This window comes from Geodermatophilus sp. SYSU D00779 (assembly GCF_054050595.1).
Genome location: NZ_JBJGZQ010000001.1, coordinates 1 through 56,797 on the forward strand (window position 1 = coordinate 1; position 56,797 = coordinate 56,797).

The 56,797-nt window shown below is 75.3% G+C and carries 53 protein-coding genes (1 of these 53 cut by a window edge); 27 read left to right on the top strand and 26 right to left on the bottom strand.

All coding sequences use genetic code 11. From position 1 onward, the window contains the following. Positions 1–195 precede the first annotated feature (195 nt). Both pntB and ACI79G_RS00010 read right to left on the bottom strand, forming a co-directional pair. A complete protein-coding gene (gene pntB, locus ACI79G_RS00005) occupies positions 196–1,602 on the bottom strand; it encodes a Re/Si-specific NAD(P)(+) transhydrogenase subunit beta (protein WP_456878559.1) in 1,407 nt (468 codons plus the stop codon). A gap of 5 nt (positions 1,603–1,607) precedes the next feature. Then, positions 1,608–3,185, bottom strand: a complete 1,578-nt coding sequence (locus ACI79G_RS00010) for a Re/Si-specific NAD(P)(+) transhydrogenase subunit alpha (protein WP_456878561.1) — start codon at positions 3,183–3,185, stop codon at positions 1,608–1,610. A 308-nt stretch (positions 3,186–3,493) separates the two neighbouring features. On the opposite strand from ACI79G_RS00010, the gene ACI79G_RS00015 reads away from it, so the two are divergent. Both ACI79G_RS00015 and ACI79G_RS00020 read left to right on the top strand, forming a co-directional pair. Continuing rightward, entirely contained in the window at positions 3,494–5,557 is a 2,064-nt protein-coding gene (locus ACI79G_RS00015; protein WP_456878563.1) for a putative bifunctional diguanylate cyclase/phosphodiesterase, read from the top strand. 32 nt (positions 5,558–5,589) lie between these two features. Beyond that, complete coding sequence (locus ACI79G_RS00020) at positions 5,590–6,411, top strand: HDOD domain-containing protein (RefSeq protein WP_456878564.1); 822 nt, start codon at positions 5,590–5,592, stop codon at positions 6,409–6,411. Between the two features lie 6 nt (positions 6,412–6,417). Here the strand turns inward: ACI79G_RS00020 and ACI79G_RS00025 are convergent, their stop codons facing one another. The 3 genes from ACI79G_RS00025 to ACI79G_RS00035 all read right to left on the bottom strand — a co-directional run bounded on the left by ACI79G_RS00025 (position 6,418) and on the right by ACI79G_RS00035 (position 10,127). Beyond that, a complete protein-coding gene (locus ACI79G_RS00025) occupies positions 6,418–7,671 on the bottom strand; it encodes a serine hydrolase domain-containing protein (RefSeq protein WP_456878566.1) in 1,254 nt (417 codons plus the stop codon). A gap of 120 nt (positions 7,672–7,791) precedes the next feature. After that, entirely contained in the window at positions 7,792–8,943 is a 1,152-nt protein-coding gene (locus ACI79G_RS00030; protein WP_456878567.1) for an acyl-CoA dehydrogenase family protein, read from the bottom strand. 8 nt (positions 8,944–8,951) lie between these two features. Further along, entirely contained in the window at positions 8,952–10,127 is a 1,176-nt protein-coding gene (locus ACI79G_RS00035) for an acyl-CoA dehydrogenase family protein (protein WP_456878568.1), read from the bottom strand. A gap of 218 nt (positions 10,128–10,345) precedes the next feature. Here ACI79G_RS00035 and ACI79G_RS00040 point away from each other — a divergent pair, with 218 nt between their 5' ends. The 3 genes from ACI79G_RS00040 (at position 10,346) to ACI79G_RS00050 (ending at position 12,110) form a co-directional block, all read left to right on the top strand. Further along, a complete protein-coding gene (locus tag ACI79G_RS00040; protein WP_456878570.1) occupies positions 10,346–10,717 on the top strand; it encodes a TFIIB-type zinc ribbon-containing protein in 372 nt (123 codons plus the stop codon). 159 nt (positions 10,718–10,876) lie between these two features. Next, the gene (locus ACI79G_RS00045; protein WP_456878571.1) at positions 10,877–11,701 is read left to right on the top strand and encodes a hypothetical protein; all 825 of its coding nucleotides are present in this window, start codon (positions 10,877–10,879) and stop codon (positions 11,699–11,701) included. Between the two features lie 97 nt (positions 11,702–11,798). Next, positions 11,799–12,110 carry a hypothetical protein gene (locus ACI79G_RS00050; RefSeq protein WP_456878573.1) on the top strand — a complete coding sequence of 104 codons (312 nt, stop codon included), beginning with the start codon at positions 11,799–11,801 and terminating at the stop codon, positions 12,108–12,110. A 119-nt stretch (positions 12,111–12,229) separates the two neighbouring features. Here the strand turns inward: ACI79G_RS00050 and ACI79G_RS00055 are convergent, their stop codons facing one another. Then, positions 12,230–13,399, bottom strand: coding sequence for a 4-hydroxybenzoate 3-monooxygenase (locus tag ACI79G_RS00055; protein WP_456878574.1), 1,170 nt, complete (start codon positions 13,397–13,399; stop codon positions 12,230–12,232). Positions 13,400–13,449: 50 nt separating this feature from the next. Then, a complete protein-coding gene (locus ACI79G_RS00060) occupies positions 13,450–14,226 on the bottom strand; it encodes an IclR family transcriptional regulator (protein ID WP_456878576.1) in 777 nt (258 codons plus the stop codon). Positions 14,227–14,298: 72 nt separating this feature from the next. Here ACI79G_RS00060 and pcaH point away from each other — a divergent pair, with 72 nt between their 5' ends. From pcaH to pcaC, 5 genes are read left to right on the top strand one after another with little or no spacing between them, the layout of a single operon-like run. After that, positions 14,299–15,045, top strand: a complete 747-nt coding sequence (gene pcaH / locus ACI79G_RS00065; protein WP_456878578.1) for a protocatechuate 3,4-dioxygenase subunit beta — start codon at positions 14,299–14,301, stop codon at positions 15,043–15,045. Further along, entirely contained in the window at positions 15,045–15,722 is a 678-nt protein-coding gene (gene pcaG, locus ACI79G_RS00070) for a protocatechuate 3,4-dioxygenase subunit alpha (protein WP_456878580.1), read from the top strand. Before pcaH ends, pcaG begins: the two co-directional genes overlap by 1 nt. Beyond that, a complete protein-coding gene (pcaB, locus tag ACI79G_RS00075; protein WP_456878582.1) occupies positions 15,719–17,044 on the top strand; it encodes a 3-carboxy-cis,cis-muconate cycloisomerase in 1,326 nt (441 codons plus the stop codon). The genes pcaG and pcaB overlap by 4 nt, the downstream gene beginning before the upstream one ends. Then, positions 17,041–17,820 (top strand): 3-oxoadipate enol-lactonase, encoded by a 780-nt coding sequence (pcaD, locus tag ACI79G_RS00080; RefSeq protein ID WP_456878584.1) that lies wholly within the window; start codon positions 17,041–17,043, stop codon positions 17,818–17,820. Before pcaB ends, pcaD begins: the two co-directional genes overlap by 4 nt. After that, positions 17,817–18,248: a 4-carboxymuconolactone decarboxylase gene (pcaC, locus tag ACI79G_RS00085; protein WP_456878585.1), complete on the top strand. Its 432-nt coding sequence runs from the start codon at positions 17,817–17,819 to the stop codon at positions 18,246–18,248. The genes pcaD and pcaC overlap by 4 nt, the downstream gene beginning before the upstream one ends. 8 nt (positions 18,249–18,256) lie before the next feature. Here the strand turns inward: pcaC and pgi are convergent, their stop codons facing one another. Continuing rightward, complete coding sequence (gene pgi, locus ACI79G_RS00090; RefSeq protein ID WP_456878587.1) at positions 18,257–19,888, bottom strand: glucose-6-phosphate isomerase; 1,632 nt, start codon at positions 19,886–19,888, stop codon at positions 18,257–18,259. Between the two features lie 109 nt (positions 19,889–19,997). Here pgi and ACI79G_RS00095 point away from each other — a divergent pair, with 109 nt between their 5' ends. Beyond that, complete coding sequence (locus ACI79G_RS00095) at positions 19,998–21,458, top strand: benzaldehyde dehydrogenase (RefSeq protein WP_456878589.1); 1,461 nt, start codon at positions 19,998–20,000, stop codon at positions 21,456–21,458. Here ACI79G_RS00095 and ACI79G_RS00100 read toward each other — a convergent pair. After that, positions 21,446–22,411, bottom strand: a complete 966-nt coding sequence (locus tag ACI79G_RS00100; RefSeq protein WP_456878590.1) for an NAD(P)H-dependent flavin oxidoreductase — start codon at positions 22,409–22,411, stop codon at positions 21,446–21,448. The genes ACI79G_RS00095 and ACI79G_RS00100 overlap by 13 nt on opposite strands. A gap of 47 nt (positions 22,412–22,458) precedes the next feature. After that, positions 22,459–23,493 carry an NAD(P)H-dependent flavin oxidoreductase gene (locus tag ACI79G_RS00105; RefSeq protein ID WP_456878592.1) on the bottom strand — a complete coding sequence of 345 codons (1,035 nt, stop codon included), beginning with the start codon at positions 23,491–23,493 and terminating at the stop codon, positions 22,459–22,461. Between the two features lie 119 nt (positions 23,494–23,612). Between ACI79G_RS00105 and ACI79G_RS00110 the strand changes: the two genes are divergently transcribed. Beyond that, a complete protein-coding gene (locus ACI79G_RS00110) occupies positions 23,613–24,470 on the top strand; it encodes a LysR family transcriptional regulator (protein WP_456878594.1) in 858 nt (285 codons plus the stop codon). A gap of 317 nt (positions 24,471–24,787) precedes the next feature. Here the strand turns inward: ACI79G_RS00110 and ACI79G_RS00115 are convergent, their stop codons facing one another. The 7 genes from ACI79G_RS00115 to ACI79G_RS00145 all read right to left on the bottom strand — a co-directional run bounded on the left by ACI79G_RS00115 (position 24,788) and on the right by ACI79G_RS00145 (position 31,032). Further along, positions 24,788–26,035, bottom strand: coding sequence for an MFS transporter (locus tag ACI79G_RS00115; RefSeq protein WP_456878596.1), 1,248 nt, complete (start codon positions 26,033–26,035; stop codon positions 24,788–24,790). A gap of 221 nt (positions 26,036–26,256) precedes the next feature. Then, a complete protein-coding gene (locus ACI79G_RS00120) occupies positions 26,257–26,832 on the bottom strand; it encodes a hypothetical protein (RefSeq protein ID WP_456878598.1) in 576 nt (191 codons plus the stop codon). 9 nt (positions 26,833–26,841) lie between these two features. Beyond that, positions 26,842–27,441 (bottom strand): hypothetical protein, encoded by a 600-nt coding sequence (locus ACI79G_RS00125; protein WP_456878600.1) that lies wholly within the window; start codon positions 27,439–27,441, stop codon positions 26,842–26,844. 123 nt (positions 27,442–27,564) lie between these two features. Beyond that, on the bottom strand, positions 27,565–28,398 hold the full coding sequence (locus ACI79G_RS00130) for a 5-oxoprolinase subunit C family protein (protein WP_456878602.1): 834 nt from the start codon (positions 28,396–28,398) through the stop codon (positions 27,565–27,567). A gap of 65 nt (positions 28,399–28,463) precedes the next feature. After that, a complete protein-coding gene (locus ACI79G_RS00135) occupies positions 28,464–29,075 on the bottom strand; it encodes a 5-oxoprolinase subunit B family protein (protein ID WP_456878604.1) in 612 nt (203 codons plus the stop codon). Then, on the bottom strand, positions 29,075–29,827 hold the full coding sequence (locus tag ACI79G_RS00140; protein WP_456878606.1) for a LamB/YcsF family protein: 753 nt from the start codon (positions 29,825–29,827) through the stop codon (positions 29,075–29,077). Before ACI79G_RS00140 ends, ACI79G_RS00135 begins: the two co-directional genes overlap by 1 nt. Before the next feature lie 14 nt (positions 29,828–29,841). Further along, a complete protein-coding gene (locus tag ACI79G_RS00145; protein ID WP_456878608.1) occupies positions 29,842–31,032 on the bottom strand; it encodes an NRAMP family divalent metal transporter in 1,191 nt (396 codons plus the stop codon). 350 nt (positions 31,033–31,382) lie between these two features. Between ACI79G_RS00145 and ACI79G_RS00150 the strand changes: the two genes are divergently transcribed. Beyond that, positions 31,383–32,171, top strand: a complete 789-nt coding sequence (locus ACI79G_RS00150; RefSeq protein ID WP_456878610.1) for a putative hydro-lyase — start codon at positions 31,383–31,385, stop codon at positions 32,169–32,171. Between the two features lie 90 nt (positions 32,172–32,261). On the opposite strand, the gene argG is transcribed toward ACI79G_RS00150, so the two are convergent. The 3 genes from argG to ACI79G_RS00165 form a co-directional block, all read right to left on the bottom strand. Further along, positions 32,262–33,710 (bottom strand): argininosuccinate synthase, encoded by a 1,449-nt coding sequence (argG, locus tag ACI79G_RS00155; protein WP_456878612.1) that lies wholly within the window; start codon positions 33,708–33,710, stop codon positions 32,262–32,264. A gap of 163 nt (positions 33,711–33,873) precedes the next feature. Continuing rightward, positions 33,874–34,404 (bottom strand): dihydrofolate reductase family protein, encoded by a 531-nt coding sequence (locus ACI79G_RS00160; RefSeq protein WP_456878614.1) that lies wholly within the window; start codon positions 34,402–34,404, stop codon positions 33,874–33,876. Further along, positions 34,401–35,339, bottom strand: a complete 939-nt coding sequence (locus ACI79G_RS00165) for a helix-turn-helix domain-containing protein (RefSeq protein ID WP_456878616.1) — start codon at positions 35,337–35,339, stop codon at positions 34,401–34,403. The genes ACI79G_RS00160 and ACI79G_RS00165 overlap by 4 nt, the downstream gene beginning before the upstream one ends. A 134-nt stretch (positions 35,340–35,473) precedes the next feature. Here ACI79G_RS00165 and ACI79G_RS00170 point away from each other — a divergent pair, with 134 nt between their 5' ends. The 6 genes from ACI79G_RS00170 (at position 35,474) to ACI79G_RS00195 (ending at position 43,065) form a co-directional block, all read left to right on the top strand. Beyond that, positions 35,474–37,951: a molybdopterin oxidoreductase family protein gene (locus ACI79G_RS00170; protein WP_456878618.1), complete on the top strand. Its 2,478-nt coding sequence runs from the start codon at positions 35,474–35,476 to the stop codon at positions 37,949–37,951. Further along, positions 37,948–38,430 (top strand): hypothetical protein, encoded by a 483-nt coding sequence (locus ACI79G_RS00175; RefSeq protein WP_456878620.1) that lies wholly within the window; start codon positions 37,948–37,950, stop codon positions 38,428–38,430. Before ACI79G_RS00170 ends, ACI79G_RS00175 begins: the two co-directional genes overlap by 4 nt. A gap of 70 nt (positions 38,431–38,500) precedes the next feature. Then, on the top strand, positions 38,501–39,370 hold the full coding sequence (locus ACI79G_RS00180) for an NAD(P)-dependent oxidoreductase (protein WP_456878621.1): 870 nt from the start codon (positions 38,501–38,503) through the stop codon (positions 39,368–39,370). 73 nt (positions 39,371–39,443) lie between these two features. Next, positions 39,444–39,956, top strand: a complete 513-nt coding sequence (locus ACI79G_RS00185; protein WP_456878622.1) for a 2Fe-2S iron-sulfur cluster-binding protein — start codon at positions 39,444–39,446, stop codon at positions 39,954–39,956. After that, positions 39,953–40,966 carry an FAD binding domain-containing protein gene (locus ACI79G_RS00190; RefSeq protein WP_456878624.1) on the top strand — a complete coding sequence of 338 codons (1,014 nt, stop codon included), beginning with the start codon at positions 39,953–39,955 and terminating at the stop codon, positions 40,964–40,966. Before ACI79G_RS00185 ends, ACI79G_RS00190 begins: the two co-directional genes overlap by 4 nt. Continuing rightward, complete coding sequence (locus ACI79G_RS00195) at positions 40,963–43,065, top strand: xanthine dehydrogenase family protein molybdopterin-binding subunit (protein ID WP_456878626.1); 2,103 nt, start codon at positions 40,963–40,965, stop codon at positions 43,063–43,065. Before ACI79G_RS00190 ends, ACI79G_RS00195 begins: the two co-directional genes overlap by 4 nt. A 263-nt stretch (positions 43,066–43,328) precedes the next feature. Here the strand turns inward: ACI79G_RS00195 and ACI79G_RS00200 are convergent, their stop codons facing one another. After that, entirely contained in the window at positions 43,329–43,742 is a 414-nt protein-coding gene (locus ACI79G_RS00200) for a PPOX class F420-dependent oxidoreductase (protein WP_456878628.1), read from the bottom strand. 174 nt (positions 43,743–43,916) lie between these two features. On the opposite strand from ACI79G_RS00200, the gene ACI79G_RS00205 reads away from it, so the two are divergent. The 7 genes from ACI79G_RS00205 (at position 43,917) to ACI79G_RS00235 (ending at position 50,960) form a co-directional block, all read left to right on the top strand. After that, positions 43,917–45,035: a glycosyltransferase family 4 protein gene (locus tag ACI79G_RS00205; RefSeq protein WP_456878630.1), complete on the top strand. Its 1,119-nt coding sequence runs from the start codon at positions 43,917–43,919 to the stop codon at positions 45,033–45,035. Beyond that, positions 45,032–46,000 carry a Gfo/Idh/MocA family protein gene (locus ACI79G_RS00210; RefSeq protein ID WP_456878632.1) on the top strand — a complete coding sequence of 323 codons (969 nt, stop codon included), beginning with the start codon at positions 45,032–45,034 and terminating at the stop codon, positions 45,998–46,000. The genes ACI79G_RS00205 and ACI79G_RS00210 overlap by 4 nt, the downstream gene beginning before the upstream one ends. 39 nt (positions 46,001–46,039) lie before the next feature. Further along, complete coding sequence (locus ACI79G_RS00215) at positions 46,040–46,990, top strand: Gfo/Idh/MocA family protein (protein ID WP_456878634.1); 951 nt, start codon at positions 46,040–46,042, stop codon at positions 46,988–46,990. A gap of 79 nt (positions 46,991–47,069) precedes the next feature. Continuing rightward, entirely contained in the window at positions 47,070–48,182 is a 1,113-nt protein-coding gene (locus ACI79G_RS00220; RefSeq protein WP_456878636.1) for a zinc-binding dehydrogenase, read from the top strand. Between the two features lie 4 nt (positions 48,183–48,186). Next, complete coding sequence (locus ACI79G_RS00225; protein ID WP_456878638.1) at positions 48,187–49,398, top strand: glycosyltransferase; 1,212 nt, start codon at positions 48,187–48,189, stop codon at positions 49,396–49,398. 107 nt (positions 49,399–49,505) lie between these two features. Then, complete coding sequence (locus ACI79G_RS00230) at positions 49,506–50,021, top strand: hypothetical protein (RefSeq protein ID WP_456878639.1); 516 nt, start codon at positions 49,506–49,508, stop codon at positions 50,019–50,021. A gap of 129 nt (positions 50,022–50,150) precedes the next feature. Further along, entirely contained in the window at positions 50,151–50,960 is an 810-nt protein-coding gene (locus ACI79G_RS00235) for an alpha/beta fold hydrolase (protein WP_456878640.1), read from the top strand. A gap of 129 nt (positions 50,961–51,089) precedes the next feature. On the opposite strand, the gene ACI79G_RS00240 is transcribed toward ACI79G_RS00235, so the two are convergent. Continuing rightward, the gene (locus tag ACI79G_RS00240; RefSeq protein WP_456878642.1) at positions 51,090–51,509 is read right to left on the bottom strand and encodes a hypothetical protein; all 420 of its coding nucleotides are present in this window, start codon (positions 51,507–51,509) and stop codon (positions 51,090–51,092) included. 356 nt (positions 51,510–51,865) lie between these two features. Beyond that, the gene (locus ACI79G_RS00245; protein WP_456878644.1) at positions 51,866–52,564 is read right to left on the bottom strand and encodes an N-acetylmuramoyl-L-alanine amidase; all 699 of its coding nucleotides are present in this window, start codon (positions 52,562–52,564) and stop codon (positions 51,866–51,868) included. Positions 52,565–52,978: 414 nt separating this feature from the next. Here ACI79G_RS00245 and ACI79G_RS00250 point away from each other — a divergent pair, with 414 nt between their 5' ends. Further along, positions 52,979–53,500 carry a DinB family protein gene (locus ACI79G_RS00250; protein ID WP_456878645.1) on the top strand — a complete coding sequence of 174 codons (522 nt, stop codon included), beginning with the start codon at positions 52,979–52,981 and terminating at the stop codon, positions 53,498–53,500. A 14-nt stretch (positions 53,501–53,514) separates the two neighbouring features. Here the strand turns inward: ACI79G_RS00250 and ACI79G_RS00255 are convergent, their stop codons facing one another. The 3 genes from ACI79G_RS00255 to ACI79G_RS00265 all read right to left on the bottom strand — a co-directional run. Then, complete coding sequence (locus tag ACI79G_RS00255; protein ID WP_456878646.1) at positions 53,515–54,303, bottom strand: competence protein CoiA family protein; 789 nt, start codon at positions 54,301–54,303, stop codon at positions 53,515–53,517. Positions 54,304–54,341: 38 nt separating this feature from the next. Next, positions 54,342–55,148 carry an SDR family oxidoreductase gene (locus tag ACI79G_RS00260; RefSeq protein WP_456878647.1) on the bottom strand — a complete coding sequence of 269 codons (807 nt, stop codon included), beginning with the start codon at positions 55,146–55,148 and terminating at the stop codon, positions 54,342–54,344. A 68-nt stretch (positions 55,149–55,216) separates the two neighbouring features. After that, positions 55,217–56,797: the 3' portion of a glycosyltransferase gene (locus tag ACI79G_RS00265; protein ID WP_456878649.1), read on the bottom strand. The gene runs 216 nt beyond the window's last position; only the last 1,581 of its 1,797 coding nucleotides appear in the window; its start codon lies beyond the right edge, outside the window; it ends in the stop codon at positions 55,217–55,219.

The window sequence follows — 56,797 nt, forward strand, 5'->3', positions numbered from 1 at the left end:
GTGAGTGGTTGTGATGCCTGTCGACCTGCTCGATGTGGCCGTTGTTGGGGGGGGGCCCGTGGCGGGGTATGGGGTCCAGGGGCCCCGGGGGGGGCCCCGGGGCCCCCCCCCCCACCGCCGGTCCACCCGCGGCCATCTCCGCGGGAACGGCCGCGGGTGGACCGGCGCTCCCGTGTCGACGTGGCCGGGGAGGCGTCAGAGCGCCTTGAGGATGTCCTCGACCCGCTCGCGGGCGTCGCCGAAGAGCATCCGGGTGTTCTCCCGGAAGAACAGCGGGTTCTGCACGCCGGCGTAGCCGGTGCTCATCGAGCGCTTGAAGACGACGACGTGCTCGGCCTCCCACACCTGCAGCACCGGCATGCCGGCGATCGGGCTGCCCGGGTCCTCGAGCGCCGCCGGGTTGACGGTGTCGTTGGCCCCGATGACCAGTACGACGTCGGTCTTGGCGAGGTCGTCGTTGATCTCGTCCATCTCCAGGACGATGTCGTAGGGCACCTTCGCCTCGGCCAGCAGCACGTTCATGTGGCCGGGCAGCCGGCCGGCGACCGGGTGGATGCCGAACCGCACCTGCACGCCCTTGTCGCTCAGCTGGCGGGTCAGCTCCGCCACCGGGTACTGGGCGTGGGCCACCGCCATGCCGTAGCCGGGCGTGATGACCACCGACTCGGCGTCGCGCAGCAGCTCGGCGACCTCCTCGGCGGTGATCTCGGTGTGCTCGCCGTCCTCGGTGCCGGAGGCGGTGCTGCCCTCGTTGCCGAAGCCGCCGGCGATCACCGACAGGAAGGAGCGGTTCATCGCCCTGCACATGATGTAGCTGAGGTAGGCACCCGAGGAGCCGACCAGCGCGCCGGTGATGATCAGCAGGTCGTTGTCGAGCAGGAAGCCCGACGCCGCGGCCGCCCAGCCCGAGTAGCTGTTGAGCATCGAGACGACGACCGGCATGTCACCGCCGCCGATCGAGGCGACCAGGTGCCAGCCCAGCGCCAGCGCGAGCACGGTGACCGCGGCCAGCACCCCGAGCGACGGCGAGACGACGAAGACGACCGTCAGCGCGGCGAAGGCGACCAGCGCGCCGAGGTTGAGCCAGTTGCGGCCCGGCAGCATGAGGGGGTTGCTCTTGATCCGCGCCGAGAGCTTGAGGAAGGCGACGATCGAGCCGGTGAGGGTCACCGCGCCGATGAAGACGCCGATCACCACCTCGGCGGAGTGGATGCCGAGCAGGTCGGCCGGCACCTCGGTCTGCTCGCCCGCGTCCGCCTCGACGGACAGGTAGCCGTTCCAACCGACCAGGACGGCGGCCAGGCCGACGAAGCTGTGCAGCAGCGCGATCAGCTCGGGCATGCCGGTCATCTCGACCCGGCGGGCCCGCCACAGCCCGATCGCGGCGCCGCCGGCCATGGCGACGACGATCAGCCCGACGGCGGCGGCCTCGAGGCTGCGGGCGGCCAGGCCGACGGTCGCGGCCAGGGCGATCGCCATGCCGGCGATGCCGAAGGCGTTGCCCGACTTGGCGGTCTCGTGCCGGGACAACCCGGCGAGGCTGAGCACGAACAGCAGCGCGGCGACGACGTAGGCGCCGGCAGCGGCCGAGGTGAGCGTCATGGCGGTCAACTCCTCGTGAACATGCCGAGCATGCGGCGGGTCACGGCGAAGCCGCCGAAGACGTTGATGCTGGCGACCAGCACGGCGACCGTGGCCAGCACGGTCACCAGGACGCTGGTGTGGCCGATCTGCAGCAGGGCGCCGACCACGATGATCCCGGAGATGGCGTTGGTGACGCTCATCAGCGGCGTGTGCAGCGCGTGGTGCACGTTGCCGATCACGTAGAAGCCCACGACGACCGCCAGCGCGAACACCGTCAGGTTGCCGATCAGCTGGTTCGGGGAGAACGCGGCAGCCAGGAACAGCACCAGCGCCGCGACACCCACGACGGCCGCGGTCCGGGCGGGGGAGCGCGGCGCCCTCGGCGCGGGCGCGGGCGGGGCCGGGCGCGGGGCCGGAGCGGCGGCCGGCGCCGCGGACACCTGCACCGGCGGCGGGGGCCAGAGCAGCTCGCCGTCCCGCACCACGGTCATCGAGCGCTGGACGACGTCGTCGAGGTCGAGCACCAGCCGGCCGTCCTTGCCGGGGGTGAGCAGCTTGACCAGGTTGACCAGGTTCGTGCCGAACAGCTGCGAGGCCTGGCCGGGCAGCCGGCCCGGCAGGTCGGTGTAGCCGATGACCGTGACGCCGTTCGGGGTGACGACGACCTCGTCGGGCACCGAGCCGGCCACGTTGCCGCCCTGCGCGGTGGCCATGTCGACGATCACCGAGCCCGGCGCCATGGCGGCCACCATCTCCTCGGTGATCAGCCGCGGCGCCGGCCGGCCGGGGACCAGCGCGGTGGTGATCACGATGTCCACCTCGCGGACCTGCTCGGCGTACATCGCCGCGGCCCGCCGGTCGTAGTCCTCGCTGGTCACGCTCGCGTAGCCGGTGCCACCGCCGGCCTGCTCCCCGTCGGCGGGCACGCCGACGTACTCACCGCCCATCGAGGCGATCTGCTCGGCGACCTCGGGCCGCACGTCGGTGGCCCGCACGACCGCGCCCAGGCTGCTGGCCGCGCCGATCGCGGCCAGCCCGGCGACGCCCGCGCCGACGACGAGCACCGTCGCGGGGGGCACCTTGCCGGCGGCGGTGACCTGGCCGGTGAAGGAGCGGCCGAAGGCGTGCGCGGCCTCGATCACCGCCCGGTAGCCGGCGATGTTGGCCATCGAGCTGAGCACGTCCAGCGACTGCGCGCGGCTGATCCGCGGGACGGCGTCCATCGCCAGCGCGGTGATGGGCCGGCCGGCCAGCGTCGCCAGCAGGTCCGGGTCGAGCGCGGGCGCGAGGGTGCTCACCAGCACCGCGCCGTCGCGCAGCCGCCCGACCTCCTCGGCCGTCGGCTTGGCCACGTGCAGGACGACGTCGGCGCCCCACGCGTCGGCCGCCGTCCCCACCCGGGCCCCGGCCTGGCGGTAGCCGTCGTCGGGGAAGCTGGCCGCCGTCCCCGCTCCGGTCTCGACGACGACGTCGTGGCCCAGCGCGGTCAGCTGCCGCACGGTGGTCGGCGTCGCCGCCACGCGCGTCTCGCCGGGGCGGGTCTCCCGAGGGACTCCGATGAGCACGTCCGGTTCCTCCTGCGCGGGTCGGTCGCCGCCCATCCTCGGCGACGGAGCCGGGAACGGTGCGGTACAGCGGTGGCACCCGCCGGTGGGCGGGCAGTCCGGGACGGCGTGCACTGGTGGCGCAGCCGGGGAGATCATGCCGAACCGCGGGGCTCCGCCCGTGAGTGGGCTGCGTCACCCTCCGCAGCGAGTGCCGTCTCCACCCCTGCGGGGCCGGAGGCTCCACCCCCGGTGGGGTGAGGGGCGCCGTGCCCGGCTGGTGGGCACACCGTTCGATGCCGTACTCCTGTCCAGGCGGACGAGGGGCACGGATGCCGGTCGCCGCCTGTTCGGGAGGGGGGCGCGTGTCAGCGACGACCGCGACCGCTGAGCCACTGGTGCCGGCGGAGATCGTCTCGTCGGTCTTCTACGGGGCCGCGGTGAGCGACGGTCTCGTGCTCCTGGTGGCCGAGGTCGTGGACGGGACGCCGCGGATCGTCTGGGGCAACGAGGGCGCGACGCAGCTGCTCGGCTACGGAGCGGACGACCTGCGGTGGCTGCCGGTCGCCTCGCTGGTGCCGTCGTTGCGCGGCGCGGAGGCCGGACTGCTGCTCCGCCCGGGGCGCAGCGCACGCATGAACCTGTCCGTCCGCACCGCCAGCGGCGCCCTCGTCGGGGCACTCGTGCTGTGCACCCCCACGCCCAGCGGACGGACCTGGACGCTGCAGGTGGTCCCGGCCGACAGCGGGTCCGAGCGGGTCCTGCGGGCCACCGCCGACGCCCACGAGCGGCGCCTGGCCACGCTGGCCGAGCGCTCCCCGGTGCCCACGCTGCTCTCCGAGCAGGGCATGCGCCTGGCGCACGTCAACGACGCCTTCTGCAGCCTGGTGGGGCTGCAGGCCGAGCAGCTGCTCGGCACCGGCTGGATGGCCACGGTGCACCCCGAGGACCTCGACGACGTCATCGAGCAGGTCGTCGCCGTCCTCGGCGGGCGCGACGGGGAGACCAGGGCCCGGCTGGTCCGCGCGGACGGCACCGAGCGGACGACGGTCATCCGCTTCTCGCAGCTGTTCACCCCCGGCGTCGGGGCCGGCTTCGTCGGGACGATCGAGGACATCACCGACCGGCTGGCCTTCGAGGCCCGGCTGGAGCACCAGACGCACCACGACCCGCTCACCGGGCTGCCCAACCGCACCCTGCTCGCCGAGCGGGTGGCCGAGCGGTTCCGTCCCGGCGCCGGCGGCCTGGCCGTCATCTCCCTCGACCTGGACGACCTGACCGTCGTCAACGAGTCCCTCGGCCACGCCGCCGGTGACGAGCTGCTCGTGGAGGTCGCCACCCGGCTGCGCGCCACGGTGCCGCCCGGGGACCTGGTGGCACGCCCCGGCGGCGACGGGTTCGTCGTCGTCTGCGCGGACCTCGACGAGGACGCCGCGGTGGCGCTGGCCGAGCGGATCGGTGCGGCGCTGGCCCAGCCGGTGCGGCTCAGCGGGGTCGACGTCCGCCCGCACGCCAGCATCGGCGTCACCGTGCAGACCGCCGAGCACGGCACGGCGGAGGAGCTCGTCCGCGACGGCGACATCGCGGTGTGCCAGGCCAAGGCCGGCGGCAAGGGCCGCATCGCCGTGCTCGACCCGAGCGCCCGGGCCGAGGCGCGGGACAAGCTGCGGCTGGTCGCCGAGCTGCGCGAGGCGATCGAGCGGCGGGAGATCACGCTGCTCTACCAGCCGATCTTCCGCGCCACCGACGGGGCCCCGGTGGCCGTCGAGTCGCTGGCCCGCTGGCACCACCCGCGCCGTGGCCCGATCAGCCCGGCGGTGTTCGTCGCGCTGGCCGAGGAGGGCGGGCTGATCGGCGCGCTGGGCCTGCTGGTGCTCGACGAGACCTGCCGCCAGCTGGCCGAGTGGGACCGCGTGCTGGGCGACGCCGCCCCGCGGCGGGCCAACGTCAACGTCTCGGCGCTGCAGCTCGACGACCGGCTGCACGGCCACGTGGTCGCCGCCCTGGATCGGCACGGGCTGGCCCCGGCGCGGCTGCAGATCGAGATCACCGAGTCCGCCCTGATGGAGGACCCTGCCTCGGCCCGCGAGGTGCTCGTCCAGCTGCGCGACCTCGGCGTCTCGCTGGCCATCGACGACTTCGGCACCGGCTACTCGTCGCTGTCCTACCTGCGCCACCTCCCGGTGGACGTCCTCAAGGTGGACCGCTCGTTCGTCGCCGAGCTCGCCGACGGGCACACCGAGATCGCCTCGGCGGTCATCGCGCTGGCCCGCAGCCTCGGCCTGACGACCGTGGCGGAGGGGGTGGAGACCGAGGAGCAGGCCGCGCGGCTCGCCGACCTCGGGGCCGGCTTCCTCCAGGGCTTCGCCCTCGCCCGGCCGATGACCGGCTCCCGCGCCGCCGCCTGGTACGCCGTCCACACCCGATGACCGTCAGCCGCCTCGTCCCCCCGGGAGCAGCCGTGCCCACGACCCCTGCCACCACGCCGTCCTCCGACCTCGAGGCGGTGCTGAGCAGCATCGAGACGATGGCCGCGCAGGAACCGACCGCCGCGCAGATCGTGTCCATGGTCGATTCCGAGGACACCGACGCGCGCACCCTCGCCCGGATCCTGGCCTCCGACGTGGCGCTGGCGGGGCGGGTGATGAAGCTGGCCAACTCCGCCTACTTCGGCATGCGCGGGCGGGTCACCTCGCTGCAGGTCGCGGTCACCGTCGTCGGCTTCCCCACCGTGCGCACCATGGCCACCGTCGCGCTGTCCGGCCTGGACGACGAGTCGCGGCTGCCCGAGGGGTTCTGGGCGATGAGCACCTGCGTCGCACTGGCCGCCGCCACGCTGGCCCCGCGGTTCGGTGACCGCCCGCAGGACGCGCTGTGCCTGGGGCTGCTCGCGCCCCTGGGCGTCGCGCTGCTGCACCACAGCGACCGCGAGGGCTACGCCGAGCTGGCGGCCGCCGAGCCGACCGCCGCCGGTCGCCGGGCGGCCGAGGTGCGCCGCTACGGCATCCACGCCTTCCGGCTCACCGCGGTGGCGCTCGAGCAGTGGGGCTTCCCGTCGAGCATGGTCACCCCGCTGGGCGCGGTCGACGACCACGGCACCCAGGACGGCGCCCTGCTGCGTGCGGCCCTGGAGGTCGCCACCCGGCTGACGGTCGAGGACCACGTGCCGGTGCCGGTCGAGGAGCTCACCGGCGGGCAGCTCGGCGAGGACGCCGTCGTCGCGGTGCTGGACCGGGTGCGGGCCGAGGCCGACGAGCTGCGCCTGGCGATGCTGGGCGAGTAGGGCCGCTCACGACCCGGCGGCCCGGACCCGGTCGGCCACGTCGCGCAGGACCGCGGGCCAGTCGTCGATGCCGTACTCGCGGCCCATCCGGACGACGACCACGTCGGTGGCGGGGTCGACGTAGACGTACTGGCCCTTGTTGCCCCGCGCGGAGAAGCGCCCCTCCCGCTCGGTGTCGACCCACCACCAGTACTGGTAGTGCTCGGCCGGGTCGGCGGAGGTGTCGCGGGCGGTGGCCTCGGCGACCCAGGCCGCGGGCACCACCTGCCGGTCGCCGACCCGGCCCTCGTGCGCGAAGAGGTACCCGAAGCGGGCGTAGTCCACGGCCCGGGCGTTGAAGCCGCTCTCCATCTTCGGGAAACCCGAGGCCTCGCTGTCGGCGCTCCACGACGCGTCGGCCTCGGCGCCGAGCGGCTGCCACAGCACCTCGCTGGCGTAGTCGGCCACCGGGGTGCCGGTGGCCCGCTCCAGGACCAGTCCCACGAGCAGCGGGTTGTAGTTGTCGTAGTGCCAGCGGACGCCCGGGGCCTCGTCGATCTCCACCGACAGGGCGGTCGCCCGCAGGTCGGGGGAGTAGTAGGTGACCGAGTCGTCGCTCCAGGGCAGCCCGTGCTCCTCGTAGCGCAGCCCCGACGACATGGTGACCAGCGAGCGGAGGGTCACCCGGGCGAAGTCGGGGTCGCGGTCCAGCAGCTCCGGCACGTAGGTGGTGACCGGGTCGTCGAGGCTGCCGATGCGACCGCGGTCGACGGCGATGCCGACCAGGGTGGAGAGGATCGACTTGGCGACGGAGAACGACGTCTGGATCGCCTCCCGGCCGCCGCCGTGCAGGTACCGCTCGACGACCAGCTCGTCGCCGCGCAGGACGAGGAACGCCTGGGTCCCGGTGCGTGCGAGCAGCGCGTCGAGGTCCTCGGTCCCCCCGTCGGGCAGGGTCACCTCGTCGAGGACGCCGTCGGGCAGGGACCCCGGCCGGAGCTCCAGGGTCTGCGGGCCGGCGGGGACCGGCAGCGCCGGGAAGCGCCGCCAGTCGTCGACGTCGGCGTCGCGCCACACGACCGCCCGCGCCACCGCGGAGGAGTCGAGCGCGACCAGGGCCCACAGCTGCACGCCTCCGGCGGTGACCGCGAGGAACACCAGGGCCGCCACCAGCGCGGTGACCGTCCGCCCGCGCCTGCGGCGGACGAGCCGGGCGACGCCCCAGCCGGCGAGGCCGGCGACCGCGAGGAGCAGCGGCACGAGCAGCGGGGACGTGAGCACACCGGGAGGTTAGGGACCGCCGGCGGCCTCACGGCCGGGCGGACCGCGCGTGTCCGGACCCGGGACGACCGCGGCCGGCGCCCCCACGTGGGGACGCCGGCCGCGGTGTCCGCCGGTCGCTCAGCCGGTGTAGGGCGCGCCCAGCGGGTCGACGGTCTCGTGCCCGGTCACGTCGGCGGCGAGGCGGGACAGCGCCCAGTCGCCGTCGCCGAGGACGTGGTCGATGGCGGTGAGCCGGCTGGTGTGGTGGCCGACCGTGTACTCGGCGGTCACGCCGATCCCGCCGTGCAGCTGGATCGCCTCCTTGCCGATGTGCCGGCCGGCGCGGCTGGTCTGCAGCCGGGCGCGGTCGGCGGCGGTGACGACGTCCCCGCCGGCGTCGGCCACCATCGACGCCCACAGCGCGGTGCTGCGGGCCAGCTCGAGCGAGACGTACATGTCCGCGGCGCGGAAGGTGAGCGCCTGGAACCGGTTGAGCGTCACGCCGAACTGCTTGCGGGTCTTGAGGTACTCGGCCGTGGTGCGCAGCGCCGTCTCCATCGAGCCGATGGCCTCGTGGGCGTAGGCGATCCGCGCCTCGGCGAGCACCCACTCGATCTCCGCGGTCCGGTCGGCGGAGTCCTCACCCAGCAGCTCGGCCGGGGTGCGCTCGAAGCGGACGACCGCCGCGCGGCCCCCGTCGTGGGTGCGGTAGCCGGTGCGGGTCAGGCCCGCCGCGTCGCCGCGGACGAGGAACAGCGCCGTCCCGCCGTCGACCACCGCGGACACGACGAGGACGTCGGCCCGCGCGCCGTTGAGCACCGGCTCCTTGACGCCGGTGAGCGTCCAGGAGTCGCCGTCCCGGGTGGCGGCGACGGCCTCGGCCGACGGGCCCCAGCGGGTGCCGGGCTCGGCGTGCGCGGCGGCGGCCAGCGTCGTCCCCTCGGCGATGCCGCTCAGGACCTCGCCCTTCTGGGCGTCGGTGCCGACGGCGGCGACCAGGCCGCCGGCGAGCACGACCGCCTCGACGAACGGCTCGGGCGCGAGCACCCGACCGATCTCCTCGGCGACGATCGCCACCTCGATCGGCCCGGCGCCCATGCCGCCGTGCTCCTCGGCGAAGGGGAGCCCCAGCAGGCCCATCTCGGCCAGCCGCGACCAGGTCTTCTCGTCGTAGCCCGGGTCGGTCCCGGTCACCCGGCGGCGCTGCTCGCTGTCGCCGTAGGCACGCTCCAGCAGACCGCGCACGGCCTCCCGGAGGTCGTTCTGCTCGCTGTCGAAGGTGAAGTCCACGGTTTGCCTCAGAGCCCCAGGATCGTGCCGGCGATGATGGTGCGCTGCACCTCGTTGGAGCCTCCGTAGATGGAGACCTTGCGGTAGTTGAGGTACTCCGGCGTGGCCACGCGGGCCCAGTCGGGGACCTCGGAGCCACCGTCGGCGAACGAGGACAGCGACAGCGGGCCGGCGATGTCGACCACCAGCTCCGTGGCGGCCTGCTGCAGCTCCGAGCCGCGGAGCTTGAGCACCGACGAGGCCGGGTGCGGCTTGCCGTCGGCCGAGTGCGCGGCCACGCGCAGCGCGGTGAGCTCCAGCGCGAGGAGCTCGTTCTCCACCTCGGCGATGCGGCCGGCCATGCGCGGGTCCTCGGCGAGCGGGCGACCGCCCACGGTGACCTCCTGCGCGTACGCCTTGGCCTGGGCCAGCAGCCGCTTCGTGCTGCCCACCCGCGCGATGCCCACCCGCTCGTTGCCGAGCAGGAACTTGGCGTAGTCCCAGCCGCGGTTCTCCTCGCCGATCAGGTTCTCGGCCGGCACGCGGACGTCCTCGAAGAAGACCTCGTTGACCTCGACGCTGCCGTCGATGAGCTCGATCGGCCGCAGCGTGACGCCCGGGGTGTCCATCGGGAAGACCAGCAGCGAGATGCCGCGCTGCTTCTTCTCCGCGGTCGGGTCGGTGCGGACCAGGCAGAAGATCCAGTCGGCGTGCTGGCCCAGCGTCGTCCACGTCTTCTGGCCGTTGACGACCCAGTCGTCGCCGTCGCGGACGGCGGTGGTGCGCAGGCTGGCCAGGTCGGAGCCGGCGTCGGGCTCGGAGAAGCCCTGGCACCACCAGATGTCCAGGTTCGCCGTCTTCGCCAGGAACCGCTCCTTCTGCTCCTGGTTCCCGAAGGCCGCGATCACCGGGCCGATCATGCTGGCGTTGAAGGCGAGCGGTTCCGGCACGCAGGCCAGCTGCATCTCCTCGCGCCAGATGTGCCGCTGCAGCGGCGTCCAGTCCCTACCGCCCCACTCCACCGGCCAGTGCGGTACGGCGAGCCCCGCGGCGTTCAGGATCCGCTGGGTCCGGACGTACTGGTCCTTTGAGACGTGCCGGCGGGCCGCGACGGTGTCGCGGATCTCCCGGGGCACCTGGGTGGTGAAGAACGTGCGCATCTCCTCCCGGAAGGCCTCCAGCTCCGGGGACAGTTGCAACCGCATCGGGCCTCTCTCCTGACGGCGACCGTGCCGTCTCGCAGGGTGGGAGACCGACTTTCCCACACTTCCTACCGGCGGGTAGCACCGGTGGGTACGGCGTGGCGGTCGTCCTCCCGGGCTCGCCGACCACCGCCCGCCGCAGGCGACGGGGGAGGCGTCGGGCCCCGCGCGGGCTGCCCACGGCGGGGGAACGTGCGCGGTGTGCCGCCCGTTGCCGGGCCATGGAGCTGACCTGTCCCAAGTGCCAGGGCGTGATGCGCACCTACGAGCGCAACGGCGTGCACGTCGACCAGTGCACCGAGTGCCGCGGCATCTTCCTCGACCGCGGTGAGCTCGAGCGGCTGATCGACGCAGAGGACGCCTGGCACGGCGGCGGCCGGTCGACCGCCCCCTCCTCGTCCGCCGGGTACGGCGGGTCGGCCGGGCACGGGACCCCGGGCCACGGGACCTCCGGCCACGGCGCCGGTGGGCTGGGCGCCGGCGGGCTCGGTGCGGTCGTCGGCGAGGTGCTCAACCAGGTGTCGAAGAAGCAGCACTCCTCGGGGTACGGGCACAAGCGCAAGCAGTCGTTCCTGGGCGAGCTCTTCGGCTGAGGGAGGACCTCCGCGCCTCGGCGGAGGACCCCGTCCTCCCCGTCCCCCGCGGGCTCGGCGCGGGACCCGGGACGGGGCCGGCGGACGCCCGGAGGGTGACCGTCCGGCACGTCACGGGGCCGGCGGCGGGACCCCGCCCCGCGGGGGACGCTGGAGGACGTGTTCGACGTCGACTGGATGGGTCAGCTCAGCCGCGAGGTGCTGCGGGAGCGGCTGCCCGCGCTGATCGCCGAGACCTGCGCGTGGACCGTCGGGATGTCCGACCGGCCGCACCACGAGCGGCGCCGCGGCCGGCTGGGTGAGACCGGCGGGACCATCGGCGACCGCATCGCCCGCGGGCAGCCGCTGTCCGGCGAGGAGGACGGCCGGCTCGACCTCGGCGACGCCCGGCCGGGCAGCTTCCGCGACGTGCTGAACGCGGTGGACGCCACCGGGGTCCTCTACGCCGACCGGTTCGACCGCGAGGTGCTCGACCCGTTCGTGCTGGCCACCTGCGTGCTGGCCGCCGAGCGGGCGCGCGCCACCCGGCGGGCGGAGTGGGCCGAGCTGCTCGACGACCTCGGGGAGGACGGCCGCGACCTGGTCGGCGTGGTCCGGGCGGGGGAGTGGGAGGCGTCGCTGCGCACCGAGGCCGAGCACCTGGTGCTGGCCGCGCTGGCCGACGTCCCGCTGCTGGAGGTCGAGGCCGAGGGGCTGCCGCTGTCGTTGGTGCGGGCGGCCGAGGCGCTGACCCGGGAGGCCGCGACCGCCCCGCCGCCCGGGCCGCCGGGGGAGGACCCGGCCGCCTCGGGGGCGGTCTTCCTGGCCCGGGCCGCGCTGGCGGACCTCGACGAGCCGGTGCCGCCGTCGCTGGCCGACCGGGTGCTCGCCGCGCTGCTGGCCGAGGGCATCGAGCCCGAGGAGCTGCCCGCCGTCCTGCCGCACCTGCCGCTGGCGCCGGGCACCGCGGACGCCGTCCTCACCCTGCTCGAGGCCGGCCGCTGAGCGCCCGCCGGGACACCGCCCTCGCGCCGGGGTGCCGGCGTCCGTCACGATGGGCGGGGCGGTCCAGGGCCGCGGAGTCCGGCGGACGGAGGACGGAATGACCGATCAGCAGCCGGTCGAGCCCGACGCGATCATCGGGAGGGACGGTGCCGCGGTCCCGGGCCCGCGGGGTTCCGGCCTGGCGCCGCAGCAGCTCCCCTCGCTGGTCCCGGCGCTCGCGCGCGTGGCGCTCGCCGGGCCGCTGCTCACGGCGTCGGCGGTCGCGCTCACCGCGGCCGCGGCGGCCAAGGCGGTCGAGGTGGCCGGCCGGGTGGCCCGGCAGCGGATGGGTGCCGGTGCGGTCGAGCAGGTGTTCCCCGGCGGGTTCGAGGTCACCTGGACCAGGGTCGAGGTCCGGTGGCGCCCCTGAGCGTCGCCGCTCCCCACGGCCCGGCGCGACCGGGCTGACCCGGCCGCCCACCGCCGCGGCCACTCCCGCGGAGATGGCCGGAGGGGGCGGCCCGTCCCTGCTGAGAGGGTCCCAGGGATTCAGAGCTCGAGCGGCAGCCCGGTGTAGTTCTCCGCGAGCTCACGCGCGGCGGCCTCCGAGGAGCAGACCCGGCGCAGCTGGGACAGCTGCAGCTCGGCGTCGAAGTCGTCGCCGGAGCGGTGCAGCATCGACGTCATCCACCAGGAGAAGTGCGTGCACCGCCAGACGCGGGCCAGGGCGCGGTCGGAGTAGGAGTCGACCAGGTCGGTCTCCTTCTCCTGCAGCAGCCGCACCAGCGCCCGGGCCAGCAGGGTGACGTCGGCGACGGCGAGGTTGAGGCCCTTCGCGCCGGTCGGCGGGACGATGTGCGCGGCGTCCCCGGCGAGGAAGAGCCGGCCGCGGCGCATCGGGGCGCTGACGAACGAGCGCATCGGCAGGATCGACTTCTCCGTCACCGGCCCGCGGTTGACCGACCAGCCCTCCAGCGCCATCCGGGTGTCGAGCGCGTCCCAGATCCGCTCGTCGGACCAGTCCTCGATCCTCTCCGACGGGTCGACCTGCAGGTACAGCCGGGACACCCTCGGCGAGCGCATCGAGTACAACGCGAAGCCCTCGGGGTGCCAGGCGTAGATCAGCTCGTCGGTGGCGGGGGCGGCGTCGGCCAGGATGCCCAGCCAGGCGTAGGGGTAGGTGCGCTCCCACACCCGTCCGCCGGCCTCCTGCACCACCGGCCGCGAGACGCCGTGGAAGCCGTCGGTGCCGGCGACGGCGTCGCACTCGAGCACCTGCGGGACGCCGTCCGCGTCGGTGAACCGGATCCGCGGGCTGTCGCCGTCGACGTCCTCGAGCCGGACGTCGGAGACCTCGAACAGCAGCGGCGGGCCGCCGTCCAGCTGGGCCTTGATGAGGTCCTTGGTGACCTCGGTCTGCCCGTAGACCCACACGGTGCGCCCGCACAGCGACGGGAAGTCCAGCGTGTGCCGCACACCCGGGTACTGCAGGTGGATGCCGGAGTGCTCCAGGCCCTCGCGCTGCAGCCGGTCGCCCACGCCGGCCGCGGTCAGCGTGTCGACGGTGTGCTGCTCGAGGATGCCGGCGCGGATGCGCGCCTCCACGTACTCCCGCGACCGGTTCTCCAGGACGACGGAGTCGATGCCCTGCAGGGCCAGCAGCCGTGACAGCAGGAGGCCGGCCGGGCCGGCGCCGATGATCCCCACCTGGGTGCGCACGGGCCGAGTGTGACCGCCGCAACGCCAGGATGGGAACCGTTCGCTCCCGCTCAGTGGAAGGGCTGTGCCCGCGCCAGCTCCCGCCCGATGCCGCGCGCGGCGACCTCCAGCACCGGCACCAGCCGCAGCAGGTCCCGCCGGTGGCTGGGGACGACGATGCCCAGGGCGGCGACGACCGCCGGGCCGGCCGGCCGCTCGACCCGCACCGGGACGGCGACCGACAGCGTGCCCAGCGACATCTCCTCGGCGGTCCGGGCGTACCCGCGGCGGCGCACCTCGGCGATCTCCCGGCGCAGCCGCCCGGGGTCGACGATGGTGTGCCGCGTCTCGCGGGTCGGCGCGCGCAGCACCGCCTCGGCGACGTCCTCCGGCGCGGCGGCCAGCAGCACCTTGCCCACCGCGGTGGCGTGCAGCGGCAGCCGGCTGCCCACCTGGCTGACCACCGGCACCGACTCGCGGCCGGAGACCCGCTCGACGTACAGCGCGCTGCGGCCCTCGCGGACCGCCAGGTGCACGGTGTCGCGGGTCGCGGTGTGCACGTCGAGCAGGAACGGCGCGGCGACCTGGCGCAGCTCCAGCTGCACCGGCGCCAGCAGGCCGAGGTCCCACAGCCGGCGGCCGATCTCGTAGCGGCCGTCGGGACGCCGCTGCAGCGCACCCCAGTCGGTGAGCTCGCCGAGCAGCCGGTGCACGGTGGTCAGCGGCATGGCGCAACGCTCGGCGATCTCCGAGAGCGACAGCCGCGGGGCGGCGGTGTCGAAGGCGCCGAGGACGGCGAGCGCGCGGGAGGTGACCGACCGCCCGGGGGTGCTGCTCCGACCGGCCATCGCACCTCCCTGCTTCCGACCACCGGAAGCGATCGCTTGGGCAGCGTAGAGCCGGGCCGTACCTTCCACGCTATGACCGGCACCACATCGGAGAGCAGGCTGATCCTGCCGCGCTACCTGCGCGAACCCGCCGAGAAGCGGACGCCCGTCGGATTCCCCGACTACCGGAGCACGGCGCTGCGCGCACCGCTGCGCACCCCGGTCGACCTGCCGCACCGGCTCACCGAGGTCACCGGCCCGGTGCTCGGCGAGGACCGGGTGCTGCCCCAGGACGCCGACCTGACCCTGCGCAACGGCGGCGAGGCGATCGGCCAGCGGATCCTCGTGTACGGGCGGGTCCTCGACAGCGACGGCCGCCCGGTGCCGGACGCGTTGGTGGAGGTGTGGCAGGCCAACGCGGCCGGTCGCTACCGGCACGTCGCCGACAACTGGCCGGCGCCGCTGGACCCGCACTTCGACGGGCTGGGCCGCGTGGTGACCGACAGCCTGGGCCGCTACGAGTTCATGACGGTCAAACCCGGCGCCTACCCGTGGGGCAACCACCACAACGCCTGGCGGCCCGCGCACATCCACTTCAGCCTGTTCGGCCGCGCGTTCACCCAGCGGCTGGTCACCCAGATGTACTTCCCGGACGACCCGCTGTTCGGCCAGGACCCGATCTTCAACGCCATCCCTCCCGCCGCACGGCACCGGGCGGTCAGCCGGTACTCCCTCGAGCGCACGCAGGACAACTGGGCGCTGGCCTTCGAGTGGGACATCGTGCTGCGCGGCACCGACCAGACCCCCTTCGAGACCGACGACGACGGAGATGTGGCGTGATGGCAGCCGAGGGAGCGTCGCGGTTCGTGGACCCGCTGGACGTCCCGCCGGACCCGGCCACCCCGTTCCAGCCCCGGTCCGGGCAGCGCGGCACCGGCTTCCTCACCGAGCCGTTCCGGCTGGGCACCACCCCGAGCGCGACCGTCGGGCCCTACCTGGCCATCGGCCTGACCTGGCCGGACGGCATCTGGGCCGCGGCGGAGGGCACCGAGGGTGGGATCTGGATCCGCGGCCGCGTGCTCGACGGCGCGGGCGACGTCGTCCCCGACGCCATGCTGGAGACCTGGCAGGCCGACCCGGACGGGCGCTTCCCGTCGCCCGAGGACCCCCGCGGCGCGTCGACCCACCCCGGCTTCCGCGGCTACGCCCGCGTCTCGACGGTCCACCCGCCGGGGGAGTTCGGGATCTTCACGCTCAAGCCGGGCCGGGTGCCCGACGGCGAGGGCGGCCTGCAGGCGCCGCACATCGACGTCTCGGTCTTCGCCCGCGGCCTGCTCGACCGCGTCGTCACCCGCATCTACTTCGCCGACGAGGCCGCGGCCAACGCCGAGGACGTCGTCCTGCGGGGGCTGACCGAGGAGCAGCGCCGCACGCTGGTCGCGGAGCCGACCGACGACGGCTACCGCCTGGACATCCACCTGCAGGGCGAGCGGGAGACGGTGTTCTTCGCCGTATGACGCTGCTCTCCGGGACCTTCGCCCGCGGCGGGGCCGCGGCCGCCGTCTCCGACGACGCCTGGTTCCGGGCGCTGCTCGCCGTCGAGGCCGCCCTGGCCCGCGCTGCGGCCCGCACCGGGCTGGTGCCCGCCACCGCGGCCGACGCGGTCACCGCCGCCTGCGCGCACCCCGAGCGGCTGGACCTGGCGACCGTGGTGGCCCGGGCGGCGGACGCCGGCAACCCGGTGCCGCCGCTGGTGCGGGTGCTGCAGGACGCGGTCGGCGAGCGCGACGCCGTCGCCGTCCACGTCGGGGCCACCAGCCAGGACGTGCTCGACACCGCGCTGCTGCTGATGGCGCGCGACGCAATCGCCGCGGTCGACGCCGACCTGGCCGCGGCCGCGGGGACCGTCGCGGAGCTCGCCCGCACCCACCGGGACGACGTCCTGGCCGGCCGCACGCTCATGCAGCAGGCGCTGCCCACGACCTTCGGGCTCAAGGCCGCCGGCTGGCTGGCCGGGCTGGACGGCGCCCGGCTGCGGCTGGCCGAGGTGGTCGCCGAGCTGCCGGTGCAGTACGGCGGCGCCGTCGGCACGCTGGCCGCCAGCGGTGGGGCCGGCGTGGCGCTGCGGGCGGCGCTGGCGGAGGAGCTGCAGCTGACGAGCCCCGCCGTCCCGTGGTTCACCGTCCGGCTGCCGGTCGCCGACCTGGCCGGGGCGCTGGGTGCCGCCGCCGGCGTGGTCGCCACGGTGGCCGTCGACGTGGTGCTGCTCGCCCAGACCGAGGTGGCGGAGGTCGCCGAGGTGGGCGAGGGGCGGGGCGGGTCGTCGGCGATGCCGCACAAGCGCAACCCCGTGGCCGCCATCTCCGCCCGGGCCTGCGCCCGCCGCGCGCCGGGACTCGTCGCCACGCTGCTGGCGGCGATGGAGCAGGAGCACGAGCGGGCCGCCGGCGCCTGGCACAGCGAGTGGCCGACGCTCACCGAGCTGTTGACCACCGTCGGGTCGGCGTCGTCGTGGCTGGCCGAGAGCCTGCGCGGGCTGCGCCCGGACCCGGCCCGCATGGCCGCCACCGCCGCGGCCGCGGCCGAGGGACCGCTGGCCGGCGCGCTCGCCGAGGCGCTGGCGGCCACCCTCGGCAAGGGGGCTGCGCACGACGCCGCGGCCGCGGCCGTCCGCGAGGCCCGCGACAGCGGCCGGCCGCTGGCCGAGGTGGTCGCCGCCCGCACCGACGTCGACGTGCGTGCGGTGCTCGCGGCCGGTACACCCGACGTCGGCGAGGCCGGCGCCCAGGTGGACGCCGCGCTCGCCGAGCACGCCGCACTCACGGAGGGACGCCCATGACAGCCGTCGAGGTCTCGTACACCGAGGACGGGCCGGCCGACGCGCCGGTCGTCGTCCTGTCCAACTCGCTCGGGGCCACCCGCGGCATGTGGGACCCGCAGGTGCCCGCGCTGGCCGAGCGCTACCGGGTGGTCACCTACGACACCCGCGGCCACGGCGACTCGCCGTCCCCCGCGGGGCCCTGGTCCCTCGACGACCTGGTGGACGACGTCGTCGCGCTGCTCGACCGGCTCGGCGTGCAGCGGGCCCACGTTGCCGGGCTGTCCCTGGGCGGGATGACGGCGCTGCGGCTGGCCGCCCGCGAGCCCGCACGGGTGGACCGGCTCGTCGCGCTGGCCACGTCGGCCAAGCCCGACCCGCAGGGCTTCCTCGACCGCGCCGCAGCGGCCCGCTCCGGCGGGACCGCGCCGCTGGCACCGACGGTGGTGAGCCGGTGGCTGACGCCGGCGTACGCCGCTGAGCACCCGGACCTGGTGGCGCGGCTCGAGGCGATGATCGTCAGCGCCGACGACGAGGGCTACGCGCTGTGCTGCGAGGTGGTGGCGGCGGTGGACCTGCGCGAGGACCTGGCGCGGATCACTGCTCCGACGCTGGTCGTGTCGGGCGCCGAGGACCCCGCGCTGCCGCCGCCGCACCAGCAGGCGATTGCCGAGGGCGTCGCCGGCGCCTCGCTGGTGTCGGTGAGCCCGGGCGCGCACCTGCCCAACCTCGAGCAGCCGCTGGAGGTCACCGGTGCGCTCCTGGCGCACCTCGACGCGGCGGGCGGGCACGCATGAGCGAGCTGCCCGATACCGGCGACGCCCGCCGGGCTCCGCACCCCAGCACGGACGACGAGCGCCGTGCTGCCGGCATGCGCACCCGGCGGGAGGTGCTCGGCGACGCCTGGGTCGACCGCGCCGTCGCGAACACCACGCCGTTCACCGCCGACTTCCAGGACTTCATCACCCGGGTGGCCTGGGGCGACGTGTGGCAGCGCCCCGGCCTGTCCCGCCGCGACCGCAGCCTGATGACGCTGTCGATCACCATCGCGCTGCGCCACTGGGACGAGTTCGCGCTGCACGTGCGGGCGGCCAAGAACAACGGCCTGTCCGACGAGGAGATCGCCGAGGTCGTCCAGCACGCCGCCGTCTACGCCGGCGTGCCCGCGGCCAACCACGCCTTCAAGGTCGCCGCGCCGATCCTGGCGGAGCTGCGCGGCGACTGACGACGGGCTCAGGCCGGCCGGCCGCGGCCCTCCCGCAGCAGCCGGACCAGCGCGTTGGTGGACGAGTCCGAGTCGTACTCCGGCGCGGACGCGCTCTGCAGCTTCGGCGCGAGCTGGTTGGCCATGACCTTGCCCAGCTCCACGCCCCACTGGTCGAACGAGTTGATGCCCCAGACGACGCCCTGGGTGAAGACCCGGTGCTCGTAGGCGGCGACCAGCTGCCCGAGCACCGACGGCGTCAGCTTCGGCGCCACGATCGCGTTGGACGGGTGGTTGCCCGGCATGACCTTGTGCGGGACGACGTCCGGCGCCGTCCCCTCGGCGGCGACCTCCTCGGCCGTGCGGCCGAAGGCCAGCGCGCGCGGCTGGGCCAGGAAGTTGGCCAGGAACAGGTCGTGCATGCCGTCGAGGTCGTGGTTGGGCTGGGCGAAGGCGAGGAAGTCGGCCGGCACCAGCACCGTGCCCTGGTGCAGCAGCTGGTAGAAGGCGTGCTGGCCGTTGGTGCCCGGCTCACCCCACACGATCTCCCCGGTGGCGACGTCGACCGGTGAGCCGTCGAGGGTGACCGACTTGCCGTTGGACTCCATGCACAGCTGCTGCAGGTAGGCGGGGAAGCGCGCCAGGTACTGCGAGTAGGGGAGCACCGCCTGGCTCTGCGCGCCGAAGAAGTCGACGTACCAGACCGAGATCAGGCCCAGCAGCGCCGGCAGGTTCTCCTCGTACGGCGCGGTGCGGAAGTGCTCGTCGACGGTGTGGAAGCCGTCCAGCATCTCCCGGTACTGCTCCGGCCCGATCGCCACCATGAGCGAGAGGCCGATCGCCGAGGTGAACGAGTACCGGCCGCCGACCCAGTCCCAGAAGCCGAACATGTTCTGGGTGTCGATGCCGAACTCCGCGACCTTCTCGGCGTTCGTGGAGACGGCGACGAAGTGCTTGGCGACGGCCTTCTCGTCGCCGCCGAGACCCTCGACCAGCCAGCGGCGGGCCTCCTTGGCGTTGGTCAGCGTCTCCTGGGTGGTGAAGGTCTTCGACGCCACGATGAACAGCGTGGTGGCCGGGTCCAGGTCGCGAGTGGCTTCGGCCAGGTCGGTCGGGTCGATGTTGGAGACGAACCGGAAGGTCAGCGACCGGTCGGAGTGGTCGCGCAGCGCCAGGTAGGCCATGGCCGGCCCGAGGTCCGAGCCGCCGATGCCGATGTTCACCACGGCCCGGATCCGCTCCCCGGTGTGCCCGGTCCACGCCCCGCCGCGCACCCGGTCGGCGAAGTCGGCCATCCGGCCGAGGACCTCGTGCACCTCGGCGTTGACGTCGTGCCCGTCGACGACGAGGCCGCGGGTGGCGGGGTCGCGCAGCGCCACGTGCAGGACGGCGCGGTCCTCGGTGGCGTTGATGTGCTCGCCGCGGAACATCGCCTCGGTGCGCTCGCGCAGGCCCACCCGCTCGGCCAGCGCCGCGAGCAGCCGCACCGTCTCGCGGGTCAGCCGGTTCTTGGAGTAGTCGAGGTACAGGTCTCCGGCGGTGACCACCAGCTCGGTGCCCCGCTGCGGGTCCTCGGCGAACAGGTCGCGCAGGTGCCGGTCGCGCACCGCGCGGTGGTGCTCGGCCAGCGCCTGCCACTCCGCGCTGTTCGTGATGCCCATGGACCCCTCCCGCTCCCGGCCGACGGATCGGCTGCCGTGCCTCCTACCCTGCCGGGAGGCGAGCCGCGGGGCGACCCCAGGCCCCGCCCGCCCCGACGAGAGGACAGGCATGGCACTGCTGGACGACGGCGCGTGGCAGGGGAAGGTCTGGACCGGTGCGTGGACCGACGGGTCGGGCGGCACGTACGACGTGGTCGAGCCCGCGACCGGGGACGTCGTGGGCGCGGTCGGGCGGGCCACTCCGGAGGACGTCGCCGCCGCGGCGGACCGGGCCGCCGAGGCCCAGCGGGCGTGGGCGGCGTTGCCGTTCGAGGACCGGGCGCGGGTGATGCGCCGCGCCGGAGCGGTGCTCGAGGCCTCCGCCGACGAGGTCAAGGGCTGGCTGGCCCGGGAGACCGGCGCCATCCAGCCGTTCGGCGACTTCCAGGTGCACACCACCGCCGCGGAGTGCTACGAGGCCTCGGCGCTGCCCAGCCACCCGTACGGCGAGCTGCTGCGCACCGGGGCGCCGCGGCTGTCCTTCGCCCGCCGGGTGCCGGCGGGCGTGGTCGGCGTCATCGCGCCGTTCAACGTGCCGACCATCCTGGCGATCCGGGCGATCGCCCCGGCGCTGGCGCTCGGCAACGCCGTCGTCCTGAAGCCCGACCCGCGCACCGCCGTCTCCGGCGGCGTCCTCTTCGCCCGCGTCTTCGAGGAGGCCGGCCTGCCGGCCGGCGTGCTCCAGGTCCTGCCCGGCGGCGCGGACGTCGGCGAGGCCCTGGTGACCGCCCCGCCGGTGCGGGTCATCGCGTTCACCGGCTCGACCAGGGCCGGCCGCGCGGTCGGCGCGCTGGCCGGTCAGCACCTCAAGCGCGCGCACCTGGAGCTCGGTGGCAACTCCGCGCTCATCGTGCTGCCCGACGTCGACGTGACCGCGGCGGCCTCGGTGGGTGCGTGGGGCACCTTCGCGCACCAGGGGCAGATCTGCATGGCCACCAGCCGGCACCTGGTGCACGAGTCGATCGCCGAGGAGTACACCGCCGTCCTCACCGAGAAGGTCGAGAAGCTGCCGGTCGGCGACCCGTTCCGCGAGGAGGTGGCGCTGGGCCCGCTGATCGACGCCGGCCAGCGCGACCGCGTGCACGGCCTGGTCACCAGCAGCGTCGAGGGCGGGGCGACGCTGCGCACCGGCGGCACCTTCGAGGGGCTGCTGTACCGGCCCACCGTGCTCGGCGACGTCCCGGTCGAGGCGCCCGCCTACCGGGAGGAGATCTTCGGCCCGGTCGCCCCGGTGACCCCCTTCTCCAGCCTGGACCAGGTGGTGGAGCTGGCCCGCGGCACCGAGTACGGGCTGTCCCTGGGCATCCTCACCCGGGACGTCTACGCCGGCCTCCAGCTGGCCGAGCGGATCCCGTCGGGCCTGGTGCACATCAACGACCAGACGGTCAACGACGAGGCCGTGGCCCCGTTCGGCGGCGTCGGGGCGTCGGGCACCGGCTCCCGGCACGGCGGACCCCAGGCCAACATCGAGGCGTTCACCGAGACCCAGTGGGTCACCCTGCGCGGCGACCTGCCCGCCTACCCCTTCTGACGCTCCGTCAGGATGCGCTCCGCCTGGGCGGCCATGGTGCGCACGACGTCGCCGGCGTCCTCGATCGCGTGGACCTGCCCGACCGCCTCGCCGACGATCATGTTGGCGTGGTCGAGGTCGTCGGCCTCGACGGCGTGCGTGAACTCCGCGCGCGCGTCGTCGAGGTGCTCGACCAGTTCGGTCTCGTGGCCGTGCCAGCGGACCACGAAGTCGTTGGCGAGGACCCGGCCGGTGTAGACGGGGGGCCAGTCCTTGCCGCGGACGATGTCGTAGACGCCGGTGCGCCGGGTGGCGTCGCCGGTGACGGCGAGGGCCCGTGCGTGGGCCGCTCGGGAGACGGCTGCCTGGCGTGTCGCCCAGAAGCGGGTGCCGGCCACGACCCCGTCGGCGCCCAGCGCCAACGCCGCCGCGACGCTGCGGCCGTCGGCGATGCCGCCGGCGGCCAGGAGCAGCACCTCCGGGCGCTGTTCGGCGATGAGGTCGGCGGCCTCGGGCACGAGGGTGAAGGTCGACCGGGTGCCCTTGCCGTGCCCACCGGCCTCGCCGCCCTGCACGCAGACCGCATCAGCGCCGACCTGCAGCGCCTCCTCGACCCCGGCTCGGTCGTGCACCTGGCAGATGAGCGGGACGCCGGCTCGGTGGATGCGCTCGACGTAGGGGCCGGCGTCCCCGAAGGACAGGAAGATCGCGGCCGGCTCGTGCGACAGCGCGATGTCGATGGCGCTGGCGTCGATGCTCCAGGTGATGAAGCCGCACCCGACGCGGGTGCCCCTGGCTGCCGTGAGCTCCCGGCGCAGCCAGTCCTGGTCCCCGTAGCCGCCGCCGATGAGGCCCAGGCCTCCGGCTCGGCTCACGGCGGTGGCGAGCTGCGCGGTGGAGACGACGTCCATCGGTGCGGAGACGATGGGGTGCTCGATCCCGAAGCGCTCGGTGAAGCGGGTGTGCAGGGTCATCGCGTCTCCTCCGTCGGGCTGGCGGTGTGGGTGGTCGGTCGGAGTGGTCAGAGGAGCTCGGCGAGCCGGTCGATGACGGCGCGCGCGGGTCCGGTGGTGGCGGAGCGGAAGCCGGTGCCCGCCCACAGGTGCAGACCGTGCGGGTCCCCGGCGGCAGCCGCGGCCTGCCGGAGCCCGCGGGTCAGGTGGTGGACGGCCGGGTAGCCGGCCGGGCCGGTGGCGCTGTAGCGGTCGGCGAACCGGTTGCGCAGGGAGCGCGCCGGGCGGCCGGTGAACGCGCGGGTGATGACGGTGTCGGGAAACCGCGGATCGGCCAGCGCGTCCTTGTGGGTGCGGGAGGCGCCGCTCTCGTCGGTGCGCAGCAGCAGGGTGCCGACGGCGACGGCCGACGCACCGGCGGCGCGCAGCTCGGCCACGGCCCGTGGGCCGTCGACGCCGCCGGCGGCGATGACCGGGAGCCCGGTCGTCGCGACGACGCTCCGGGTGAGTTCCGCGGTCGGCGTCTCGGTGATCGGCCGGAGGGGGTCGTGGGTGCCGGAGTGCCCGCCGGCGCTGCTGCCCTGCACCACCAGCGCGTCGGCGCCGACGTCGGCGGCCGCGCGGGCTTCCTCCACCGTGGTGACGGTCACCAGCACCCGGCTGCCGGCACGGCGCAGCGCGGCGACCTCGACTGGCCGGGGCAGGCCGAACGTCACCGACACCACCGGCACCGGATCGGCCAGCAGCAGGTCGAGCTTGTCGGCCCACCGGTCGTCGTCGTGGACCGGCGTGGCCTGGGAGAGGTCGAGGCCGTAGCGCTCGGCCTCCGGCTGCAGCTCGCGGGCGTACCGGCGGAGGTCGACCTCGCCGATCTCGGTGGTGCCGGGCGCGAACAGGTTCACCCCGAACGCCGCACCGGTGCGGCGCACCTCGGCGATCTCGGCGGTCAGCGCCTCGGGGGTCTTGTAGCCGCCGGCGAGGAAGGCGAAGGCGCCGGCCCCGGCGACCGCGGTGGCCAGCCCCGGCGTGGTGGCGCCGCCGGCCATCGGCGCGGCGGCCAGCGGCAGCGGGCTGCCCAGCGGATCGGGTGCGGTGCGTGCCATCAGCGCCTCTCCAGCGTCCCGGGACGGTCGGTGGGTCTCGCGACGAGCCCGACGACGACGCTAGGCAGCGGACGCCGCGACCGGAAATGCCGCTGCGACCGCGCCTATGCTCCGCGGGCATGGATGTGGAGCTGCGCCACCTGCGCGCCTTCACCGCGGTCGCGACCCACCGCTCCTTCACCGCCGCCGGCCGGGAGCTGCTGATCGGCCAGCCCGCGCTCACGCGCACCGTCCAGCAGCTGGAGGCCGCGCTCGGGGTGCGGCTGCTGGAACGGACGTCCCGATCGGTCGAGCTCACCGACGTCGGCCGGGACTTCCTCGACCGCAGCCGCGCCGTCCTCGCCGACCTCGACCGGGCGATCCTGGCCGTCCGCGGTGAGCAGGAGCTGCGGCTCGGCTTCCAGTGGGTCCTGCCCGACCCCTGGGCCACCGAGACGATCACCGGGTTCGAGCAGGCCACCGGGGCGAGGGTCACCCTCCTGCGCCGCGACGACGTCGCCGCCGCCCTGGAGGCCGGTGACCTCGACGTGGCCATCACCCGCACCCGGCTCACCACGTCGGGGACGGTGCAGACGCCCCTGTTCGACGAGGACCGCGTCGCTGCCCTCAGCACCCGTTCCCCGCTGGCGGGCGAGGACGCCATCGACTGGCTGGCGCTGGCCGCCGAGCCGATCGTCGTCAACACCGTCAACGGCACCACGCGACCGGACTCCTGGCCGGCGGAGCACCGCCCGACGCGGGTGGTGACCTGCGGCAACTACGACGAGTGGCTGCACCTGGTCGCCACCGGCCGCGGCGTCGGCGCCGTCCCCCGGTCGGCCGCCCGCACCGGCACCCACCCCGGCGTCACGTTCGTCCCCCTGACCGGGGCGCCACCGGTCTCCGTCTGCCTCGCCTACCGGCCCCGCCACAGCAGTCCGCTGGTGCGCCGGTTCGTCACCTGCGCCGCGACCGCGGCCACCGCTCATCCCGTGTAGGCGTGGCGGACGGGCGTGCCACAAAGCCGCCGAGGTGCGCCACAGTGGGCCGCTCGGGGCGTCCACCCGAGCCGGCCGGGCGTCATCGACTGGTCGCCGTGTCATCTCGTCGACATGGCGACCAGCCGACACGGCGACGAACCGACAGGTGGTCCGGGGAGGTCAGAACGGTGCGGGATCGGCGGCGCTCCGGGGAGGCGGGTCCGGCCGTGCAGCGCCGTCTCCCTCCGGCGGTTCCGGTACCGGTGGTCGCAGCCCGGGGGTCGCGGAGTGGCGACCGGCCCACCTGGCGTTCTCAGTCGAGGAGGGCGCAGGGGTCAGTGGCGGGCTCCTGCAGCGCGGGCGGCGTCCGTCCTCGGCTCGGTCACCAGCCGCGGGCGGCCGGCGTACAGCCCGGCTCCGAGCTGGAGGACCTGCAGGACGGCCAGGACGACCAGCCCCGCGCGCCACGCGCCGGTCGCGTCGTGCAGCAGGCCGACGGCCAGCGGACCGGTCGCGGCCAGCAGGTACCCGACGCTCTGCGCGGCCGCCGACAGCCGGCCGGTCTGGGCGACGTCCCGGGTGCGCACCAGCACCAGGGTCAGGGCCAGCGGGAACGCCGTCCCCGTGCCCAGGCCCCACAGCACCGCCCACACCGCCGGGGCGGCCGTGGGCGCGACGAGCAACCCGAGGATCCCGACGGTCGACAGCAGCGTCGCGCCGACCACCCACCCGACCTGGGACCGCGCCCGCGCCGCCAGCGGCGGCACGACGAGCGCGCAGGGTGCGCCGAACGCGGCGGCGACGGCCACGAGCGCCCCGGCGGTGACCGCGGACGTGCCGGCGTCGTCCTCCAGGACGTCGGCCAGCCAGGTGAGCATCACGTAGAAGGCCAGCGACTGGAGGCCGAAGAAGACCGTCACCGCCAGCGCCACCCGGTCGCGGAGGACGGCGACCACCGGCGGCCGGGCCACCCGCGGGCCGGCCGCGGGCCCGCGGCGCCGGGCGAGCAGGGCCATCGCGGCGGCCGCGAGCAGCACCGGTGCGGACCACACGGTCAGCCCGGCGACCGCGCTGCCGGTCGCCGTCGTCAGCGGCTGGGCCAGGCCCGCGCCCAGGCTCGCGGAGAACCCCATCGCGGCGGTCGCCGCGCCCAGCACCGGTGCCGCGCGGCGCCCGTACGCGGCCCGCGCGGCCGCCGGGACCAGCACGTTGCCCACCGCGATCCCCGCCGACAGCAGCACGGTGCCGGCGTAGAGACCCCAGGTGCCGGCCGTGCGCAGGGCGATGCCGGCGGCGAGCACGGCCAGGCCGACCAGGACGGCGCGCTGGACGCCGAGCCGCGCGGCCAAGGCGGGCGCGACGGGGGAGACCAGGCCGAAGCAGACCAGCGGGAGCGCGGGCAGCACCGACAGCGCGGCCTGCGGCACGGACAGCTCGGTGCCCAGCTCGCCGAGGACCGGCCCGACGGCCGAGAACGGCGCGCGCAGGCACAGGGCGGCCAGCACCAGGGCGGCGGCGGGCGCGAGCGCCACCCACCAGCGGCGTGGGGAGCCGGTCTCGTTCGCCGGGTCGGCGGTCTGCACGCGCGTTCCTCCAGGGGGTCGGGGACGCCCATCGTCGCGCAGCACCGGCCGGCCGCTCCGCAGCGGTGGTGGGCTGCGGAGGACCCCGGGTCTGGGTGGCGCACCGGGACGACGCCGGCGCGCGCGAGGCTGCCCGCAGGCGGCGGTCGCGTCGTCGTGGCCGACGTCAGGTGCCGGTGGGGCCGACCGGGTGGCGACCCAGCTCCTCCGCCGGCTCCGGGTCACACCCGTCCGCGGAGGATGCGGCGGAAGTAGATCTGCGGGAGGACGTAGCGGTCGAAGAACCACGTCGCACGGCGGGGCTTGGCCAGGTCGACCCACCGGGCCGTCGGGGTGGGTCGACCATCGCGGCCGACCTCGACCAGCAGCAGCTTCCGGCGTTCGACGGTGATCGGTACGACGGTGTAGCCGTCGTACCGCTGCATCTCCTCCCCGTCCCGGGCGGCGGCGAGGTTCTGCGCCAGGACGTCGACCTGCTTCCGCAGCGCCCCACCGGAGGGGCGGGTCGCCACGTTCGCGGCGTCGCCGAGGGCCCAGATCGCCTCGTGCTGGCGGTGGCGCAGGGTGGAGGGGTCGATGTCGACGAGGCCCGGCGCGGCGTCGACGGTGAGACCACTGTCCGCGATCCAGCCCGGGGCCCGGTAGTGGGGGACCGCGTGCGCGAAGGCGACGTGCTCGAGCACCCGCCGTCCGGTGCGCGACGCGACCGTGACGGCATGGACGTCCCAGTCCACCCGCTCGATGCGGGCCTCGCGGAGCACCTCGACGCCGTAGGAGGCGAGGGCGCGTTCCAGCACCTCGTCGGCTCACGGCACGCCTGTCGCGGACCGATCCGGCAGGACGAACCGGACCTCGAGGTCGTGCAGGACGCCGGCGCGCCGCCAGTGGTCGCACGCCATGAACAGCGGCTTGAGCGCGGTCGGACCGCAGGACGCGGGCTCCGGTGGCACCGTGAAGACCACCGAGCCGCGTTGCAGCGACCGCACCCTCGGCCACACCTGTGGTGCGGCGCCGGGGACGTACGTGGAGGCGGCCCACCCGTCGGCGTACGCCGACTGCAGTCCCGGCGTGGCCGCCCAGTCCTCCACGAGGCCGGGGCAGAGGACGAGGGTCGAGCAGTGCAGCGTGCGTCCTCCGCGCGTGCGCACGGTCATGGCGGTCGGATCGACCGCCTCGACGCTGTCACGGATCCACGCGCACCCGTCCGGGATGACGTCCCGCAGGGGGCGTTCCAGGTCCGCCATCGCCGCCTGCCCCGCGCCGACGTAGTTGAGCAGCGGCTTGTACCGGTGCACCGGCTGAGGGGCCACGATGGCGACGTCCGGAGCGCCGTCGCGGGCCAGCCGCGCGCCCAGGGAGATGCCGGCGTTGCCGCCGCCGACGATCAGCACCTCGTGACGGTCCATGTCCGCTCCCCGCAGTGCGTCGACGTCGAATCCCCTCGTCCCGGACGCTAGCGGCTGCCCTGCACGGCCATCGGACGGCGTGACGGAGGGGGAGACCGCGACGCCGCCTGCGGGGAACCCCGCTCAGCGGGGGACGACCGCGCCGCGGAAGCGGAGCGTCTGGCCCGGCCGTAGCTGGCCGCAGCGGTCGACGTCGGCGTCCTCGACGTAGCCGATCACCGGGTAGCCGCCGGTCACCGGGGCGTCGGCCAGGAAGAGCACCGGCTGCCCGGACGGCGGCACCTGCAGCGCGCCGCGCACCATGCCCTCGCTGGCCAGCTCGCCGGTCCGCGACCGCTCCAGCGCGACCCCGGCCAGCCGCAGGCCGATCCGGTTGCTCTCGCCGGTCACCTCCCAGGCGGTCGTGGTCAGGGCGGCCGCGGCCTCGGCGGGGAACCAGTCGGCGCGCGGGCCGGGCAGCACCCGCACGGTCACCTCGCCGCCGGGCGGGTCGGGCACCGGCGCGAGGTCCACCCCCGGCATGGGTGCCGTGGGCTCGCCGACGGGCAGCACGTCACCGGCGGAGAGCGCCGGCGGGCCGAGGCCGGAGAGCAGGTCGGTCGAGCGGCTGCCGAGCACCGGCTCGACGGCGATCCCGCCGCGGGCGGCGACGTAGGTGCGCAGCCCCGTCGGCGGCAGGCCCAGCCGCAGCTCGCGCCCGGCCCGCAGCACCGTCGGGGCGTTGTGCGCGCCGGAGCACCGGGCGCCGGTCGTGGCCACCACCAGGTCCGCGCCCGCGCGCAGCACGAGCCCGCCGAGGGTCACCTCGAGCACGGCGGCGTCCGGGTGGTTGCCCACCAGCCGGTTGGCCAGCCGCATGGCGGCCCGGTCGCAGGCGCCGGACCGGCCGATGCCGAGCGCGCCCTGCCCGGGCCGGCCGCCGTCCTGGACGGTGGTCAGCGGGCCGGTCGCCAGCACGGTGAGGGAGCGCGTCGCTCCGCCCTCCGACGCAGCAGGCCCGGTCGCGTGACCTCCGTGCAGCGTCACCGGACCTCCGTGAAGCGGACCCGGACGCCGGGACGCAGCAGCGCCGCCGGCTCGCGGTCGACGTCGAAGACGCGGACGTCGGTGCGACCGATGAGCTGCCAGCCACCCGGGGACTCCCGCGGGTAGACGCCGCTGAACTCACCGGCCAGTGCCACCGAGCCGGGCGGCACCTTGGTCCGCGGGCTGCTCCGGCGCGGGACGTGCCACGGCTCGCCGTCGGGGGTCAGGTAGCCGAAGCCGGGGGCGAAGCCGCAGAAGGCGACGGTCCACTCCGTGCCGGTGTGCCGGCGCACCACCTCGCCGGCGTCCACACCCAGGTGCGCGGCGACGTCGGCCAGGTCGGCGCCGTCGTAGACCACCGGCAGCTCGACCAGCTCCCCGCCGTCCCGCCGGCCGGAGCGCGGCGTCGTCTGCCGCACCGCCTGCTCCACGGCCGCGAGGCTGGTCACCGCGGGGTCGGTCACCAGCAGCACGGTGCGCGCCGCGGGGACGACGTCCACCACCCCCTCGAGCGGCTCGGCCGTGAGCGCGGCGTACAGCCCGAGGACCTCGTCGAGGTCGTCGAGCTCGACCAGCAGCGCGGTCGACCCGCTGGGCAGGACGTGCATCAAGCGGCGAACGGTGCCAGCGGGACCCCGGCCGCGGTGAGGGCCTCGCGCACCTGCCGGGCGATCGCCACCGCGCCGGGGGTGTCGCCGTGGACGCAGATCGAGTCCGGCGCCAGCCGCAGCAGGCCGCCCTCGACGTCGGTGACCGGCTCGCCGGTGGCCATCGCGACGCAGCGGCGGGCGATCTCGCCGGGGTCGTGCAGCACGGCGCCGGGCAGCCGGCGGGAGACCAGCGTGCCCTCCGGGGTGTACTCGCGGTCGGCGAACGCCTCGGCCACCGTCGTCAGCCCCGCCTCGTCGGCCAGCCGCAGCCAGGCCGAACCGGGCAGGCCGAGCACCGGCAGCTCGCGGTCGTACGCGACCACCGCCCGCACCACCGCCGCCGCCTGCTCCTCGTGGCTGACGATCGTGTTGTAGAGCGCGCCGTGCGGCTTGACGTAGCGCACCCGGGTGCCGGCGACCCGGGCGAAGGCCTCCAGCGCGCCGATCTGGTAGAGCACGTCGGCGGTCAGCTCGTCGGGCTCGACGTCGACGAAGCGGCGGCCGAAGCCGGCCAGGTCGCGGTAGGAGACCTGGGCGCCGACGGCCACCCCGGCCTCGGCGGCGCGGGCGCAGACCCGCCGCATGATCGACGGGTCGCCGGCGTGGAAGCCGCAGGCCACGTTGGCGCTGGTGACGACGTCCAGCAGCGCCTCGTCGTCGCCCAACCGCCACTGGCCGAAGCCCTCACCGAGGTCGGAGTTGAGGTCCATCCCGACAGCCCCCCTCACGAGAACAGCGCGATCACCGGGCGGACCGAGTTGACCGCCAGGTAGATCGTCAGCAGCCACGCCACCCAGCCGACGACGAGCAGCCAGCGCGGGTAGTGGTACCCGTGCATCAGGTCCGACCGGCGGGTGGCCACCCAGAGGATCACCGCGATCCCGATCGGCAGCAGCAGCCCGTTGAACGCGCCGGCGAAGACCAGCAGCGTCGTCGGCGCCGCGCCGATGAGCAGGAACGCCAGCGTGGTCACGGCGATGAAGCCGACCACCAGCAGCGTGCGGGTGCGGTCGCTCGTGCGGGTGCGGGAGGTGACGAAGGAGATCGTCGTGTAGGAGGCGCCGATGACGCTGGTGATCGCGGCGGCCCACAGCACGACGCCGAAGACCCGCAACCCGACCTCGCCCGCCGCGATCTGGAAGGCGTTGGCCGCCTGGTTCTCCGTGCCGAGGTCGGCACCACCGGCCACCACCCCCAGGATGGCGAGGAAGAGGACCACCCGCATGATCCCGGTGATCACGATCCCGGTGACCGAGCCGCGGGTGATGTCGCGGACGTGCTCCCGGCCGGTCACCCCGGAGTCGAGCAACCGGTGGGCGCCGGCGTAGACGATGTAGCCGCCGATCGTGCCGCCGACCAGCGTGGTGATCGCCAGGAAGGAGACCTCCTCGGGGAGGACGACGTTGCGCAGCGCCCGGCCCACCGGCGGGCCCGAGGTGATCGCGATGTAGGCGGTCAGCACGATCATCAGCAGGCCGAGGACGACGACGATCCGGTCGACGGCGACCCCCGCCCGGCGGCTGAGGAAGATCCCGATGGCGATGACGGCGGAGATCGCGCCGCCGATCCTCGGGTCCAGGCCGAGCATCGCGTCGAACCCGAGGCCCGCGCCCGCGACGTTGCCGATGTTGAACACCAGCCCGCCGATCAGCAGGAAGGCGGCCATCACCCAGCCGAGACCGGGAGCGACGAGGTTTCCCAGCTCCTGGGCCCGCCGGCCGCTGACCCCGATCACCCGCCACACGTTCAGCTGCAGCGCGATGTCGATGACGATCGAGACGGCGATGGCGAAGGCGAACGCGGCACCCAGCTGGACGGTGAACGTCGTCGTCTGGGTGATGAAGCCCGGGCCGATGGCCGAGGTCGCCATGAGGAACATCGCGCCGAGCAGGGTGGAGCGCGTGCCCGCGGCCATGCGGCTGCTGGTAGGGGCGGGGGTGGCGGGGGCGGGTCCGTGGCTCTGCGACATGGGCTTCTCCACGACGGCGGGGGTCCGACGCTAGGGGCCCTTGCAGGGAGCGGCAACGCGAGGGCGGGCGGCGCTCCGTCCGCGCCGGCGGCGGGCCGCTCGGGGACGATCATGGAGTCGGCGCGGCGACACGCCGGGGCTCGTCCGCGTGTCGCCCCCGCAGCTCCATGATCGTCCGCGGGGTCGGACAGGTCAGTGGGCCAGGGACAGCAGAGGGGGACCTGCGGGCGAGCCGGGCGGGAGTGGGCGGGGGACCATGGGCACCTGGCCTCTCGCGACCGACCGAGGAGGACCCCGTGACCGCCACGATGCCCGCCGCCGACCCCGCGGTCGCCCGTGAGCACTACCGCGCCGGCCTCGCCGTCCCGTCGTCGGGCTGGGCGCCCGGCTACACCCAGGCCAACCTCGTCGTCGTCCCGCAGGACTGGGCCTACGACGTGCTGCTGTTCGGGCAGCGCAACCCGAAGCCGGTGCCCCTGCTCGACGTGACCGACGCGGGGTCGACGTCCACCGCGCTGGCGCCTGGGGCGGACCTGCGCACCGACCTGCCGCGCTACCGGGTGTGGCGGGACGGCGAGCTGGTCGACGAGCCGACCGACGTCGTCGACCTGTGGCGCGACGACCTGGTGACCTTCCTCATCGGGTGCAGCTTCAGCTTCGAGACCGCGCTGCTGGACGCCGGTGTGCCGGTGCGCAACATCGAGCAGGGCCGCAACGTGTCGATGTACCGCACGAACCGGGCCTGCCGCCCCGCCGGCCGGCTGTCCGGACCGCTGGTGGTGTCGATGCGGCCGGTGCCCGGCGAGCTGGTGGCCGCCGCGGTGCAGGTGACCGCCCGGATGCCGCAGGTGCACGGGGCGCCGGTGCACGTCGGTGTGCCCGAGGCCCTGGGCATCGCCGACCTCGCCCGGCCGGACTTCGGCGACCCGGTCGAGTTCGCCGACGGCGACGTCCCGGTGTTCTGGGCCTGCGGGGTCACCCCGCAGGCGGCGCTCATGGCCTCCCGGCCGCCGTTCGCGATCACCCACGCGCCGGGGCACATGTTCGTCACCGACATACCCGACGCGGTCTACCGCCAGAGCTGAGGCCCAGATCCGCCGACCTCGCTGCAGGACCCCGCCGGCCCCGTCCCGGGTCCCACCCTGAGCTTGCGAAGGGTGGGGAGGACGGGGTCCTCAATCCGTGCCGGACTCCATCGCGGCCCGGTCGAGCAGCTGCTCGTCGGCGGCGACCGTGCCGCGGGAGGCGATGGCCTCCGCACCTCCGGCGGCCATGGCACCGATCAGCCCGGTCGAGGCCGCCTGCGCGGCGCCGATCAGCTGCGGGTGCCCGCTGCCGACCATGCCGAGGGCCGCGTACTGCTCCAGCTTGGCCCGGGAGTCGGCGATGTCGAGGTTGCGCATGGTCAGCTGGCCGATCCGGTCCGACGGGCCGAAGGCGGAGTCCTCGGTGCGCTCCATCGACAGCTTGTCCGGGTGGTAGCTGAACGCCGGGCCGGTGGTGTCGAGGATCGAGTAGTCCTCGCCGCGCCGCAGCCGCAGCGTGACCTCGCCGGTGACCGCCGTCCCGACCCAGCGCTGCAGGGCCTCCCGGAGCATCAGCGCCTGCGGGTCCAGCCAGCGGCCCTCGTACATGAGCCGGCCGAGTCGCCGGCCCTCGCTGTGGTAGGTGGCGAGGGTGTCCTCGTTGTGGATGGCGTTGACCAGCCGCTCGTAGGCCGCGTGCAGCAGCGCCATGCCCGGGGCCTCGTAGATGCCGCGGCTCTTGGCCTCGATGACGCGGTTCTCGATCTGGTCGGACATGCCCAGCCCGTGCCGGCCGCCGATCGCGTTGGCCGCCAGCACCAGGTCCACGGCGGTGTCGAACGTCTTGCCGTCGATCGCCACCGGACGGCCCTGCTCGAAGCGGATCGTCACGTCCTCGGGCTCGATGTCGACCGCCGGGTCCCAGAATCGCACACCCATGATCGGCTCGACGATCTCGACGCCGGTGTCCAGGTGCTCGAGGGCCTTGGCCTCGTGGGTGGCGCCCCAGATGTTGGCGTCGGTGGAGTAGGCCTTCTCCGCGCTGTCCCGGTAGGGCAGACCGTGCGCGGTCAGCCACTCCGACATCTCCTTGCGGCCGCCGAGCTCGGTGACGAAGTCGGCGTCCAGCCACGGCTTGTAGACCCGCAGCGAGGGGTTGGCCAGCAGGCCGTACCGGTAGAAGCGCTCGATGTCGTTGCCCTTGAAGGTCGAGCCGTCGCCCCAGATCTGGACGTCGTCCTCGAGCATGGCGCGCACCAGCAGGGTGCCGGTGACCGCGCGGCCCAGCGGGGTGGTGTTGAAGTAGCTGCGCCCCCCCGAGCGGATGTGAAACGCCCCGCAGGTCAGGGCCGCCAGGCCCTCCTCGACGAGCGCCGCACGGGCGTCGACCAGCCGGGCGACCTCCGCGCCGTAGGCGGCGGCGCGCCCGGGCACCGAGCTGATGTCGGGCTCGTCGTACTGGCCGATGTCGGCGGTGTAGGTGCAGGGCACCGCGCCCTTGTCGCGCATCCACGCGACCGCCACCGAGGTGTCGAGACCGCCGGAGAAGGCGATCCCGACGCGTTGGCCGACGGGCAGGGAGGTGAGCACCTTGGACACGCGAAGAAGTATGCACGACTGTGAATGACCATGCGTCGCCGGGTCGGCAGCCCCACGGACCGGTTGGCCGGGCCGAGTGGGCGGTCGCGGTCGCCGGGCGCGGCGTGTCGGCGCCCGCCGCCGACCGCACCTGCTCACTCGGCCTCGGGGCGCCTCGGCGGGATCACCCCCGGACGACGTCGTAGCGGATGCAGACGAACTCGCCGTTGACCGCCTCCTCGGTGCGGACCAGCTCCAGCCGGCGCGGCAGCAGCGGTGCCCCGCCGCCGAGGGTGACCGGCGCGATCGCCACGACCACCTCGTCGAGCAGGCCGCGGTCGGCGAACTGGCCGGCCAGGTCGCCGCCGCCCACGATCCACACGTCGCGGTCCCCGGCGGCGGCGACCATCTGCGCGTGCACCTCCGCGACGTCGGCCGCGGTGAACCGGATGTCCGCGTCCGGGTACGCGGTCAGCTGCCGGTGCGTGAACACCCACGCGGGCACGGTGTAGGCCCACGCGCCGGGGTCGTGCTCCTGCACCCACTGGTAGGTCGTCGCGCCCATCGCCAGTGCGCCGACCCGCTTCTCGAACTCCGCGTACCCCATCGGGCCGTGCTCGTCGGAGTGCCGGGAGAGCAGCCAGTCCAGCGAGTGGTGCTCGTCGGCGATGAAGCCGTCGAGGCTGGTCGCGGTGTAGTAGACGGTGCGCGTCATCGGTCCCTCCTGGTCAGCCACTCGATGGGGTCCCCGGTGTCGACGGCCAGGCCGGCGTCCCGGAGCAGGTGGCGCACCAGCAGCCGCCGGTGCGCCGAGAAGGTGAGGACGTGGGCGACGACGCTGCCGAGGACGAAGGTCTCCGGCGGCTCGCACAGCGCGTCGACCAGCCGGTCGCCCCACGCGCCGCGGCGGGCGACGTCCCGGACGGCGGCCAGCCAGCGGGGCGCCACGGCGTCGTGCCGGGCCAGCAGGGTGGCCGGGTCGTCGGCGCCGCGGGCGGGGTGCCCGGCGCCCTCGATCGAGGCCAGCCACACCTCCTTGCTCCACACCAGCGTGTCCAGGACCGCGGCGACCGACTCCTCGGGGCCGTCCCAGGGGAGCACCGAGTGCCCGGGCAGCCGGGTGCGCCGGTACTCCCCGTCCGGGAGCGCCTTCGCGGCCTCGAGCAGGGCTCGGGTGTCCTCGACGTCGTGGTGCACCAGCAGGGCGGTCACCTCGTCCGGGGTGCCGCGCCGGCCCTCGTCGGCGACCCACAGCGAGGTCGGCGGGTGGAAGTGGATGCCGTTGGGCGCCGGCAGCCAGTGCTCGTCGCGGGTGCGCGGGCGGTCGTCGTCCGGCGTGCCGGGGGAGCGGCCGTAGGCGCGGGCGAAGGCGCGGGCGAAGCCCTCGACCGACTCGTAGCCGGCGGCGAAGGCGGCCGCGGTGACGCTCGACCCCTCGCGCAGCTGCCACGCCGCCCGCTCCAGCAGCACCCGGCGGCGCAGGGCCACCGGCGGCTCCCCGGCGCCCCGGCTCACCTGCCGGGCGAAGTACCAGGGGCTGGCGAAGGCGTCGCCGGCCATGTCGGGCAGCGTGCGGTTGTCCTCGTCGAGGACGGCGTCGAGCAGTTCGCGGAGTCGGTCCCGCCCGGGGAGGGGGTCGTCGTCGGCCACGTCGAGGAGTCTGGCCGGGGACGGCGGTCCCGCGCCCGACCGTTCTTGCGCTCCTTCGCGACCGCCGGCCCGATGTCCGGTCCGTCGTGCGACCGGGGTTCCGGAGGCCCGGACCTGCGGGTACGGCGGCGGCCATGTCGAGGACCGACCGCATCGCCGAGCCGTGGGGGACCCGGACGCCGTACGGGCCGGGGGAGACCTGGCCGACCCGCGTCGACCAGTACCTCGCCGACGGGCTGACCGAGGACGACGTCGAGCGCTGGGTGCAGTCGGCGTCGATCCTGCACAGCAACGGCGACGCCCTCGACATCGCGGTCAAGGGGGACCGGATCGTCGGCGTCCGCGGCCGGGCCGTCGACCGGGTCAACCGCGGCCGGCTCGACCCCAAGGACCTGTTCGGCTGGCAGGCCAACGCCTCGCCCGACCGGCTGACCAGGCCGCTCGTCCGCCGCGGCGGCGAGCTGGTCGAGACCGACTGGGACACCGCGATGGACGCCGTCGTGACCCGCTGCCGGGAGCTGCTGGACGAGCAGGGGCCCAGCGCGATCGGCTTCTACAACTCCGGCCAGCTCTTCCTCGAGGACTACTACACCCTCGGCCTGGTCGCCCACGGCGGCCTGCGCACCCCCCACGTCGACGGCAACACCCGGCTGTGCAACGCCACCGCCGCCGCCGCGCTCAAGGAGTCCTTCGCCAGCGACGGGCAGCCGGGCTCCTACGCCGACATCGACTCCGCCGACGTCATCTGCCTCTTCGGGCACAACATGGCCGAGACGCAGGTGGTCACCTGGAGCCGCATCCTCGACCGCCTCGAGGGCACCGACCCGCCGCAGGTGGTCTGCGTCGATCCCCGGATGACCCCGGTGGCCCGCGCGGCCACCGTGCACCTGGCACCGAGGCCGGGGACCAACGTGGCCCTCATGAACGGCCTGCTGCACGAGGTCATCGGCAACGGCTGGATCGACCGGGAGTACCTCGACGCCCACGTCATCGGCTTCGACGAACTGGCCAGCACGGTCGCCGAGTACCCGCCCGACGTGGTGGCCGGGCTCTGCGACGTGCCGGCCGAGCAGATCCGCCAGGCCGCCCGGGTCATCGGCGGGGCGGAGCGGCTGCTGTCCACGGTGCTGCAGGGCTTCTACCAGTCGCACCAGGCCACGGCCGCCGCCGTCCAGGTCAACAACCTGCACCTGGTGCGGGGGATGCTCGGACGACCGGGCTGCGGCATCCTGCAGATGAACGGCCAGCCCACCGCGGAGAACACCCGGGAGGCCGGTGCCGACGGCGACCTGCCGGGCTTCCGCAACTGGTCCAACGAGGCCCAGGTCGCCGACCTCGCCCGGATCTGGAACGTCGAGCCGACCGACATCCCGCACCACTCGCCGCCGACGCACGCCATGCAGCAGCTGCGCTACCTCGAGGAGGGCTCGCTGCGGATGTTCTGGGTCATCGCCACCAACCCGGCGGTGTCCCTGCCCGAGCTCGCCCGGATCCGCTCGATCCTGTCCCAGGAGCGGCTGTTCCTGGTGGTGCAGGACGTCTTCCTCACCGAGACCGCGCAGCTGGCCGACGTCGTCCTGCCCGCGGCCACCTGGGGGGAGAAGACGGGGACGTTCACCAACGCCGACCGCACCGTGCACCTGTCGGAGAAGGCGGTCGACCCGCCGGGCGAGGCCCGGCCGGACCTGGACATCCTCGTCGACTTCGCGCACCGCCTGGGGCTGCGGGACAAGGACGGCGCCCCGCTGGTGAAGTGGTCGGACCCGGAGGGCGCCTTCGAGGCGTGGAAGGAGTGCTCCCGCGGCCGGCCCTGCGACTACACCGGCATCACCTACGACAAGCTGCGTGGCGGCAGCGGCATCCAGTGGCCCTGCACCGAGGAGGCGCCCGAGGGCACGGAGCGCCTCTACGCCGACGGACGGTTCCACAGCGACCCGGACCACTGCGAGAGCTACGGCCGCGACATCCTCACCGGCGCGCCGTTCGAGGAGGACGAGTACCGGGCGCTCAACCCCGACGGCAGGGCACTGCTCAAGGCCGCCGACTACGTCCCGCCGCACGAGATGCCCTCCGCGGACTTCCCGTTCTCCCTGGTCACGGGGCGCACGCTCTACCAGTTCCACACCCGCACCAAGACCGGGCGCGCACCGCAGCTGCAGGCAGCGGCCCGCGACGTCTGGGTCGAGATGTCCGCCGGGGACGCCGGGCGGCTGGGCGCCCGGGAGGGTGACCTGCTGGAGGTGTCGACGCCGCGCGGGTCGGCGCGGGCCCGGCTGCGGGTCAGCGGCATCCGCGACGGCGTGCTGTTCCTTCCCTTCCACTACGGCTACTGGGACAGCGGCTCCCGGAACGGGGGGCACCGGCACCGCCGGGCGGCGAACGAGCTCACGCTCACCGACTGGGGACCGGTGTCCAAGCAACCGATCGTCAAGACCGCGGTGGCCTCCGTGCGGAGGGTGCGCTGGTCCCGGCGGGGCAGCTCACCGGCACCCACCACCACCGGCTCCGCGCCGGTCGGGACCGCCGTCCCGCCGACCCGCGGTGGCCCGGCGGCCCTGGTGACCGAGCACGGGGCGCTCCAAACGCTGCCCGACGGAGGAGGACGGCGGTGAGGCTCGGCCTGGCACTGGAGGAACTGCACCGTTCGGAGAACTCCCTCGCGCACCAGCTGCTGGCCGTCGCCGAGCGGCACAAGGCCGACCACGAGATCTTCCACGTCGGCCGCGACCTGGCCACCTGGTCCCAGGACCACGTGCGGCGGCTGGCCGCCTTCGGCGACCGGTACGGCGTGCGCCTCGACCCCGAGCCGGCCGGCGAGCCGGCCCTGCTGGCCCGGCTGAGCGAGGCCGTCAGCGACCGGCTGGGCCGGCGCTCGGCCCCGGCGCTGCTGCTGCTGCGCGACCTGCGGAGCCTGTTCACCCACGCCACCGGGGTCCACGCGGACTGGGAGATGGTCGCCCAGGTCGCGCAGGGCATCCGGGACACCGACCTGCTGGCCCTCGCCCAGCGCTGCCACCCGCAGACCCTGCGCCAGGCCAAGTGGGCGAACAGCCGCATCAAGGAGTCCGCGACCCAGATCCTGGTGAGCTGAGGGAGGACCCCGCCACCTGCAGGGGGCCGGCCGGTTCGTGCGCTCCCGGTCCCCACCGCAGACTGGCCGCATGGCGACACCGGTGGTGACGGTCCTGGGCACGGGCACGATGGGCGCGGGGATGGTGCGGTCGCTGCGCCGTGCGGACGTCCCCGTCCGGGTGTGGAACCGCGACCCCGTCAAGGCCCGGGCGCTGACCGGCACCGGCGCGGAGGCGTTCGACTCCCCGGCCGGGGCGGTGGACGGCGCCGACGTCGTCCTCACCATGCTCCTGGACGCCGACGCCGTCCTCGACGTGGTCCGGCAGGCCGCACCGGCGGCCGGCACCGTGTGGCTGCAGACCTCGACCGTCGGGCTGGAGGGCGCCGACCGGACGGTCGCCGCGGCCCGGGAGCTGGACCTGGTGCTGGTCGACTGCCCCGTCCTCGGCACCAAGGAGCCCGCCGAGAAGGGGGCGCTGGTGCTGCTCGCCTCGGGCCCGGAGGAGGTCCGCCCGCGGCTGGCCCCGGTGCTCGAGGCGCTCGGGTCGAAGACCCTGTGGCTCGGCGAGGCCGGGGCCGGCAGCCGGCTGAAGATGGCCTGCAACGCCTGGCTGTTCATGGTCACCGCCGGCGTGGCCCAGTCGGTGGCGCTGGCCCGCGGGCTCGGCGTCGACCCGCGCGACTTCCTCGCCGCGATCGAGGGCGGCCCGCTGGACACCCCGTACGCGCACCTCAAGGCCGGCCTGATGCTCGACGGCGAGTTCCCGGTCAGCTTCGCCCTCACCGGGGCGGCCAAGGACGCGCGGCTCATCCGGGCCGCGCTGCGGGAGGCCGGGGTCGACGACCGGCTGACCGCCGCAGTCCTGGCGACCATGGAGACCGCGGCCGGCCGGCTGCCGGACCCGGCGGCGGCCGACCTGGCGGCGGTCCTCGTCGGCCTCACCCCCGGGCGCGGCTGACCGACCCGAGGACCGTCCGCCACGCCAGGGGCTGCGGTTTGCGGTCGTGGGGCGATCGGGAACCGGACGGTCCATGGACGCGGACATCACCCTGCGGGTCGATGGCGAGACCCGCCGGCTGACCGTCGACACCCGCACCTCCCTGCTGGACGCGCTGCGCGAGCGGCTGGGCAACACCAGCCCCAAGAAGGGCTGCGACCACGGCCAGTGCGGGGCCTGCACGATCCTGCTGGACGGCGACCGGGCGCTGTCCTGCCTGGCCCTGGCGGTGGCGCACGACGGCGCGGAGGTCACCACCGCCGACGGCCTGGCCGCCGAGGGCGAGCTGCACCCGGTCCAGCAGGCGTTCCTCGACCACGACGCCTTCCAGTGCGGCTACTGCACCCCGGGGCAGGTCTGCTCGGCGGTCGGGGTCCTCGACGAGGTGCGGCGCGGGTGGCCCAGCGCCGCCAGCGCCGACCTGACCGCCGACCCGGAGCTGACGGACGCCGAGGTGTCGGAGCGGATGAGCGGCAACCTCTGCCGCTGCGGGGCCTACGCGAACATCACCCCGGCCGTGCGGCAGGCGGGGGGTGCCCAGGCGTGAGGCCGTTCGCCTACGCCCGCCCGGGCAGCGTCGCCGAGGCCGTGCGCGACGTCGCCGCCGAGCCGAACGCCGTCTTCCTCGGTGGCGGCACCAACCTGGTCGACCACCTCAAGCTCGGCGTCGCCCGGCCCGACCTGGTCGTCGACGTCCGCACGCTGACCTCGCGGGAGATCGGCGACCTGCCGGACGGCGGGCTGCGGCTGGGCGCGGCGTCGACCAACAGCGAGGTGGCCGCCGACCGGCGGGTCCGCGAGCGGTACCCGGTGCTCGCGCAGGCCCTGCTGGCCGGCGCCACCGGGCAGCTGCGCAACCTGGCCACCACCGGCGGCAACCCGCTGCAGCGCACCCGCTGCGTCTACTTCCAGGACGTCACCACGGCCTGCAACAAGCGCGAGCCGGGCAGCGGCTGCTCGGCGGTCGGCGGCTACACCCGCTACCACGCCGTCCTCGGGGTGCCGGCGGCGCTGCCGGACGCCTCGGCGCCGGAGACGTGCATCGCGACGCACCCCTCGGACATGGCGGTCGCGCTGGCCGCCCTCGACGCGCAGGTGCAGGTGCTGGGCCCGGCCGGTGCGCGCACCGTCCCGTTCGTCGACCTGCACCGGCTGCCCGGCGACGACCCCTCCCGCGACACGGTGCTCGAGCACGGCGAGCTGGTCACCGCGATCGACCTCCCGCCGCTGCCGGCCGGTGCCCGGTCGGCCTACCGGAAGGTCCGCGACCGGGCCTCCTACGCGTTCGCCCTGGTGTCGGTGGCGGTGGTGGTCGCGGGGGACGACGTCCGGATCGCGCTCGGCGGGGTCGCGCACAAGCCCTGGCGCGCCACCCGCGCCGAGGAGGTCCTGCGCGGCGGCGAGCTCACGGGGGACGCCGTCGGGCACGCGATGGACGTCGAGCTGACCGCTGCCCAGCCGCAGCCGGGGATCGACGGCGGCAACGGCTTCAAGATCCCGCTCGTTACGCGCACCGTCGTGGCGACCCTGCGCGACCTGACGGAGGCATCCCGGTGACCGATCTCCTCGAGCCGCGCGCCATCGGCCGCGACCTGGTCCGCCGCGACGGCGTGGCCAAGGTCCGCGGGACGGCGGCCTACGCCTACGAGACGCCGGTGGAGCGCCCGGCGTACGCGCACCCGGTCCAGGCCACGATCGCGCGCGGCCGGGTCACCGCGATGGACACCGCCGCGGCCGAGGCGCTCGACGGCGTGCTCGCGGTGCTCACCGTCTCGAACGCCGAGCGGCTGGCCTCGACCGAGGACGCCGAGCTCGCCGTGCTGCAGAGCGAGGAGGTGGCCTTCCGCGGCCAGCTGGTCGGTGTCGTGGTCGCGGAGACCTCCGAGCTCGCGCGGCAGGCCGCCGACCTGGTGAGGGTGAGATACGACGAGCGGCCGCACGACTCGGTGCTGTCGGTCGACCGCGACGACCTCTACGCGCCGGAGCAGGTCAACGCCGGCCACCAGACCGACACCGCCGAGGGCGACGTCGCCGCGGCCGTGGCCGCCGCCGAGGTGACCCTCGAGCAGACCTACTCGACGGCGATGTACCACAACAACCCGCTCGAGCCGCACGCCACGACGGCGCTGTGGGACCCCTCCGGCGACGGGTTCCTCACCCTGTGGGACTCGACCCAGGGCGTGCACCCCGACCGGTCGGCGGTGTGCGAGGTCCTCGGGCTGGCCGAGGAGCAGGTGCGGGTGGTCTGCCCCTACGTCGGCGGCGGCTTCGGCTCCAAGGGCACCCCGCACGCCAACGTGGTCCTCACGGCCCTGGCCGCCCGGGCGCTGCCCGGCCGGCCGGTCAAGCTGGCACTCACCCGCCAGCAGATGTTCACCCTGGCCGGGTACCGCACGCCGACCATCCAGCGGGTGCAGCTCGCCGCCGACCGCACCGGACGGCTGTCCGCGATCGCCATCGACGTCGTCGAGCAGACGTCGCGGATCAAGGAGTTCGCGGAGCAGACCGGCGTCCCGGCCCGGATGATGTACGCCTCGCCCAACCGGCGCAGCACGCACCGGCTGGCCGCCCTCGACGTGCCGGTGCCCTCGTGGATGCGCGCTCCCGGGGAGTGCCCCGGCATGTTCGGGCCCGAGGTCGCCGTGGACGAGCTCGCCGAGACCCTCGGCATCGACCCGGTCGAGCTGCGCGTCCGCAACGAGCCCGAGGTCGACCCGGACACGGGGAAGCCCTGGTCGAGCCGGCACCTGGTGGAGTGCCTGCGCGAGGGCGCCGAGCGCTTCGGCTGGGCCGACCGCCCGGCGCCGCGCCACCGCGACGGGGACTGGCTGGTCGGCACCGGGGTCGCCTCGTCGGTCTACCCGACGATGCGGCAGGCGACGTCGACGGCGACCATCCGCTACGAGGACGGGCGCTACGTCGCCGAGATCGGCGCGGCCGACCTCGGCACCGGCACCTGGACGACGCTGCCGCAGATCGCCGCCGACGCGCTCGGCGTGCCCGTGGAGGACGTCGAGGTGCGCATCGGCGACACGCGGTACCCGGTCGCCTCGGTGGCCGGCGGCTCCTCGGGACTCAACACCTGGGGTTCGGCGGTGGTGGTGGCCGCGCGGGAGTTCCGCGGCAAGTTCGGGCCGCGCCCGGAGGACGGCGACGAGACCTCCGGAGCCGTCGACCAGGCCGCCCAGGACGAGGACCACGCCTCCTACGCCTTCGGTGCGCAGTTCGTGGAGGTGCGGGTGCACGCCGACACCGGGGAGCTGCGGGTGCCGCGGCTGCTCGGTGTGTTCGCCGCCGGCCGGATCGTCAACCCCCGCACGGCCCGGTCACAGTTCATCGGCGGGATGACGATGGGGCTGTCGATGGCGCTGCACGAGAACAGCGTGTGGGACCCGCGCGTCGGACAGGTCGCCAACCACGACCTCGCCGAGTACCACGTCACGGTCAACGCCGACGTCGGCGACGTGCAGGCGCACTGGCTCGACGAGCACGACCCGTACGTCAACGCCATGGGCACCAAGGGCATCGGGGAGATCGGCATCGTCGGCACCGCCGCGGCCGTCGTCAACGCCGTCCACCGGGCCACCGGCGTCCGGGTGCGGCACCTGCCGGTGACCCTCGACAAGCTGCTGGCCGGCCTCGACCAGCCGCGGTGACCGGGAGGTCGGTGGATCGGGCCCCGCCCGGCCGCGGTCACCGACCCCGGTCACCGCTGCAACCGCCGACCGGCCCGAGGTGCAGGACCTCCGTGGCAGCTCCACCCCTGCTCGCAGGGAGGAGGGGGGACCTCCCACGGGGGGATCGGTGGCGGCCGTGCCCCCGAGGCCGCCGGGGGCGGGAAGCCCGACCGGCGCCGGAGAGGAGCCTGTTCGGGGGCGCCGCGGCACGCCCGTCCCCGTAGGGGACCGGGGGTCCTCCTCTAGCCAGCGATCGTCTGCCGCTCGGGCTCGATCCAGACGGTGACCCGCTCGGTCTTGATGTTCTCGGCGGGGTAGGGCTTGCCGTCGTACTTGTGGGACAGCTCGTCGATCTGGTCGCGGGCGCGCTGGCCGCGCTCGGTCTCGACGACGCGACCCCGGACCTCGGCGTAGCGGTACGGGTTCTGCTCGTCCCGGATCGCCAGGGTCACCCGCGGGTCCTGTTCGAGGTCCCGGAACTTCTGCCGGTGCGGTTTGGTGTTGACGAACAACCGGTCTCCCTCGACGCCGACCCAGATGTACTGGGTCTGGATGTGTCCGCTCGGCATCAGGGTGCTGATCGCGGCGTAGTTCGGGCCGCTGGCCAGCTCGCGGGTGGTCGGGTGCAGGTCGGGACCGTCCTGGGTGTCAGCCACGGGACGGTGCTACCCGGTCCGTCGCCCGGCACGCACGGAGGGTCAGGTGGCGGCTGCGGAGCTCCCGCGAGCCCGGCAGGAAAGCGGTGTGCTCCAGGTCACACGGAGGTGCGAGGGGCGATAGCTTCCTCGTCCCCGGAGCCCACGGGGGCCCACCGACCACGGGGGACGCCGATGGCCGTGCGCCGCTCGATCTGCTTCTACACGCCGTCGACCGACCCCTCGGGGATGGGCGCGCACATGGTGGACCTGATCGCCGAGTTCACCGGGACGGCCGACGTGGCGCTGATGCTGAGACCCACCGTGGGCGGCCGGCGGTTGCTGGACCGTGCCGCCGAACTGGGCGCCCGCACCGTGGAGCTGCCCTCACCCCGCGACCCTCGCTTCGCCGCCGTGGTGTCGGACTCCCTCGCCACCTCCCCCGCTGACGTCTTCCACTGCCACGTCGGCACCGGCTGCGAGGACTGGGACGGCGTGCGCCTCGCCCGCCGCGCCGGGTGCTCGGCGGTCGTGCAGACCCAGCACCTGCCCTACCTGGTGTCCTCCCCGCGCAAGCGGCGGGCCTACCACCACGCGATCGAGGAGGTCGACCGGCTGATCGCCGTCTCGGAGGGGCTGCGCCGCACCTACTCCCGGATCGGCGTCCCCCCGGAACGGTTCACCACCGTGCTCAACGGCGTGGCGCCGCTGCGCCACCGGATCGGCCGGGACGCCGCCCGCGCCGCCCTGGGCCTGGACCCGCGGCAGCCCGTCGTCCTCACCGTGGGCCGGTTGACCCACATGAAGGGCCAGTGGCACCTGGTCGACGCCGTCCCCGGGCTGCTGGGGCGGTTCCCGGACCTCGCCGTCGTGCTGGTCGGCGACGGGCCGCTGCGCGAGGCGCTGGAGAAGCGGGCCGCCGGGCTCGGCGTGGGCGGCGCCGTCCGGTTCACCGGCCACCGGGCCGACGCCCGGCAGCTGCTGGCCGCGGCCGACGTGTTCGTGCTGCCCTCGCGGCACGAGGGGATGCCCCTGGTGGCGCTGGAGGCGATGGAGGAGGGGCTCCCGGTGGTGGGCACCCGCGTGATCGGCACCGAGGAGGTCGTCGAGGACGGCGTCACCGGCGCGCTGGTGCGGTCGGGGGACCCCGCCGCCCTGGGGGCGGCCCTGGCGCGGCTGCTCGCCGACCCCGCGCTCCGGCGCCGCCAGGGTGACGCCGGCCGGCGCCGGTACCTGGCCGGGTTCACCCGGGAGCGGATGGCCAGGGACACCGCAGCGGTCTACGAGTCGGTCCTGCGCGGGGCGCTGCGGTGACCCGCCTGCGGGTCGGCGTCGTCGGCACGGGCTTCATCGCCGGCCGGCACCTGGCCGCGCTCGCCGGCTTCGACGACGTGGCGGTCGTCGCGGTCGCCGACGCCGTCCCCGCGCGGGCCGAGGAGGCCGCCGCGCGCTCCGGCGCGCGGCCGTACCCGGACGGGACCGCGCTCCTCGAGAGCGAGGAGCTGGACGCCGTCTGGCTGTGCGTCCCGCCGTTCGCCCACGGGCCCCTGGAGGCCGCGGCGATCGCCCGGGGCCTGCCGTTCTTCGTGGAGAAGCCGCTGGGGCCGGACCTGGCCACCGCCGAGGCGATCGGGGCCGAGGTCGCGGCGGCCGGGCTGACCACCGCCGTCGGCTACCACTGGCGGCACCTGGGGCTCGTGCACCGGGCGCAGGAGCTGCTGCGGGACCGGCCCGTGCAGCTGGTGACCGGTGCCTGGCTGGACCGCACGCCCGGTGCGCCGTGGTGGTCGCGCCGGGCGGCCTCGGGCGGGCAGGTCGTCGAGCAGACCACCCACCTGTTCGACCTCGCCCGTCTGTTCGCCGGCGAGGTCGACACCGTCGCCGCGGTCGAGCGGGCCGCACCCGAGGGCGACGTGCCGGCCGCCTCCACCACGCTGCTGACCTTCGCCTCGGGCGCCGTGGGGAGCATCTCCTCGGCGCGGGTCCTCGGCCGCCGCCACTCCGTCGGGCTGCAGCTGGTCACCGAGGGGCTCGCCGTGGAGGTGACCGAGCGCGGCTTGTCCGACCACCAGCTGCGCGTCTCCGGCGCCGAGGGGGAGGAGACCACCGGCTCCGCCGAGGACCCCATCGCCGCCGAGGACCGGGAGTTCGTCGACGTGCTGCTCGGGGCGGCCCCCGGAGTGCGGGTCCCCTACGCCGAGGGGCTGCGCTCGCACGCCCTGGCCTGCGCTGCCGACCGGGCAGGGCGTGAGGGCGGGCCCGTCCGGCTCGGGGGCTGACGAGGGTTGCCGTCCGGCCGGCCCGGGCAGGAGGCGGACATGACGACGAGGATCGGCCTGGTCGGGGCCGGGTTCATCGCCGGTCGGCACCTCGACGCGCTCACCTCCATCGAGGGCGTGACCGTCGCCGGGATCGCCGATCCGCGCGCCGACCGCGCCGAGGTGCTCGCCGCCCGCGCGGGGGCCGCGGCCTACGCGCACTGGGCGGACCTGCTCGACGTGGAGCGGCTCGACGCGCTGTGGGTCTGCGTCCCGCCGCACGCGCACGGCGAGGTCGAGTCGGCGGCCGTCGAGCGCGGGCTGCCGCTGTTCGTCGAGAAGCCGCTGGCGACCGACCTCGCGACCGCGGAGGCGCTGGCCGACCGCATCGACGCCGCCGGCCTGCTCACCGCCGTCGGCTACCACTGGCGCTACCTCGACACCCTCGAGACGGCGCGCGACCTGCTCGCCGGGGCACCGCCCCGCATGGTGCTCGGCACGTGGCTGGACAAGGCGCCGCGGGTGGACTGGTGGGCGCGGCAGGACGGCTCCGGTGGGCAGACCGTCGAGCAGGCCACGCACCTCTTCGACGTCGCCCGGGTGCTGGTCGGGGAGGTCGAGGGCGGCTGGGCCACCGGCTCGCGCTCGCCCGACGGCCCCGGCGACATCCTCGACGTCTGCACCGCCGCGCTGCGCTTCGAGGGCGGCGCGGTCGGGTCCTTCTCCAACAGCTGCCTGCTGCCCCGCGCGCACCGGATCGGCGTCGAGCTGGTCGCGCCCGGCCTGGGCCTGTGGCTCACCGAGCACCGGCTGGTGGTCACCGACGCCGAGGGCGAGCGCACGATCGACCGCGACGTCGACCCCTTCGAGGCCGAGGACCGCGCCTTCGTCGCCGCCGTGCGCGGCGAGGGGCACGACGTCCGGACGCCGTACCGCGAGGCGCTGCGCACCCACCGGCTGGCGGTCGCCGTGGCCACCGCGGCCGCCGACGGCGGGACGGTGCGGCTGTGAGCGGACAGAGGCGTGAGCATCGCAGCGAGCGCCAGCGAGCGAGGAGCGGAGCGCCTCGCGGTAGCGAACGGGGCACGGAGTGAGCCGCGCGGTCCGCAGCATCGGGGTGGTCGCGCCCGGACAGCCGGCGGTCCTGGACCTCGAGGAGCCCGACCCCGGCCCCGGTCAGGCGTGGGTCCGCACCGAGTGGAGCGGGATCAGCGCCGGCACGGAGGTCGCGCTGGTCCGCGGCACCGACCCGCACCACCTGCTGCACTGGGACCCCGAGCTGCGCTCGTTCGACGACGCCGGGCCGCCGGCCGCTTACCCGGTGGCCGGCCTGGGCTACATGGAGGTCGGCCGGGTCACCGAGAGCCGCACCCCCGACCTGGCCGAGGGGCAGCGGGTCGCCATGGCCTACGGGCACCGCACCGGCACCTGCGCCGACCCGTCGGTCAAGCCGGTCATCCCGGTGCCCGACGACCTCGACCCGCTGCTGGGCGTCTACCTGGCCCAGATGGGGCCGATCTGCGTCAACGGGCTGCTGCACGCCGCCGCCGACGTCGCCGGACCGGGTGCGGGCGTCGACGCCGGGGTGCGCGACCGGCACGTGCTGGTCACCGGTGCCGGGGTCATCGGGCTGCTCAGCGCGATGCTCGCCGTGCAGCACGGGGCCGCGGACGTCGTCGTCGCCGAGCCCTCCGCCGAGCGGCGCGCGGTCGCCGAGGCGCTCGGCCTGACCACCCTCGCGGACGGCGCAGCTGCCGAGCCCGCCTCCCCGGCCTGGCGCGCGGTCAAGGAGCGCTGGCGGCACGGGCCGGGGGACGCCGGCGCCGACGTCGTGCTGCAGTGCCGCGGGCACGACGCCGCGCTGGCCACCGGGCTCAAGGCGCTGCGCCCGCAGGGGACCGTCGTCGACCTCGGCTTCTACCAGGCCGGCGCCGAGGCGGTGCGGTTCGGCGAGGAGTTCCACCACAACGGCCTCGCGGTGGTCTGCGCGCAGATCGGCCGGGTGCCCCGCGGTATGGCGGGCGCCTGGCCGAGGACGGCGCTGGCGGAGGTCACCCTCGACCTGCTGCGCGAGCGCGGGGACGACGTCCGCCGGCACCTGGTCACCGACGTGCTGCCGTTCGAGGAGGGGCCGCGGTTGCTCGCCGACCTCGCCGGCCGCCGGCTGGCCGCGCCGCCGCTGCAGGCCGTGCTGCGGTTCTGACACCGTGCGGGTCCTGCTCGTCGGCAACCACTGGACCGAGGGGCCCGGTGGCGCGGAGACGATGCTGGTCCTCACCGCGGACCTGCTGCGGGCCGCCGGGCACGAGGTGGTGCCCTTCGCCGTGGCCGAGGAGCGGACCCTGCCCACCCCGGTGCGCTCCTGCCTGCCGGGAGCGGCGGGGGCCGGCGCGCGGACCCGGTTCGGGGAGGCGTGGGCCGGGGTGTGGTCGCCGGCCGCGTACCGGGCGCTGGCGCGGGTGGTCGACGAGGTGCGGCCGGACGTCGCGCACGTGCACCACGTCTTCGAGCGGCTGACGCTCTCGGTGCTCGACGCGCTGCAGCGCCGCGGCGTGCCGACGGTGATGACGCTGCACGACTACAAGCCGGTCTGCCCCAACTTCCGGTTGTTCACCGAGGGCGCGCCCTGCACCCGCTGCCTGTCCGGCGGCTACTGGCAGGTGGTGCGGCACCGCTGCCTGGAGGGCTCGCGGTGGCGGTCGGTCGCCGCGGCGGTGGACTCCTACGCAGCCCGCGCCCGCGGCGTCTACGGCCGGGTGGACCGCTTCGTGGCGCCGAGCGCGTTCCTGCGCGACCGGGTGGTCGAAGGTGGGCTGCCGGCCGACCGGGTCGAGGTGCTGCCCAACCCGGTGGTCGCGGCGCCCTCGCCCCGGCCCGCCCCCGGCGACCCGCCGGTGGTGCTGTACGCCTCGCGGCTGGTCGCGGAGAAGGGCGTGGACACCCTGCTGGACGCGGCCGCGCGGCTGCCCTCGGGCGTGCGGGTGCGGCTGGCCGGGTCCGGGCGGCTGGAGCCGGTGGTGCGGGCGCGGGTCGCGGCGGAGGGGCTGCCGGTCGACGTCCTGGGCCCGCTGGCGCCGGACCGGGTCGCCGCCGAGCTGCGGGCCGCGGCGGTCGCCGTCCTGCCGGCGCTGTGGTGGGAGAACTGCCCGATGGCCGTCCTCGAGGCCGCGGCCCACGGCGTGCCGGTGGTGGCCTCCGCGGTGGGCGGCGTCCCCGAGCTGGTGGACGACGGCACGACGGGGCTCCTGGTGCCGCCCGGGGACGCCGCCGCGCTGTCCGGCGCGCTCACCCGGCTGCTGTCGGACCCCGCCGGGGCGGGCCGTCTCGGCCGTGCGGGATGGGCCCGGGTGCGATCGGGGCACGACCCCACGGCCCACGTCGCGGCGCTGCAGGAGGTCTACCGGCGTGTCGCACGGTGAGTCGTTGCGGACGCACTTGTCCCGCAACCCCCGGGGGCGGATCCTGCCGACATCGCCGCGCACGCCGGGTGGGCCGGGCTCCCGCGGCGCTCGGGGAGTGGGTCGTCATGAAGTGGGCGGCTGTCATCGTGCTCGGCTTCGGGCTGGAGATCGCACTGGTCATCGCGATGGCGCGGAGCAACACCGCGCGGTGGGAGCGTGACCACCGGGCCGCCCGGGCGGCCATCAGAGCGCGCGAGGAGGCGGGGCTGCGTGTGCGGGCGGCGGCCGTCGTGGCGCAGCACGTGCCACCCGGCGTCCGGCGGCTGCCGCACCCGCACCTGACGCAGCTCCCGCACGTGCACCTGCCGCCGCGCGTCGTCGACCGGCTGACGCCGCGCGGCACGCTGCACCGGCCGCACCTGCACCTGCCGCACCTGCGCCTGACCCGGCGCCGTCCCGACGCGCCGGTGCCCGCGCCCGAGGCGTCGGTGCCCGCGCAGGAGGTGCCGGTGCCCGCGGCGGAGGTGCCGGCACCTGCGCCCGAGGCGTCGGTGCCCGCGCAGGAGGTGCCCGCGCAGGAGGTGCCGGTGCCTGCGGCGGACGAGGTCAGCCCGCCGTCCGAGGAACAGCCCACGTCGTAGGCCGTCCGGCCGCGGTGTGCATGCAGCGCTGTCCGCGCGCGGTCCGCGCTGCGTGCCCACGGCGATGACTCCGCGGTGCGCCGCGGGTCCAACCCCCGAACGGTCCCGCACGGTGCAGGGGAGACCGCGATGACCTCGGGCAGGCAGCCGCACACCGTCCGGTCGGCGGACGGGACGGTCATCGCGTTCGAGCGCACCGGGAGCGGGCCGCCGCTCGTGCTCGTGGACGCCGCCGGTCACTTCCGCGGGCTCAGCTCCTTCTCCTCCGGGCTGATCGACCTCCTCGCGAGGGACTTCACCGTCGTCCACTACGACCGCCGCGGCCGCGGGGACAGCGGCGACACCCCGCCGTACGCCGTCGAGCGGGAGGTCGAGGACCTCGCCGCGCTCATCGAGGACGTCGGCGGCACGGCGTGCCTGTACGGCTTCTCCAGCGGCGGGCTGGTCGCCCTGCAGGCAGCCGCGCGCGGCCTGCCGATCCCGGCGATGGTGCTGCTCGAACCGCCCATCGGCACCGTCGAGGACCGGCCGGCGCAGGCCGCCTTCACCGCGGAGCTCGAGGCGCTGGTGTCGGCCGGCCGGCGCGACGCCGCGGTGGAGCACGTCATGGTCGGCATCGGCGTCCCGCCCGCGATGGTCGCGGAGATGCGCGGCAGCTCGGCGTGGACGGCGATGGAGTCGGTGGCGCACACGCTGGTGCACGACAGCCGGGTCAGCGAGGCCACCACGACGGAACTGCTGGCCGCGGTGACCGTCCCGACCCTCGTCCTGGACAGCCAGGGCAGCAGCGACGACCTCACCGGGATGGCGGCGTCCGTCGCCGCACAGCTGCCCTCCGGCAGCCACCGCAGCCTGCCCGGCAGCTGGCACGGCGTCGCCGACGAGGACCTCGCGCCCGTCCTGGTCGAGTTCCTGCACGGCCGCTCCGACGGGTGCTGACCTGCACGGACGTCGTCGGACGGCCACCGTCCCCAGACACGCAGCAGGGCCTGTGCTGCCGAGGGCCGTTGGTACCGCGCAGCCGTCTCCACCGGTCCCGTCAGCCGCGCCCTCATGGCCCGGGGTCGGTCAGTAGTGCGCCGGCATGTACCGCTCGACGTTCGGCCAGACGGTCTCGCAGGGGATGCCGTCGACGTCGGCGTCCATGAGACTCGGGCCGTTCCACAGGAACCAGTAGTCGAGTGCCTGCTTCGGCCCGAGCCCCAGCGAAGCCAGGTCTGCACAGCGGAGGCCGTCCGGCAGCGCGGAGATCTCGCCGAGCGCCATGACCGCCGTACTGCGCAGCCAGCTGTAGATGGGATCGGGGTACTGGTTCGCCACGTCGACCATCACCTGGTAACCGCACTGGTCGACCACGTCGATGACCAAGCCCCGCAGGCCGCTGAGGCCGGCGTCCGAGCCGGAGTCCGGGACCTGACCACTCGGGAAGAGGGCGCCGGCCTGCTCGTCGAAGACGGCCATCGCGCTGGGGAGCGGCGCACACACCACGGTGTCCGTGGTGCCTGGGTCGCGGGGGGAGGCTGGAGCGCCGGGGGCAGGGCAACCATCCTCGATGAGGCAGGCGGGGTCGGCGCCGCCGGCGGTGTCGTCCCCAGGGGGCGGGGCGGCCGGTGCGGAGGCAGCCGACGTGCCCTCAGCGGGGGAGGCCAGTCCGCGCACCGTGGTCCCGCATCCAGCTGTGACGGCGACCGTCACGCCAAGGGCCACGGTCGTCGCGACCCTGCGCCGCATGAGGTCCCCCCAGATCGTCGACGTCGAACGGCAGGACGCTAGTCCGCGGCTCGTCGCCGTGCGGACGCCGAGGACGAGCGTCACCCGATGGGACGACGCCGGGTGCCCCCTCATCAGGGCGACGTCGCCAGGAAGACGCGGACACCGTCCGCGATGCCCTCGGCTGCACGCTGCCGCCACGAGGCATCGACCACCGCAGCGGCGTCCGTGGCGTTGCGCATGTTGGCGCACTCGATGAACACCGCAGGCACGCGCGCCAGGTTGAGCCCCGCCAGGTCGTCGCGGCGGGTGAGCCCCGCTTCCAGCAGTCCACCGGGATAGGTCGCCGGCTCCTGCCCGGTCGCCGCACCGAATGCTGCTCGTAGGTCCAGCGCCGCCCGCGCCGAGGTCTCGACGATCGCCGCATTCCCTCCATCAGGCGCCACAGCCGGTGTGATGACGTGGAAACCCCGCGCGTCCGCGGCAGCGCCGTCCGCGTGGATGGAGACCGCGAGATCGGCACCAGCGTCGTTGGCGACGGCCGCGCGCGCGTCCACACACGGTCCGACTCCGCTGTCGTCGGGACGGGTCAGCACCACCGTCACGCCCTCATGACGCAACAGCTCCGCGGCACGCAGAGCGACGTCGAAGGCGAAGGCGTGCTCCGGGTAGCCCCCGTCAGTGGCGGTCCCGGTCGTGTTGCACGGCTTGGTGAAGCCTCCTGCCGACACGGCGCGACCCAGTTCCTCGGGGTGGAACGCGTTCGCGCCGTTGTGGCCTGGGTCCAGTACGACGACGGCAGGCGAGGGCGGCGACGCCGGGATGGTCGGCACCGGCGACGTGCTCGCGGACGAGACCGTGGGTGCAGGGCTGCCCTCCTCTGCCGGTGCGGTGGCTGTGCCCACCGGTCGCGTACACCCGCTCGTTACGAGCAGCGCGACGACGAGGAGCCCCACTCCTGTTGACGTCGGTCTGCCGACCACGTGCCACCCCCTCGCCATCCGTACACGGGAATGCTCCCGTCGCACCGTCTCCGGGCGTCGTGTCCGCGGGTCCCAGCGGACATCGATCCATCGGCAGCTGCGAGCTCCTCCGACACTCGAGTCCTGGCGCCCTGCCCGGTCGTCGGGCCGAGCGACACGACACGACCGCGCCCGTTCGGTGTCGTCCGGCGGTGTCGATGCGGGCAGCCGGTCCGCTCGGCGGTGCGGCACACTGCCGCGACGACGCCGGACGAGGAGGTGGGCGTGACGCCCGAGGACGACCGCACCGAGCCCCCGCTCACCGGGGACGAGGTCACGCTGGTGACCGGGTTCCTGCAGTACCAGCGGGAGACGCTGGCCTGGAAGTGCGCGGGCCTGACACCGCAGCAGCTGGCGGCCCGCGCCGTCCCCACCTCGGACCTCACCCTGCTCGGCATGGTCCGCCACCTCGCGGCGGTGGAGACCGGCTGGCTGGTCGGCTTCGGCGGGCTGCCGTACGACATGTGGCCGGACGTGGTCCGGGACCGCGACGAGCAGTTCCGGGTGGACCCGGCCACCGTCACCCAGGCCGACGTCGACGTGGCCTGGGCGACCTGGCACGCCGTCACCGAGGCGGTCGGCAAGGTCGTCGACCAGCTCCCGCTCGACACCGCGGACCGGCCGTGGGGCCGGCACGACGAGTACTCGCTGCGCTGGATCCTGCTGCACCTGGTCGAGGAGTACGCCCGGCACAACGGCCACGCGGACCTGCTGCGGGAGGCGATCGACGGCGCCACCGGCGAGTAGCCGGGGCCGGTCCGCTACGCGGGGAACGGGAGGACGGGCGGCGCCTCGACCCGGGGGCGGTCCCGCGACCCCTGCGCCGCCCGCTCCGCGCACCGGGCGGCCCGTAGCGCTGCCTCCTGCCGGTCGGCCGTGCGGCAGGCGTGCAGCGCGCGGGCCTGCGCTGCGCCCGGCGCCTCGAACCCGCCAGGGGTGAGGCGGCAGGCGCCGAGTCGCACCCAGCGCGTCCCGCCGTCGACGTCCCGGACGCCGACGAGCAGCCCGGTGTTGTGCCGGCGCACCGCGTAGGCGACGCCCCGGACGGCCAGCTCGGTGTCGCCGGCCGACTCGGCCGCGGGCCCGTAGAGCCAGGTCACGTGCCGGACCTGCCTGCGGTACCGGTCGTCGCGCTCCCGCCAGGTGGTGTCCGGCAGGGGTGAGAGCTGCACGGCGACGGCGCAGCTCACCTCGGCCACGACGACGTGCAGCCCGCCGTCCCGGGGGACCTCCTCGAACACCGGCCGGAACCCCTGCGCGGCCAGCCACGCCCCCAGCGCCCGCCGGTGGCGGAGGTGCTCGTAGGCCGGACCGGCGTCGGACGCGGTGAAGGCGCAGCGCACGTCGCCGGAGTGCCGGAAGTGCGGCCGGGCGCCGTCCCGGGCCTCCAGGACGAGCCGGCCACCGCACCCGCCGGCCTCGCGGGAGCACCAGAAGCCGCTGCTGCGGTCGAGGCCGAGCACGCGGGCCGCCGTCCCGTCCTCGGGCAGCGTGACGGCAGCGGTGCCCGCCGGCCCGTCCGTCACCGCCCACCGCAGCTCGATCGACACGCCGCGACGGTAGGCCGGAGGACCGACAGGTCCGGGCGTCACGACCGGCCGGCGGAGCCGCTCCCGACCGGGCCGTGGTGCTCGACGAGCCACTCGTCGAACGACTGCCGGCCGCGCCGGCCCCCGGTGGGCAGCTGCGCCCCGTCGCGCATCGCCCGCCCGGCCCGACCCGGCCAGACCACTGGCACCACGACGCCGCGGTCGCCCCGCGCGCGCAGGAACACGCGGACCAGGTCCACGAACTCCTCCTCCCGCGGTCCGCCGACGTCGGGTGCCCGACCGCACGGCCCGCCCTCCACGGCGTCGGCCAGCGCCCGGGCGACCTCGACGGCGGCCACGGGTACGGTGCGCAGCCGGGGCACGAGGACGACCGGGCCGACGCGGCCGCGGCGGGCCACCGTGGCGACGAACTCGTGGAACGGCGTGGCCCGCAGCACGGTGGACGGGACCGGGCCGGTCGTGACCGCCTCCTCCTGGTGGAGCTTGGCGGCGTAGTAGGGGTAGGGGATCCGGTCGATCCCGACGATCGACAGCAGCACGTGGTGGTGCACGCCGGCCGCGGCCCCGGCGCCGAGCAGCCGGCGGGTGCCGCGCACCAGCACGGCCTCGGCACGGCTCCGTCGGACCGTCTCGACGTTGAGGCAGTCGACCACGGCCTCGACGCCGGCCACCGCCTCGTCGACACCCGTGCCGGCGGCCACGTCCCCGCGATGACCGACGGCGCCGGTGGTGCCGGCCGTGCCGCCGCTCCTGCTGAGGACCCGGACCTCGTGACCGCGGCGGACCAGCTCCGCGGCCAGGGGCCGGCCGACGGTGCCGGTCCCGCCGACGACGAGGGTGCGCACGGCGTCCTCCTCGGTGCGTGCTGGCCGTGAGGGTGCCGCGTGGTGGTCCGCACCACCAGGGTCCGGCGTCACTGGGCGCCGAGCACCGAGCCGAACAGCTCCAGCACGCGGTCGGCGTGCGCGTCGAAGGTGTGCTGCTCGCGCACCGCCAGCGCCGCCGCCGCACCCCGCCGGGAGGCCAGCTCCCCGGCCAGGACGGCGGCCACGTCGTCGGCGGACCGGTAGAGCAGGCCGGTCCCGTCGCGGCGCAGCACCCGCTCCACCGACACCAGCGACCCCGGGTTGGCCTGCTGCAGCAGCGGCAGCCCCGCGGCGAGGTAGACCGGCAGCCGGGCGGGGGAGTTGAGGTCGTCCCACGTGGCCCGCCGCAGGTCGCCGGCGTTGGTGCTGTCGAAGCGGTGCAGCCACCCGGCGTCGTACCGCGACAGCTCGCGCACCCACTCGTCGGGCCCGACCGGCGGGTGCACGTGCACGAACCCCGGTGCGGCGGTGAGCGCGGCGTCGAGCCAGCCGGTCCACAAGCCCTTCGGCCCCGGCGCCCGCACCTGCCCGTAGAGGTGGGTGTGCACGCCTCGCGCGGCCAGCCCGAGCACCCAGTCGAGGTCCAGCCCCGACGGCCGGCCGGCGACGACGGTGTGCGGCTGCCCGTCGGCGTCGGACAGCTTCGGCGTGAGCGGGGCGTCCAGCCAGTCCCGCTTGGGCAGGTCGCCGTCCAGCACCCTGAGCCGGGTCGGGTCGACCCGCCCGGACAGCGCCAGGGCGAACCAGTCGCGTTCCTCCTCCGTGGCGAACAGCGACGCCGGGGCGCGCGTCACCAGGTCGGCCAGCAGCGGCCACTCCCCGCGGACGGTGCTGCGCTGCGGCGCCTCCTTGAAGGTCCACACGAACGGCAGCTCGGGGAACGCCGACTGCACCGCGTGCGCGAACGGCACCGCCCGCCAGTTCAGCTGCGCCCACACCACGTCGGGTGCGAGTTCCCGCACGGCGTCGCGCCACCGGTCGCGGGGGAGGTCGGGCACGTGCCCGAACGGCAGGGGGCCCACGGTGGCGTCGCCGAGGCCGTCGGCCGTCCAGAGCCCGGTCAGCCGGGTGCCGCGCTCGGCCAGGGCCAGCACGCGCTCGGGGTTGAGCGCGAGCTCGCCGACCAGCAGCACGGACAGCCCGTCGGCCGGGTACGACCGCGATCGGAACCGCGCGTAGCGGGCGACCTCGTCGACGTCCCCGCCGTCGGTGGAGGCGAAGCGCAGCGGCTCGCGCACCCGGTAGCGGCTGCGGAAGACATTCAGCCCGCCGTCCCGCGACTCGCGCAGGGCCGCCGACCGCTGCCCGGGGTGGCGGGTCCACGAGCAGGTGACCCGGCCGGTGTCCGCCGTCCGCCCCCGCAGCCGGTCCCACATCAGCCGGCCGAGGTCGTCGCTCTCCAGCTCCGCCCGCTCGGTCCACCGGTCGGCGGTGAGCCGGTGCGCCACCTGCACCAGCTGTGCGTACGCGGTGTCCGACGGCTCGGCGAGGCCCGACCGCGCCAGGACGACGCCGGGCTCGGCCAGGCGGCCGAGCAGCGCGGTGAGGTGGTCGGGCGACCAGACGTCGTCGGCCGGGAGGTAGGCGACCAGCGGGGTCCCCAGCGCGTCGAGCCCGGCGTTCAGCGT

Excerpts from the sequence above, each read along its gene's own strand:
- pntB (WP_456878559.1), bottom strand. The coding sequence starts at position 1,602 with ATGACGCTCACCTCGGCCGCTGCCGGCGCCTACGTCGTCGCCGCGCTG.
- ACI79G_RS00010 (WP_456878561.1), bottom strand. The coding sequence starts at position 3,185 with ATGGGCGGCGACCGACCCGCGCAGGAGGAACCGGACGTGCTCATCGGA.
- ACI79G_RS00035 (WP_456878568.1), bottom strand. The coding sequence starts at position 10,127 with ATGCGGTTGCAACTGTCCCCGGAGCTGGAGGCCTTCCGGGAGGAGATG.
- ACI79G_RS00040 (WP_456878570.1), top strand. The coding sequence starts at position 10,346 with ATGGAGCTGACCTGTCCCAAGTGCCAGGGCGTGATGCGCACCTACGAG.
- ACI79G_RS00050 (WP_456878573.1), top strand. The coding sequence starts at position 11,799 with ATGACCGATCAGCAGCCGGTCGAGCCCGACGCGATCATCGGGAGGGAC.
- ACI79G_RS00060 (WP_456878576.1), bottom strand. The coding sequence starts at position 14,226 with ATGGCCGGTCGGAGCAGCACCCCCGGGCGGTCGGTCACCTCCCGCGCG.
- pcaH (WP_456878578.1), top strand. The coding sequence starts at position 14,299 with ATGACCGGCACCACATCGGAGAGCAGGCTGATCCTGCCGCGCTACCTG.
- pcaG (WP_456878580.1), top strand. The coding sequence starts at position 15,045 with ATGGCAGCCGAGGGAGCGTCGCGGTTCGTGGACCCGCTGGACGTCCCG.
- pcaB (WP_456878582.1), top strand. The coding sequence starts at position 15,719 with ATGACGCTGCTCTCCGGGACCTTCGCCCGCGGCGGGGCCGCGGCCGCC.
- pcaD (WP_456878584.1), top strand. The coding sequence starts at position 17,041 with ATGACAGCCGTCGAGGTCTCGTACACCGAGGACGGGCCGGCCGACGCG.
- pcaC (WP_456878585.1), top strand. The coding sequence starts at position 17,817 with ATGAGCGAGCTGCCCGATACCGGCGACGCCCGCCGGGCTCCGCACCCC.
- pgi (WP_456878587.1), bottom strand. The coding sequence starts at position 19,888 with ATGGGCATCACGAACAGCGCGGAGTGGCAGGCGCTGGCCGAGCACCAC.
- ACI79G_RS00095 (WP_456878589.1), top strand. The coding sequence starts at position 19,998 with ATGGCACTGCTGGACGACGGCGCGTGGCAGGGGAAGGTCTGGACCGGT.
- ACI79G_RS00100 (WP_456878590.1), bottom strand. The coding sequence starts at position 22,411 with ATGACCCTGCACACCCGCTTCACCGAGCGCTTCGGGATCGAGCACCCC.
- ACI79G_RS00105 (WP_456878592.1), bottom strand. The coding sequence starts at position 23,493 with ATGGCACGCACCGCACCCGATCCGCTGGGCAGCCCGCTGCCGCTGGCC.
- ACI79G_RS00110 (WP_456878594.1), top strand. The coding sequence starts at position 23,613 with ATGGATGTGGAGCTGCGCCACCTGCGCGCCTTCACCGCGGTCGCGACC.
- ACI79G_RS00125 (WP_456878600.1), bottom strand. The coding sequence starts at position 27,441 with ATGGACCGTCACGAGGTGCTGATCGTCGGCGGCGGCAACGCCGGCATC.
- ACI79G_RS00135 (WP_456878604.1), bottom strand. The coding sequence starts at position 29,075 with ATGCACGTCCTGCCCAGCGGGTCGACCGCGCTGCTGGTCGAGCTCGAC.
- ACI79G_RS00140 (WP_456878606.1), bottom strand. The coding sequence starts at position 29,827 with ATGGACCTCAACTCCGACCTCGGTGAGGGCTTCGGCCAGTGGCGGTTG.
- ACI79G_RS00145 (WP_456878608.1), bottom strand. The coding sequence starts at position 31,032 with ATGGCCGCGGGCACGCGCTCCACCCTGCTCGGCGCGATGTTCCTCATG.
- ACI79G_RS00160 (WP_456878614.1), bottom strand. The coding sequence starts at position 34,404 with ATGACGCGCACCGTCTACTACACCGCGACCAGCCTCGACGGCTTCATC.
- ACI79G_RS00170 (WP_456878618.1), top strand. The coding sequence starts at position 35,474 with ATGTCGAGGACCGACCGCATCGCCGAGCCGTGGGGGACCCGGACGCCG.
- ACI79G_RS00180 (WP_456878621.1), top strand. The coding sequence starts at position 38,501 with ATGGCGACACCGGTGGTGACGGTCCTGGGCACGGGCACGATGGGCGCG.
- ACI79G_RS00185 (WP_456878622.1), top strand. The coding sequence starts at position 39,444 with ATGGACGCGGACATCACCCTGCGGGTCGATGGCGAGACCCGCCGGCTG.
- ACI79G_RS00205 (WP_456878630.1), top strand. The coding sequence starts at position 43,917 with ATGGCCGTGCGCCGCTCGATCTGCTTCTACACGCCGTCGACCGACCCC.
- ACI79G_RS00215 (WP_456878634.1), top strand. The coding sequence starts at position 46,040 with ATGACGACGAGGATCGGCCTGGTCGGGGCCGGGTTCATCGCCGGTCGG.
- ACI79G_RS00230 (WP_456878639.1), top strand. The coding sequence starts at position 49,506 with ATGAAGTGGGCGGCTGTCATCGTGCTCGGCTTCGGGCTGGAGATCGCA.
- ACI79G_RS00235 (WP_456878640.1), top strand. The coding sequence starts at position 50,151 with ATGACCTCGGGCAGGCAGCCGCACACCGTCCGGTCGGCGGACGGGACG.